Here is a 57,671-nt window from a genome sequence, read left to right as displayed (position 1 = left end):
CGCCAAAAATCCTGGATCCGCCGGGTAAAGCTTTTCGCCTCCAACGCCTCGGTTAGCGAAGCCTGGGGGTGCCAGGGTTCTTCATCCGGCGGTTCAACCAGCGACAGCGCGATACCGCCGCCCGCTAATTGCTGCAGCCGCTCCTGCAGATACACGGCGTCACCGGCTTGCCCGCCCTGCACCAGATAACCCAATGCGCTGCGGTGCAGATCGGTATCGCCCTGTTTCTTGCGCGTGCCCTGGAACAACGGTGCGATGCCGATGCTGCAGTGGTACACCGAGCGGGTCAGCGCCACATACAGCAGACGCAGGTCTTCCGCTAATCGCTCCTCCTCCGCCCAGGCCTGGCTCTCTTCATTGGCGTCGAGATCCAGCAACGCCTGGAAACTGTGGCGATCGTGATACAGCGCCTGTTGCTGCTGGCGGAAGTTGCCGACGAACGGCAGCCACACCAGATCGAACTCCAACCCCTTAGACTTGTGAATCGTGATCACCTGCACCAGATGCCGGTCGCTCTCCAGCCGCAGCTGCTGATTATCGGACTGACGATTAGGCTGGGCGATCTGCTGCGCCAGCCAGCGCACCAGCGCATGCTCGCTGTCGAGCTGCGCCGCCGCCTCTTGCAACAGCTCCCCCAGATGCAGCACGTCGGTCAAGCGACGCTCGCCGCCGGCGCTGGCCAGCAGGTTCTCCGCCAGCTGGCGCGCTTTCATCACCTCGCTCAGCATCGGCAACACGCCGCGGCGCAGCCAGAGCGTGCGGTAACTGTCGAATTCATTAACCAGCGAGTCCCAGGCGCGCTCATCGCGGCTCAGGCCGTCCAACGTCGGCGCGTCCAGCCCCATCAGCCCGGTGGCCATGGCGCTGCGCAGCGTGCGCTCTTGCTCCGGCGCCAACACCGCCTGCAACAACCACAGCAGGTCTTTGGCCTCCGGGGTGTCGAACACGCTATCGCGGTTGGACAGATACACCGACGGAATAGAAAGCGCACTCAGCGCATCGCGCACCAACGCCGCCTCATTGCGGCTGCGCACCAGCACCGTGATATCGGAGGCTTGTACCGGCCTTGGCATCTTGCCGCCCTGCAGCCACGCCTGCCCCTGCTGCCCGGCGCTGAGCCAGTCGCGAATTTGCGTGGCGCACAGGCGCGCCATCAGCTGTTGGTAATCACTTACACCGGCGCCTTCCCCCTGCTGCAGCCAGAACTGCATCGCCGGTTGCGGCTTGCCGTGCAGGTCAAACGCCAGCCCTTGGTTCTTTTCCGCCGCGCTGACCTCGATAAAGGGGATTTGGCCGAACAGGAAAGGCTTTTCTACCTGAGAAAACAGGTGATTAACGCTGGCGACCATCGACGGCGACGAGCGCCAGTTGGTCTCCAGCGTATAGTGGGCGCTCACCTCTGAGCGCGCCCGCATGTAGGTAAAGATGTCGGCACCGCGAAAGGCGTAAATCGCCTGCTTGGGATCGCCGATCAGCAGCAGGCCGCAATCGGGCCGGCCGACGTAAAGTTTTTGGAAAATGCGGTATTGCTGCGGATCGGTATCCTGGAATTCATCGATCATCGCCACCGGGTAACGCTGGCGGATCGCCTGTGCCAGCTGTTCGCCACCACCGCTTTGCAAGGCGCCGTCCAGCCGGCTGAGCAGGTCGTCAAACCCCAGCTCGGCGCGCTGGCGCTTTTCTTGCTGAATGGAAGTGCGGATCTCGCTGAGCGCGCGCGCCATGATCAGGTCGCGCAGCGTCAAGGGTTCATCAAACAGCTCGTCGATCGCCGTGAACAGCGCATGCCGCGGCGGCTCGCCTTTCTTGGTCTTCTCCAGCAGCACCGACTGGCGAAATTTATCCAGTTCCTTCGGCAGCTGGTAGTCCTGAGTCTCCTGCCCGCTCCATTCGCCGACCTTGTTCAGCCAGTTCGGCAGGTGTTTGCTGCTGTAGCTGCGCTTATCGACACCGGACTGGGCGATTAACGCCTCCAGATCGCCCGCCGCCGCCCGCCATTGCGCCTTGATGGCGTCGATGCGCGCGACGATCTGCTCGTGGCGCATCAGGACGGTTTCTTCGTCCTTCGGCGGCCGACGCAGCGCCGGCGCTTCACCGTGCAGATAACCGGAAAGGTCGGCCAGCAACGCTTCCGGGCCGCTCCACTCCTGGCTGACCGCACGCGCCACGCCCAGTGGCAACGGATAGCAGTGGCGACGCCAGAAATCGGCGCAGGCCTGCCGCCGCAGCGGCAGTTCATCCTGCACCAGCGTTTGTTCAAACAGCATGCCGGACTCAAAGGCGTTGTGCGTCAACATTCGTTGGCAAAAGCCGTGGATGGTGTAGATCGCCGCTTCGTCCATCTGCCGCTCCGCCGCCAGCAGCTGCGATGCGGCGTCGGTCAAATCGTCAATTTCAGCCATCAATTCGATAAATAGCAGATTTTTGCATTCTGCGTCTTTACCGCGTACGCAGGCGATACGCAGCCCGTGAATATTGTCGCGGATACGCCCGCGCAGCTCCTCGGTGGCGGCCTCGGTAAAGGTCACCACCAGGATTTCTTCGACCGTCAGCGGGCGGGGAAACGCTGCTTCACCGCCCAACCCCAGCAGCAAACGCAAATACAGCGCGCCGATGGTAAAGGTTTTACCGGTGCCCGCCGACGCCTCGATCAGGCGTTCGCCGAACAGCGGTAACGTCAGCGGCTCCAGCCTCTGCGGGGCAACTTCCGTCATGGCGTCGCCACTTTGCGCGGCAGGATCTGCTGCAATGCAGACGCGTTCGGATAGGTAACCCAATCCTTAGGCGCCGCGTAATCCGCCTTGTCTTGCCCGCTGCCGCTCACCTGCGACAGCACCGCCAGCCCCTGCGGTTGGATCACCGCTTGGTGGAAATAATCCGCCAGCTTGGCCGGCGTCAGCTGTTGCACCTGCGCAATCAGCTTCTGACGGGTATCGAAGGCGAAATTGCCGCGATCGAAATCGTTGGCGAACCGGCTGGCTTCTTCGCTCAGGGTTTGCGGCCGCTGCTTCAGCTCATTGATGAGCGCCTGTTTGTACTGCTCAAAATCGGCCTCGCTCATGTCGCGCAAGCGCTTCTCGGTTTTCGGGTAGAAATCCTGATAGCGCTGGTACAGGTAGGCCGGCTGCTTGCTGTTGCTCTGCAGCAGGAAGCCCACGCCCCACTGGCGCCCCACCGACATCGGGAAGGCGAAGACCGCATACCCCAATTGCTCCTGAGTGCGCAGCTGGCTGTAGAACCACGGCTGAATGATCTGCCCCAGCAGCGAGCTGTAGGCCATGCCGGTCACTTCGTCGTAGCCGGTCGGCACATAGACCGCCGCCAGCGCCGAGTCGGTGCTGCTGCCCACCTGTTGCAGGTTGGCCAGCTGATTCTTGTCCACCACCACGTCTTCGCCGTGCCACCATTCGATGCCGGTACAGCCCAGACGATGTTTCAGCGTCGACGCCAACGTGTCGACCTGCTGCTTGCTCATGTTGCCCACCACCAACAGCTCCGGCGTGGCCTCCGCCAACAGGCTGTCGCGATAAGCCAGCACGTCTTTCAGCGTCAGCGTCTTCAGCACTTCACGGCGCTCACTGCGTTCGGAATACGGCACGCGGGAAACCATCTGCACCGGCTGAATGGCCAGTTCAAACGCTTTGCCCTTCTCGGCGGCGTCCAACTGCTCCAGGTACCAGGATTTGGCCTGCGCCAGCTGATCTTCCGTCGGCGTGAAGCTGGAATAGCCCTCGATCAGCGCCGTCAACAACTGCGGCAAACGCTGGGTAAAGCCGTTGGCGTTAAACATCAGGCCGTTGTTCGGCGACGTCGAGAAACTCAACCCGCCGACCGACGCCTGATAGCTCAGTTGATCCAGCGCGAGGCCGGCCAGATAATCCGTCAGCGAGAACAGCACCTGGTTGCGCGCGGAATCCATGGTCTTGGCGTTGCGGAAAGCGACGGTGACGTCGGCCTTCGGCTCGTCGGCGAAGTAACGGCTCGGCATGTACAGCACGCGCAGGCCGGGTTTATCCACCACCATTTCCGGCTTTTTGAACTCGTGCGACGGTTTGGTCAGGGTGAAGTCATCCGGAATGTACGGATTGAGCGCCGGCAACGACAGGGCAATGCCGCTGCCCAGCTGCTGCCACTGCGTAAAGCGCTGCGGCGTGATTTTGTCGACCTGGTAAGGCGCGTTGACGAAATAGGCCGTCTTGTTGTGCGGCTCATCGGGGCTGACGAACCAGATGCGCGCATTTTGCGGCGTCATGGCGTCCAGGCGTTCGGCAATCGCCTTAGGATCATAGCGATCGGCCAGGTAAGGCGCATCCAGCGCATGCTCAACCGGCACGCGCAGCATGGTGTCCACCAGCCATTCGATGTAGTCCATATCGCGCGTGATCGACGGATAACGGAAGTCCAGGTTCAGAACATGCGAGATTTCGTCGAAGTAGCTCTGCTTAATACCTTCGCTGCGCAGCATTTTCAGATAGTTGAAAATGGCGGCGACGACCTCGTCGCGTTTGGCCAGACCTTTGTCGGTCAGTGAAACGCTGATGGCGAAGACGCCGCCGTTGCGATCGACCATCGGATCCGCGCCGGCATTGATGGCGTCCGCCAGCCCTTGTTTCTGCAACCAGTCAGACAGGGTGTTTTTGCTGCGGTTGCCGATCAGGTAGCTGATGTAGGTATCGGTTTTGCTGCGAAACGCGGCGCTGTTGTTATCGATGCGGAACTCGACCTTCAGCTGCTTGCGCGGCTGTGCCGGCACATAGTGAATGATGATGCCCTGCTGTTCCGGCGTCACGGCCGGCACGGTGATCGGCGGCACGCTGGCGTCGTGATTCGGCACGCGGCCAAAGGTTTTCGCCGCAATATCAGCCAGCTGCGGCAGCGGCTGATTACCGTACAAAACGCCCATCATCAGGTTGGCGGAGTAGTAGCGTTTATAGAAGCCGGTCAGTTCATCATGCAACTTGCTGTCCGGCTTGTCTTTCAGCGTATCGAGATTACCGCCAGAGAAGCGCGCGCTCGGGTGCGCCGGGTTAAGGGTTTCCGCGCCGACCTGCGCCATGCGCATGCCGTCGCGCGAACGCGCCATCGTCAATTCGGCGTTCACCGCGTTGCGCTCACGATCGGCATTGCCCGGATCCAGCAGCGGCTCGGCAATGGCGTCGGCCATGCGATCGACCGCCGGCTCCAGCGCGTCATTTTCCACTTCCAGATAGAAGGCAGTGCGATAAGAGGCCGTGCTGGCGTTGTGGCTGCCGCCGTGCTTTTTCAGGAATTCGGAGAGGTTCTCCGGCTCTGGGTAACGTTTGGAGCCCATGAGCACCATATGCTCCAGATAGTGCGCCAAGCCCAGTTGGCTGTTCGGATCTTCGAGCGACCCGACCGGCAATGCCAGTGCCGCCAGCGATTTCGGTGCCTGGGCATCGGACACCAGCAACACCGTCATGCCGTTAGCCAACTTGATCGCCTCATACTGACGCGGATCGTGTTCGCTCTTGTTGATCTTCTCCGCCAGCGGTTGCCATCCTTGCGCGGCCCAACTCAACGGTGCCCAACACATAGCCAATAATACCAGCCCGGCGATACGGGCCAACTGTCTGCGCATATCCAAAATAAACCCCTATTCTGACGTCGCTACGCCCACTCCCTGACGTTGGCGACGTGCATCAAAACCACATAACCAAATCGGTACTCGCCGGGTTCTTCGCCAATGTGCGGCCCGAAACACGGCGGGTATATGCCTGTACGTTATGTAAGACCGGGAATTACCCCAATGGTTGAATATAACCTTTGTTATTTTTACCACCTCCCGCCGCACAGCACCACCGGGGGATTGTTACCCCAGGTTATGCCGCGCCACCGGCAACAGATAACGCTCTGTTTCGGCCAGAATTTGCGCCAAATATTCATTATCCAATTGGCGGAACACTCGCTGCACGTAGGGATCTTCCCCTTCTCCGGGAATGCGCTGATCGCCCTGCCAGGCCTGCAGCAATTTGGCGCGTGCCTTAATTTGCGCGTCTTCCTCCCAGTCGATTTGCTGCGTTTCCGGCAGATAACACTGACTCAACCATGCCCAGCCGCTCTTGTTCAGCAACAGCAACGGCTGACTCAGACCGCGCTGATAGCCCGCCAGCAGCTCCGCCAGCTGCGCCAGTGCTTCTTCTGGCGCCAGCGCGGCAAAGCGCCAGGCGGAGTTCTTGCGGCCATACATGCGGCTCTCGCCGGTGCCACCGGCACAGCAATACACCAGGTGCTCCAGCCACAGCAATATGCCGTCCACCGCCGACAGCGTAGCGGGCCGCCAGCGCAGCAGGCCGTCATCCTGCACCTGATGCAGCCAGCCGCTGAGACGTACGCCGGCGATATCGATATCCAGCTCAAGGCTATGGCTCTCTGCACGTTCCGCGCGCACCTGCTCGGCCAAATCGCTCATTTCTTCCTGCTGCTTTTGCCAATAGATTTCGCCGAAGGCGCCATAGGGCAAGCCGCCGGCGGCGCGTACCCGCTGGAACAACCGTTCGGGATCGTCGCCGTCGATTAGGGTATTCAGCAGTTGGCTATTGAACTGGTAGCGGCTGAGGTTATCCAGCGTGAAGGGCTCTTCGTCCGGCAGCTCGGTTTCTTCCAGGATAAAACTGACGCCCAAACGCAGCTGGAAGAAGGCGCGAACCGGATGGCGATAAAACCGCAGCAGCTCATCCAACGATATTTGCTGCAGCGCTTCGACGGGCAGCGGCTGGTTGAACGCCGGATGCGCCGCACCGCGACCATCGGCGGCAGGCAGCCACTCGGCGGCATAGCTTTGCTCCTCCGAGCCCGGCAAGAAATTCTCGGCGGCGAACGGCATGCGCGCATGCCACTTCAGCAAGTGCTCACCAACCCGCCGAGCGCTGTCGTCTGCGCTGAGTTCGTCATCTCCCGGCAGACAATAGCTTTGCTCCAGGTACTCCAGCAGCTCGGTGACCAGCACCGAAGGATAGCGCGGGCTGTTGTCCTGAATGGAACGGCCGATGAAGCTGATATACAGCCGCTGCTGAGCGGACAAAATCGCTTCCAGGAACAGATAGCGGTCGTCATCGCGACGGCTACGGTCGCCACGTTTGACCTGCTGCGCCATCAGATCGAACCCCAGCGGCGGCAGCGTGCGCGGATACACGCCGTCGTTCATGCCCAGCAGGCACACCACCTTGAACGGAATGGAACGCATCGGCATCAGCGTACAGAAGTTGATTTGCCCGGCGAGGAAGCGCTGACTGATGCGTTCCTGATCAAGGCGCGCCGCCAGATCGTCACGCAGAATGGTCAACGGCACCTCGTCGGGATAGCGCGCCGCCAGGCCAAAATTGATGGCCTGCTGCCACTGCTGTTCGATCAGCGCCAGCACGACTTCAGTGTCACTATCCGCGGCGAAGAAGGCATCCAGCAGTTGCCAGCACAACGGCAGCCACGCCTCGAGCGGGCGCGCTTCGCTCAAGACTTGCCGCCAGTGGCTGAGCTGCGCCAGCAGGTCTGCCAACTGCCCCGCCAACTCGGCGGCCAACCCGCTCGATTCGTCGTAAGGTAAAATGCCCTGCCAATCGCCGGCATTGCTGTCCATCGCGTAGCCAAGCAGCATGCGCGTAATGCCGAAGCGCCAGGTATGCTGGCCAGTGGCGGGCAGATCCAGTTCGCGCACGTTATCGTCGTCCAGGCCCCAGCGAACGCCGGATTCACCAACCCAGTGACGCAGCAGGCGCAGCCCCTCTTCGCCGATGGCGAAACGGGTAGCCAGGGCAGGCACCTCCAGCAGCGCCAGCACCTGTTCCGAGGTAAAGCGGCTTTGCGGCAAATCGAGCAGTGAAATGAACGCCTGTAGCGCCGGATGCGCCTGCCGCGCTTTACGGTCAGAAATGGCGAACGGCAGGTAGCGCTCGGCGGGGGCGTTGCCGAACACCGCCTGAATATAAGGCGTGTAGCTGTCGATATCCGCTACCATCACGATGATGTCGCGCGGTGTCAACGACGGATCCTGCGCCAGCATGGTCAGCAGTTGATCGTGCAGCACCTCCACTTCCCGCTGTGGGCTGTGGCAGGCGTGCAGGCTGAGGGAGCGGTCATTCTCATCAAGCGGGCGTTTGCTGACGCTGCTTTCCAGCGTTTCCGCGGTAATACCGATCACCGCATGATCTTCCAACTCCAGCATGTCGCGCTGAACGGCGTGCAGCATGGTGTCCGCCGGGATATCGACAAAGGCGTCGACCTCTTGCGCCCCTTCCATCTGCGACAGCAGATAGAGGTGATCGCGCCCCAGCTTGCCCCAGGAGGCCAGCAGCGGGTTGCTGAGCTGCTGCTGACCTTCGGCGTCAAACAGGCGCGCCGCGTCGGCCGGCTCGCGAAACAGCCCTTGCTCACGCGCCTGATGGTAATGACGACGCTTGCGGCTCTGCAAGCGGGCCAGGAAAGCGTAATCCTGAATGTCGCCCCAGTAATAACGACAGGGATTGGTGAACATCAGGTGGATATCGATATGCCGTCCCAGCGCCTGCAGCGCCTCCAAATAGACCGGCGGCAACGCCGAGATGCCGCAGATAAACACCCGCGGCGGCAAACCGGGCGGGCACGTTTTTGCCTGCTCCAGCGCGTGGATAAAGCGGCTGTACAGATTAGCGCGGTGCCATTCCGGCTGCCCCAGTTCGCGCGTGTACTCTACCAACCGCGCCCAGAGCGGCGCCTGCCATTGCTGAGCCTCCGCCAGACCGTCGATGCGCTCACCGCGCTGCCAACTCTCCAGCCACTGCGGGCGATAAACCAAATATTGGTCGAACAGGTCGGCGACCCGGCCGGCCAACTGATGAATTTTTCGCTTGTCGCCGTCATCGGTCAGATAGTGCTGCAGCGGCGCAAACGCCGGTTGGGTCAGCATCTCCGGCAGCAACCACATCAGCTTCCAGGTCATGGCGTCCTTGCTGAAGGCGCTCTCTTTCGGGATATCCGGCAGCACCCGGGTGAACATGTCCCAAATAAAGGTCGCCGGCAGCGGAAACGCGACATTGGCGGCGATGCCGAACTGTTCCGCCAGCTGCATCTGCAGCCATTGCGCCATCCCGGGGCTCTGCACCAGCACCACTTCCTGTTGAAAAGGATCGGCCAACGGATCTCTGGCTATCAGCGCGCTGGTCAGCGTCTTCAATAAATCCAGCTGATTGGAATGATAAACCGTGAACATGAACGCTCCTTTAAAACAAAAAACATACCGGCTCAAAAACGGGTGCAATACCAACGGCTCAGCGTTGCCCACTGCCGCTGCGGCGTTTGAACCCTGACCGTCAATCGACGGCAATCACTCTCCGCATCGTCAAGCGCCGCCTCACGTCGCCAGCCTTCCGGCGGTGGTTCGGCATCGAGCCGCCCGGTGACAGCGAACGTTTCCAACTGCTGGTGCGCCAGCGCCCAGGCTTGCCGGTAGTGCCACTGGCGCTGAAACGACTGCAACAGCACCTGATGATACTGTAACAAGCCAAGCAGCGACACCGAGAACAGCAAGGCTGCCACCAATACCTCCGGTAGGCTGAAGCCGTTGCGGGATAGCCGCCCTGCGCGAGCGTTAGCCATCGCAGTCAGCCAGCCTTTTCTCGGGGCAAAAATCCAACCGCCCCCCTGGCTGCGCTTGCACCTTGCCAGCAGCCTCTGCATCGTCAAACACGCCCCATTGATACAGCCAAAGCGGCTCCCCCCCGCGCATCTCACCAAGGCCGCGTACCGTCACCACCCCCGCTCTGGCAGACAGCCGGGCGCAGGCCGTCAATTCCACGCGCTGCCTGCATAGCCAGGCCGCTGCACTCAGCTCGACGCGCGGCCAACGCTGGCTCATCCCCCAACTCAGCGCCGAAGCGGCCTGATTGTAAGCCTGAAGGTAACGCTGCTGATCGGCGGCCAGTAACAGCGCGTTATCCAATTGCCGATGCTGAGCATTGAGCAACATCAGCCCCAGCGCCAGCAGCAACATCACCGCCACCAGGGTGCTACCGCCTCGCTGGGTGCGCCGCTTCATGGCAGCGCCGCCATTTCGACGCTCCCGCTCAGACTGCGCCTGATACGCGTATCGCTGGCGGAGCGCCCCACGAGCGTCAGGCGGGCCAAGGCCCCGCCATGCTCCCCCCGTTCTATCGCTACATGAAACCGTTCGATGCGCACCTCGTCATGATCGAGCAGCCGCTCCCAGCCGCCGCCATCGCATTGGCTTACGCCGCGCTGCCCTTCCAAGCCGCCATTGCGCAGCCGATAACCGAAATAGCCTGCATCCTCACCCGAGGTGAGCCATTGCCCGCTGCGGATGATGTCGTAAGCGACGATAACGCAGCTGCCCGCCGCTTCTCCCGATGCCTGGCCGATCAGCAACGGACGGCCTGCGCACTGTCCGGCGCAAAAACCGGCGCGGCGCAGATCTTTCTCAATGCCGAACGCCAGCTGTCGCAGCGTTGACTCCAGCCGAAAGTGCTGACCGACGGCCACGTTCTGCTGGCGTAACAGCGGGTAAGTTTTTGCCGCGCCAAGCGCGATCACGCTGCCGAACACCAGCGCCAACATGACCTCCGGCAGAGTAAAACCGCGTTCGACAGTCAGCATGGCGCGATCCCTCTTATCCGGAGCCCTTCGCTGCATAAACGCAGCCGCCCTCGGGCAGACAGCACTAGCCGCAGGCCGCCTGCCTCATTGCTGAGCTGGATATGCCCCGCCTGCGCAGTATTGCGCAAACCGTAAAACCCGATTTCTTTGTCGGTATAACCGCTCAGCGCAACGTCACGATAAAACGGCAAAAAAACGGAGCCTTCGGCTGAACCGCAATCCGGCGGCGGCACGCCACCGCCCAGACACCAGGGCGTGCCGTTCTTGAACCACAGCAGCGCCGGGCGGTTACGCCAGTTGGCGTCCGCCTGCAGTCGCAGCAAAAACGCCAGCAGCTGTTGGGCCGTGTGTTCCAGCCGCAGCGCTTGCTGATGATAGCGCCATTGCCCGACGCCCCAGCCGGTGAGCATGCCGGCGATCAGGAGCGCCGCCAACAGCTCAATCAGCGTCATACCACGCTGGCGGTCATCGATGTTCGATAGCGTATTTTCGTTCATGCGGCCAGTGTAAGGGCCGTAACAAAGTGGTAAAGCCGCATGCGCAAGCCTTGCGGCAAGCTGCGCAATGTTTTCCCTATAGTGACAAATGGCGACAATAAAATGCGGCGCGGCGCGCAATGCGGATAAAAAAAGGGGCGCAATCGCTGCGCCCCTGGTGTGATGCGGTTAAGGTCAGATCGCGACCGGCGCCTTGATGGCCGGATGCGGATCGTAACCTTCGATCTCGAAGTCTTCGAAACGGTAATCGAACAGCGAAGCCGGCTTGCGTTTGATCACCAGTTTCGGCAACGGACGTGGTTCACGCGTCAGCTGCAGCCGCGTCTGTTCCATGTGGTTGCTGTACAGGTGGGTATCACCACCGGTCCAGACGAAATCACCCACTTCCAGATCGCACTGCTGCGCCATCATGTGCACCAACAGCGCATAGCTGGCGATGTTGAACGGCAGGCCCAGGAACACGTCGCAGGAACGCTGGTACAGCTGGCAAGAGAGCTTGCCGTCCGCCACGTAGAACTGGAAGAACGCGTGGCACGGCGCCAGCGCCATCTGGTCCAGCTCACCGACGTTCCAGGCGGAAACGATGATGCGGCGCGAATCCGGATCCTGCTTCAGCTGTTGGAGCACGTTGCTCAGCTGATCGATCTGACGACCATCCGCCGCCCCCCAGGCGCGCCACTGCTTGCCGTACACCGGGCCGAGATCGCCGTTTTCATCGGCCCACTCGTCCCAAATGGTGACCTTGTTGTCACGCAGGTAGGCGGTGTTGGTATCGCCGTTCAGGAACCACAACAGCTCATGAATGATCGAACGCAGGTGACATTTTTTCGTGGTCACCAACGGAAAGCCATCCTGCAAATTGAAACGCATCTGGTGGCCGAAAATCGACAACGTGCCAGTGCCGGTACGGTCGGCTTTAGGAGTGCCCTCGGCGAGCACCTTGTTCATCAAATCCAGATACTGTTTCATTTGTCCCTCACGACAGTTGTTGCTGCGGGCGACGACGGTACGCCCAAATCATCATAATAATACCGGCCACCACCATCGGGATGGACAGGATCTGCCCCATGCTGATCACGCCGTCGAACAGGCCAAGCTGGGCATCCGGCTGGCGGAACGCTTCGACGATAATGCGGAATGCGCCATAACCGATCAGGAACAGGCCCGATACGGCACCCATCGGCCGCGGCTTGCGGATGAACAGGTTCAGAATGATAAACAGCACCACGCCTTCCAGCAGCAGTTCATACAGCTGGGACGGGTGACGCGGCAGCACGCCGTACTGGTTCAGCAGCGGCAGCAGAGAAGGATCGGCGGCGGCGAGGGCCACGTCTTCGCTGCGCGAGCTTGGGAAAAGCATCGCCCAAGGGGTGTCGGTAGTCACGCGGCCCCACAGTTCACCGTTGATGAAGTTGCCGAGGCGGCCGGCGCCCAAACCGAACGGGATCAATGGCGCGATAAAATCGGAAACCTGGAAGAAGGTGCGTTTGGTACGACGAGCGAACCAGAACATCACCAGAATCACCCCCATCAAACCGCCGTGGAACGACATGCCGCCATCCCAGACCTTGAACAGATAGAGCGGGTTATCCAGGAACAACGGCAGGTTGTAGAACAGCACATAGCCCACGCGGCCGCCGACGAATACGCCCAGGAAACCGGCGTAGAGCAGGTTTTCCACTTCGTCTTTGGTCCAGCCGCTGCCCGGCTTGTTGGCGCGGCGCACCGCCAGCCACATGGCAAAAACGAAGCCGACCAGATACATCAGGCCGTACCAATGCAAAGAAACCGGGCCAATGGAGAAAATGACCGGATCAAATTTAGGAAACGCCAGATAGCTATTGCTCATCTATCACCACAACATGTCTGTTATTTTTCCCCATGCGGGGGCGGCAGGTGCCAAACGGCGACGGACATTACCTCGCGCCTTGCAAACGGCAGCATTGGCCGCTGCGGTTTGCAAGACGACGAACATGCGTCGCGCTGAGGTTGCGCATCATAACATAGGCTTAGCGTGGTCCGGGCCGGCAGCGCGGGAAAAGTTCTGTAAAAAAATCACATCGCGCGGCGATTATCTGCCGCCGCGAATCAACCCGCCCATGCCGCGTCGCTCCATAAACGCCGCCACCAAATGGCGCACTTCCGTGGTCATTTGGGTGTTCAACACCCGGAGCGCCAACACTTCCGCGTCGGCAAGGTCGATATGTCGCAGCAGGTATTTGATGCGCGCCACGCTGCGGCCGTTCATGCTCAGATTGCGATAGCCCATGCCCACCAGCAACAGCGCGCCCATCGGATCGCCGGCCAGTTCACCGCACAGGCTAAGCTGCAGCCCGGCCGCTTTCCCCTGTTCGGCGATCAGCTTCAGCACCTGCAGCATCGCGGGATGCAGACTGTCGTACAGCGAGGCTACCCGCGTGTTGTTGCGATCCACCGCCAGCAGGTACTGGGTCAAATCGTTGGTGCCTACCGAGATGAAGTCGACGCGCCCGGCCAAATGCGGGATCAGGAAAATCATCGACGGCACTTCCAGCATCACGCCGATTTTCGGTTTCGGGATCGCGTAGCCAAGCACCTCTTCCACCTCGCGCCCGGCGCGGTCAATCAGGCGCTTGGCCTCATCGACCTCTTCCAGGCTGGTGACCATCGGCAGCAAAATGCCCAGGTTGCCGGTGCCGGCATTGGCGCGCAGCATGGCGCGCACCTGTATCAAAAAGATCTCCGGCTGGTCCAGAGTGATGCGAATGCCGCGCCAGCCCAGGCAGGGATTTTCTTCGCTGATCGGCATGTAGGGCAGTTGCTTGTCGGCGCCGATGTCTAGCGTGCGCAACGTGACCGGTTTGTTGGGGTAAAGCTGCAACATACCTTGATACTGCGCGACCTGTTCTTCTTCGGAAGGGAAACCGCTTTGCAACATGAACGGAATTTCAGTGCGGTACAATCCCACGCCGTCCACCCGGCCGCCCAACAGCTGTTCATGTTCCGGGCTGAGGCCGGCGTTCAACATCACCTGAACGCGTTCGCCGCTTTTCAACTGCGCCGGCTGTTCGACGTCGTCTTCCGCCAGCTTGCTCAGTTCCTGTTCTTCGCTGATCAGCCGTTGGTATTCCTGCACCAGCACCGGCTCAGGATCGACCAGCAGTTCGCCGCGATACCCATCAACGATCAGCAGCCGCTGGCTGAGCAGAGAAGGCTGGATGTCGGCGCCCATCACCGTCGGCACGCCCATCGCCCGCACCAAAATCGCCGCATGCGAGTTGGCGGCGCCGTCGCGCACCACCACGCCGACCAGGCGATCCTGCGGCACTTCGGCCAGCAATGTCGCGGTCAGTTCATCCGCCACCAGCACAAAGCGCGCCGGCCACTGGGTGGCGCCCTGAGTGGTGTCGTCGAGGTGGAACAGCAGGCGCTGGCCCAGCGCGCGCAGGTCGCTGCCGCGCTCGCGCATATAGGTGTCCTGCAGTTTGGCGAACTGTTCGGCAAAGGCTTCTATCACCTGCTTCACCGCCCATTCCGCCACCGAGCCGTTATCAATTTCGGCGAACAATTCGCGCTTGAGGCGGGCATCGTTTAGCAGGTGAGAATAAAGATCGAAGATCGCCGCGCTCTCTTTTTGCGAGCTGGCGGCAAAACGCTTGCTGAAGCGACGAAATTCCGCGCCGGCCTCTTCCAGCGCCAACGTCAGGCGCTCGCGCTCGCTGGCGGTGTCCAGCGTCGACGCGCGGTAAACCTGATCGAGCGAAGGCTGGCTGCTGTCCTGCCACCCTTCCGCCACCGCCACGCCGGGCGAGGCCGCCAGCGCGCGCACGCGCGTTTGGCGATACTGGCCGAAAATGGCGTTAAGCTGCGACTGTGAAAGGATCCCGGCCATCTGCGTGGCCAGGGTGACCATGAAAGACTCTTCGCTTTCGTCGAACTGGCGCAGCTCACGCTGCTGCACCACCAGCACGCCCAACAGCTGGCGCCGGTGAATGATTGGCACCCCGAGGAAGGATCGGAAACGATCCTCTTTCACCTGAGGGACATATTTGAAACTGGGGTGGCTTTGAGCATCGGCCAGGTTGATCGGCTCGGCCCGGCGGCCGACCAACCCGACGACGCCCTCGTCAAACGCCAATGCGATAGTGCGCCCGCGCGGCTTTTTCAGACCGCGCGTGGCCATCAGGTAGTAGCAGCGGCGATCGTTGTCCGCCAGGTAGATGGAACACACTTCGGTGTCCATCGCCAGACAGGTTTCATTGACCAGCAGATCCAGCGCATCCGTCAGACTGGCCGCCGCGGCCACCTTCTCTACAATTTCTCGCAAGCGCGTGAGCATAGTCGGCTTAACTTAACCTCTCTTTCGGCGATAAGCGGGGGCCTGCCGCGGCGCCGCCTGCTCTTGCATCGGCATCACGGTCACGGCGAATTCTTTCATCACCCGGCGGTAGACGTCGCGTTTGAACGACACCACCTGGCGCACCGGATACCAGAAGCTCACCCAGCGCCAACCGTCGAACTCCGGCGTGCTGCTGCGCTGCATGTTGATATCAGCGTCATTGCACAGTAGCTGCAACAAAAACCATTTTTGCTTTTGGCCGATACAAACCGGCTTTGTGTCCCAACGCACCAAACGTTTCGGCAATTTATAGCGCAACCAGTTGCGGGTCGAAGCCAGGATGCGCACATCCTTTTTACTCAGCCCCACTTCTTCGAACAGCTCACGGTACATCGCCTGCTCCGCAGTTTCGCCAGGGTTAATCCCACCTTGGGGAAACTGCCAGGAGTGCTGACCGTAACGGCGGGCCCATAAGACCTGCCCCTGACGATTACAGATTACGATACCAACATTCGGGCGGTAGCCATCATCATCGATCACCGGACTACCTCGATAAGCTTAAATTCGCATAGATGTCCTGATTGTTTCACACAAGCTACAGGCGGTAAACCACTGCTTTACGGTGCTGCGGGCCGGATAACATTGGGATAACTCACAGATATAGGCAAAGTTATAAACATACCCCAGCCTTTTAAGCCGGTTTTATTCACTTTTTCTGTGGATAGGTGTGTGCAGAACTCGAGGGATAAGCCGGTAAAACTCTCACCCCCTCAAATATCCCCTCATACCGAAAAACACACATTTACTTTAAAAACATATGATTAACCAACAACACGCAATGATGAACAGGTCAAAAATGTGATCTATGCACGGTAAGGATCTTACCCTGGCGAAAGATCCACCAACGCCGTTTTTATCCACAGATTATGCGGGCAAGTTACGCACAAAACGGACAAATTCGTAAAAAACCGCCTGAGTCAAGGCTGTAAATTGAACCAGTGATCGGCAAAAATTTGGGTTATCCCATAAATCTGTGGATAAATAGGTGTAAGATCCTGTTTATTGTCGGTGGCTTCAGGTGAACAAGCCCCGTGAGTGTATTGTCGACCACGTAAGGAAAGAAAAAAAGTCATGTAAAATCATGCTACTATTATTCTTTTCCCCAGGCGACAGCGGTTATCGCTCGCCGCGTATAATTGCAGTACATTTTTCAACCAAATTCGACAGGCTTTATTTATGGCATTTTTATCCCCTTTGCCGCCCCCGCCGGAAAATGAACGGCAGCTGTTCGAGCGCGCTCAGGCGCTGGCCGGCTTCAGCTTTGGTGAACTGGCCGCCCGTGCGCAATTGCCGATCCCCAAGGATCTGAAACGCGATAAGGGTTGGGTGGGCATGCTGCTGGAGCTGTACCTCGGCGCCATGGCCGGCAGCAAACCGGAACAGGATTTTCCCGAGCTGGGCATTGAGCTGAAAACCATTCCTGTCGACGCCGCCGGCAAACCGCTGGAAACCACTTTTGTCTGCGTCGCCCCGCTCACCGGCAACAGCGGCGTCACCTGGGCCAGCAGCCACGTTCGCCACAAGCTGGCGCGCGTGTTATGGATACCGGTAGAAGGCGAACGGCAGATCCCGCTGGCCCAGCGCCGCGTCGGTTCGCCGCTGCTGTGGAGCCCGAGCGCGGCAGAAGAAGAGAGGTTGCGCCGCGATTGGGAAGAGCTGATGGATCTGATCGTGCTCGGTCACGTAGAACGCATCACCGCGCGCCACGGCGAAGTGCTGCAACTGCGCCCCAAAGCGGCCAACAACAAGGCGCTCACCGAAGCCATCGGCGAACAGGGGCAACCTATCATGACGCTGCCGCGCGGTTTCTATCTGAAAAAGGGTTTTACCGGCGCGCTGCTGGCAAGACATTTCTCAATCTAGGCGATTTCGTTTAACTCTGGTTTAGCTAACCCTGTCAGCGCCGCGATAAACGCGTATAATTCACACTTTGCATTTATTTAGTATTAAGGTGTGTCGGGCAATGTTCGAATGGATTATGGATCCCAATGCCTGGTTAGCGTTAGGTACGCTAACCATTCTTGAGATCGTACTGGGTATTGATAACATCATTTTTCTGTCGCTGGTGGTGGCCAAGCTGCCCAAAGCGCAACAGAACAAAGCTCGCCGGCTCGGGCTGGCCGCCGCCATGATTATGCGTCTGGCGCTGTTGGCCTCCATAGCCTGGGTGATCCGCTTGACGCACCCGCTGTTCACCGTGCTGGATCACTCTATTTCCGCCCGCGATTTGATCCTGCTGCTGGGGGGATTGTTCCTGATCTGGAAAGCCAGCAAAGAGATCCACGAAACCATCGAGGGGTCGGAAGAAGAGCACCACACCAAGGTGCACAGCTTCTTCGGCGCGATCGTGCAAATCATGCTGTTGGATATCATCTTCAGTCTGGACTCGGTGATTACCGCCGTGGGCCTCTCCGACCATCTGTTCATCATGATGGCGGCGGTGGTGATCGCCGTCGGCGTGATGATGTTCGCCGCCCGGCCGATCGGCGAATTCGTCAATCGCCATCCGTCGGTAAAAATGCTGGCGCTGGCGTTCCTGATCCTGGTGGGCTTCACGCTGATGCTGGAAAGCTTCCAGGTGCACGTGCCGAAAGGCTACATCTACTTCGCCATGTTCTTCTCCATGTCGGTAGAGGCGCTCAATCTGATGCGCAGCAAGAAAAACCGTTCGCCGGAATAACCCTACGCGGAGGCCGCCATAGGCGGCTTCCGCCGTTTCGTTGCCCCCTCATTTCACTTTTTCTTATCAGATAAAGACTTATCTGAGACGCCCCCGGCCAAGAGTTTGCTAATCTTGAAAGAACATTGTTTTCTGCATAATCGAGGATCCGCAGGATGAAAAAGTGGGTAATGGCAGTGTCTGCGCTGGTGATGGCCGCCGGTTTGACGGGATGTTCCAGCGACTACGTCATGGCGACCAAAGACGGCAACATGATCCTGACGCAAGGCAAACCAGAGATCGACACAGACACCGGACTCATCAGTTATAAAGATGAGAAAGGCAACCACCGCCAGATCAACGGCGATCAGGTTTCCCAGGTTATCGAACGCTAATCACCGCCCGCCGGCTATCGCCCGCTCGAGCGCGGTAGCCCTCATTCGTGTCCGCACGGAATCCGCTTCCCCCATCTTCACCGCTTGGTTATAGTCAGGAAAGGCGACATCGCCGCCCGACGGACTTTGCGCCGTCTTCTGAATTGGGCTCCTGTTTCACCGGGCCGCACGGCCCGTCAGCGCTAACAAGAAAGGAAGGCCGTTAATGCAATACCACCGTATTCCCCACAGTTCTTTAGAAGTGAGCGTGCTGGGACTGGGCACCATGACCTTTGGCGAACAGAACAGCGAAGCCGACGCCCATGCGCAACTGGACTATGCATTGGCCGCAGGCGTGAACCTGATAGACACCGCCGAACTGTATCCGGTGCCGCCCCGCCCGGAAACCCAGGGCCTGACCGAGAGCTATATCGGCAGTTGGATCAAAGCGCGCGGCAATCGCGAAAAAATCGTCCTGGCCAGCAAAGTCTCGGGCCCGGTGCGCGGCACTGACAGCAGCATCCGCCCGCAGCAGGCGCTCGATCGCAAAAACATCCGCGCCGCGCTGGACGCCAGCCTCAAGCGGCTGAACACCGATTATCTCGATCTTTACCAATTGCACTGGCCGCAGCGCGCCACCAACTGCTTTGGCAAACTCAACTATCAATATACCGATGACAAAGCCACGGTCACGCTGCTGGAAACCCTGGAGGCGCTGACCGAGCAGGTGCGCGCCGGTAAAATTCGCTATATCGGGGTCTCCAACGAAACGCCCTGGGGCGTGATGCGCTATCTGCAGCTGGCGGAGAAACACGAGCTGCCGCGCATCGTGTCGATCCAAAACCCGTACAGCCTGCTGAACCGCAGCTTTGAGATTGGCCTGGCCGAAATCAGCCAGCACGAAGGGGTAGAACTGCTGGCCTATTCCAGCCTGGCGTTCGGTACGCTGAGCGGTAAATACCTCAACGGCGCTAAACCGGCCGGTGCGCGCAATACGCTGTTCACCCGCTTCAATCGTTATTCAGGGCAGCAAACCCAGCTGGCGATCGCCGAATACGTGGCGCTGGCCAAAAAACACGGGCTGGACCCTTCGCAGATGGCGCTGGCCTTCGTGCGTCAACAGCCGTTCGTCGCCAGCACCCTGTTGGGCGCCACCTCGGTGGAGCAGTTGAAAATCAACCTCGACAGCCTCGACGTGATTCTGGATGAGGACGTGCTGCAGGCGCTCGAAGAAATCCACACCCGGTTTACCATTCCGGCACCTTAATACCCTGAGGGCGCAGCCAGGCTGCGCCCCGTTTCACCGCCGCTGCGACCACCACAACGCGCAAATCGCCAGCGCAAACACCACGCCAAACCCTACGCCGACGCCCACTACCGGCACGCCCAGCTTCACGACCAAAGAATACAGGCCCAGCATCAGCAACATGGCGGCGTTTTCACCCAGGTTTTGCACCGCGATCGCATTGCCGGCGCCGACCGAATGTTTGCCCCGCTCCTGCAGCAACGCATTGAGCGGTACGACGAAGAAGCCTCCCAGCATGCCGATGATCGCCAGCAAGACGTAGGCATTGAGCATGGTCGTTTGCAGCGCAAATACCGCGACCGCGACGCCGATCAGGATCCCGGCCGGCATACAGCGTTTCACCGTCTTCAGCGTGACGAAGCGCGCGGCGGCACCCGCGCCCACCACGATGCCGACGGCCACCATGGCGTTCAGCAGCGTCGGCGTGGCGTTATCGGCGATACCCAGCGCCACCGGCACCCATAGCACCAGCAGAAAACGCAGCGTCACGCCGGCCCCCCAAAACAGGCTGGTGCCGATCAGGGAGAAACGCGTCTGCCCATCGCGCCACAGCGTAACGCAGGCGGTAAAGAAACTGTTCGTCATGGCCCGCGGCCGCCATGAAGCCCCCGGGCGCGCCGCCGCCAGACGCGGAATATACAGGTTGGCGACCACGGCCCCCGCGTAAACCAAGGCGCAGGCCGCCAGCGCCGCGACCAAATGCCAGTCCGCCAGAATACCGCCGGCCACCGAACCGGTCAGAATGGCCGCGATGGTCGAGGCCTCGATCAGGCCGTTAGCCTTGACCAGTTTCTCGCCGCTGGTGATCTCGCCCAGAATGCCGTATTTGGCCGGTGAATATGCGGCGGCCCCCACGCCGACCAGGCTGTAACCCAGGAACGGGTTCCCCCCAAAACAGATCACCAACGCTCCCGCCAATTTTAGGGCGTTGGCGAACATCATCACCCGCCCTTTGGCAAAGCTGTCGGCGATCTGCCCGACGAATGGAGCCAGAATGATATAGGTGGCGACAAAGGCCATCTGCAGGATCGGCTGGCTCCAGTCTGGATACAGCTGCTGCTTGATCAACGCCAGCGTGGCGAACAGCAACGCATTGTCGCCGAACGCCGAGAGGAACTGTGCGCTGATCACCGCGATCATGCCGCGTGACAACAAAGGGGACTCGGTCGAAGGATTCATCAGGCACTCTCCGGCTGTTCGGCCATATGACGCAGGGTGACGAAATCGGGTTTGCCGCTGCCGAGCACCGGCAGCGTTTTCAGCAGGCGAATATCGCGCGGCACCGCCAGCTCCGGGCTGCCCAGTTCGCGCGCCACCCGCAGCAATGCCTCGCGGGTAATAGCGGGATCGGTGGTGAACAGCACCAACGCCTCCCCCTTGCTGCTGTCGCCTTTGACCGTGGCGGCATGCAGTTTTTCCGGCGACAGCCGTTGCGCCAGCAGTTCGACGCTCTCCAGCGACACCATCTCACCCGCCAGCTTGGCGAAGCGTTTCACGCGGCCGCGAATGGTGCAGTAACCCTGCTCATCCAGGCTGACGATATCACCGGTGTCATACCAGCCCGGCTGCAGTACACCATTCGCATCTTCCGCCGCCGGCGGCTCCAGTTCGCCGGGGCGCTCAACCCGCAAATAGCCTTTCATGATATTCGGCCCCCTCAGCTGCAGACGGCCGCCGTTATCAATACCCGGCATCGCGATCAGGCGCGCTTCCATCTGCGGCATGATGCGGCCGACGGTGCCCACCTTGGTCGCCAGCGGCACATTGATCGAGACCACCGGCGCGCACTCGGTCACGCCATAGCCTTCCAGAATGCGGATGCCGTATTTGTCCTGATAGATCTGTTTGGTGCTGTCCGCCAGTTTCTCCGCGCCGGCCACGACATAGCGCAGGCGGGCAAAATCATACGGATGCGCGAAGCGCGCATAGTTGTTAAGGAAGGTCGCCGTGCCGAACAGCACCGTGCAGTTACGGTCATACACCAGCTCCGGCACCACGCGATAGTGCAGCGGGCTGGGGTAGAGGAAAATGCGGCTGCCGGTGATCAGCGGCGTCAGCAGCCCCACCGTCAGGCCGAACGAGTGGAACAGCGGCAGCGACGACATGAAGCGGTCGCGCGGCGTGAAATCGGCGATGGTGCGGATTTGTTCTACGTTGGCCAGCAGACTGGCGTGCGAATGCACCACGCCCTTGGGGTGGCCTTCAGATCCAGACGTGAACAGGATCAGCGCCGCGTCCTCCGGGCGTTGCGGCAACGCCGCGCGTTGCGGCTGCAGCAAGTGACGCAGGATCCACAGCTTATCCGCCAGCGTGACGGTGTCTTTCAGATCTTCCAGATATACCCAGTTAGCCTGCGGCACCTGTTCCGGCAGGTGGGTCAGCTTGCCCTTCTCCAGAAACTGGCGCGAGGTGACGATGGTCTTGATGCCGGCGGCCGTCATCGCGCTGTTCAGGCCCTTGGCGCCGGCGGTGTAGTTGAGCATCGCCGGAATGCGATTGCGCAGCGAAGCGCCGAAGATCGCCGCCGCGGTGATAGTGGCGTTCGGCAACAGCAGCCCGACGTGTTCCCCTTCGGCGGTAAAGCGTTGCAGAATGCGGCTGACACCCAGCGATTTTTTGATCAGCGTCTGGTAGCTGTCTTCTTTGAAAGCGATGTCTTCGATACACGGTTTTCGGCGCCCATAGCGGTGCTGCGCCGCCAGCAAGGCATGGAACAGCGTCTGCGGTTCGCGCGTGTCCATCCGCGCCCGCATCATAATCTGCATCAGCCGATCGCCCGCCAACGCCCGGCGATCGCGCGCACGCGGCGCCTCCGGCATCGGCAGCGTGGTCGGCGGCAAGATGTGAATGTTGATTTGCGGGAACCAGCGGATCTTGAACACCCCAGCCATACGGCCGAACGGGCTGAATTCGGGGCCGTCGATCCGCACCGGCACCACGGTGGCGCCCGATTTAGCGGCGATAAACGCCGCGCCGTCGTAGATTTTCATCAGCGCGCCGGTCACGGTGATGCGCCCTTCAGGGAACACAACGATCGGCCGTCCCTGTTCGACCATCCGCACCAGCTGCTTGATGGCCATCGGCTTGGTAGGATCGAGCGAGACAAAATCGATGTAAGGCCGCAGCCAGCGCATAAACCAGCTCTCGCCGATGCTGGCGTAAACCGCAAACACCGGTTTTATCGGCAGGAATAGCGCCAACAGCACGCCGTCGAGGAAAGAGACGTGGTTCGGCGTAATCAGTAATTTTTGCCGTTCGAAGTGCTGGACGTCCCCTTCGACCCGAACCCGAAACAACAGGCGAAACAGCGCGCGCAGCAGTGAAAAGATCATGCCCTTCTCCCTTGGCCATGGAGGCGTAAATCGTTGTAGGGAAAAGAATACTATATGGCAGGCAAAAAAAAACCTACGCATCCGCGTAGGTTGGTGCAATTGAAAATGGCTTCAACATACAGAGTATGCTGATTTCTCACCAATCAATACCTCTGGGATCACCTACTCTAGAGAGATGTCGTGCAGGAAACTACCGCCGAATCGCAAGAGTTCTGCTCCAAATGCAACCAGCTGTAAATTTCCCGCGTTCTATTGTAATAACTCAATGAAACTTAAATAATCCTCACGACGGAAAGATCAATAATGATGCGTCATCCGCAGGAAGCGAGTGAGGGGAGCAAAAAGACCATGCGCATATGCAGGTAAGTGCAGCACATGAGGGTTCGGCCTAATCGAGACTGAAGCAGATCCTTTAATCCCTCTTGTATCATCCACGCTAAAGAAATCAATTACGAAAACTATTCTCAAACGCAAGAGCCAAGTTAGACGTGCTATCCAACGTGTCATTTTGATCAACGTATGCAATGCGTTTTCTTGCTTTTCAAGCACGGTAACAATAAAAAGACAAAGTCAAAAAGCGCCAGCTAACAACAGAGCCACCTCCAGACCTTGCTGTTATCGTGATCTCACGGCAAAAGTGCGCGCCGAGGATAATTAATTATTAATAATTAAAAAAACCGCAAGCAATAAAACCTATGCACCAACAACCAAACAGAATTAATAATTAAAATTGAATAATAAAAACCAACCAATCAGAATATAAATCTATTTTGATGTAAATTTTTAGCAGAATATTGCAAGAATTGAGATTGAAAAATAAAATAACCCTGCATTGAATCGCTAGTAAAAAATTGCGACATCCTTGCTTTATATTTTCAAGCAATACGACTTTTATTTATTTAGTGGCATATTCTCAGAAGGAAACCTGAATGAAGAAATATTTATTTTTAGCCCTACTACCTCTGTCGTGCACGAGCGTACTGGCCGCAAAAACAGCCAGTACGTCTGTAGATTTCTCCGGAGAAATTTACAATAACACCAGCTGCAGTATTGCTGCCAACACCAATAGCATTGATCTTGGCCGCCATTCCAGCGAAGCTTTTGATAAAGTAAATCCTGTCCAGTTGGAAGGCAACGGCATGGGCAGCATCCCGTTCACCGTAAACTGCACGGCACCGACCAGCATGGGCATTGAAGTTACCAGCGCCAGCGGCGATGCCGATTATCAATATATGGACAGAAGCTTCACCGCATCGCTGGCAAAAGACGCCAGCAATAAAGATATCGCCGTGCTGGGCCTTGCACTGTCAGATATCGCTATGGATGGTGAAACCGTGCGTGCGGCGCTGATTCCTGAAGGCGATGATATTTTTGATTTGACCAATGTAACTGACGGTGCAGATCACGAACAGGCTATTTTCTCTGTTGCCTCAGGTAATCGCTTTGCGGTCACATCAGATGCTAATTACGACAACATGGCGATCGGTCAGAACCTGAGCGGCACATTCAACTACCGTTCATTCCTTACCCCGCTTAGCTACATTGATGATAAAAGCATCCAAATGCAAGACAGCATTGCATTGCAAGCTTCTGTGAATCTTTCGGTTCACTACCTGTAATCACCAGGTGGGGACACTTCGCTGTCCCCACTTATTTCAGCCTCTTTGTTTGGCAAAATACCTTAACGTCCTTTGACTAGAGTTCGTTATTCTCCGCTATTCAGGAAATAAAATGAAAGGTCTCATCCATTATCTCACCGCAATATTTATATTGCTTACTCCATTTTATGGCCAAGCAACCATTAAACTGGAAAAAATAAGCCTTTTGGTCAATCAAGAGAAAGGAGAGACAACGGTAAGAGTCGATAATATCGGTAATTATCCTGTATTGCTATTCTCATCCGTTGTTAAAAATGCATTAAGCAAGCAAGGAGAAGATCCCTTATTCATTCTTTCTCCGCCTGCCGCGCGTATTGATCCGGGTAAATCTCAGCTGGTACGCGTCATGCTTGCCGATCCCTCGGGACTTGATAAAACCCGTCAGCAAATGCGCCATATCTATTTCCAGGAAATTCCCGATATGGGAGAAAAAAGCAACCAGCTTAAGGTGAATACTCGGCATAGGGTCGTCGCTATCGCCACACCCTCCGCGCTGGTGGAAAACAAATCTCCCTGGCAAACCTTACATTGGCAACAAAATGGGCATTCTATACAAGTCAAAAATCTCAGCCCTTACGTTATCAGGTTAGCCCCTTCCATCACCGTACAACCCAGTAACCAGCAGTTTGTTTTAGAACAACCTTATTTGCTGCCTGGGCAAACGATCGGTACACGTAAGAGCGATAGGCTTACCAGCCCCCCCTCCCGTTTGCACTTCACGCCAATCAGTAACACGGGGCGCGCCATACCCGATATCACGGTCAACCTTGCCCCAATCCAGTGAGGCAGCCTTTGAAATTGCATATACCGCTACGTCTGCTGGCGTTTTGTCTGCCTATAGGCTATGCCTCGACCAGCCTGGCTGACTACGATATTGAAATGATGCGCGCACTTGGATTACCCAGTGAGATTGCTGATTACTTTTCCTCTGGAGCGAAATTCCCCGCAGGAAAACAAGCGCTATTCATCAACGTCAACGGACAAAATCATGGACGACATGAAGTCAACATAGACAAACAAGGCGAATGGCAATACGACGCTGAACTCGTAGAAAGCCTAGGGTTATACCCCTGCAAGCTCAACACTCAGGCAGATATGCTGATGAGCCAATGTTATCAAGGCAGCCGCATCGACAATGAAACCGGTAATAATCAATTGATTTTGCTGTTGCCCGAGCGCTATATCCGTCGACAACCGGCGGACTATGAATTTGGCGGCCATGCCCTGATGCTGAATTATACCGCGAGCCGATTCGACAGCCAAAATCACAGCAGTGATTACGCGGCGTTGGAAACCGGCTTTAACAGCAATAATTGGCTGTTTCGCCATAATGGCACCTATAACAAGTCAGAACGACATCAGGGGTACACGCCTTATAATAGTTATCTGCAGCGGACATTGACGGATCACGACGCCATGATGCGTTTGGGACGAGCGACGTTATCAGATTCGCTTTACAGCGGCATTACCTTAGATGGCCTGCAATGGCTGCCTGACTCGTCGTTGTCATTGAGTCAACGCAGTGATGTGCCGGTAGTCGAAGGTATCGCCGAGAGCCAAGCCAAGGTTGAGATTTTTCAGAATGGCAGATTAGTTTACGCTACGCAGGTGCAGCCGGGCACTTTCCGCCTGACCGATATCCCTGCGCAGTTCGACGCAGTCGATTTGTCCGTCACCGTCACGGAAAGTAACGGTAGCCGCAAACAATTCATCGTCCCTTATCTGACGACCTCAGGACGCTCTACTCCCCGCCAGGGCAGTTACTCCCTTGCTCTCGGGCGCACTCACAGCCTGGAAAAAAGTACAGAAATGCCTTTCATCACTGGCTCATTCTCTTTGCCATGGCTCAACCACCACCAGGTGAGAGGGGGAAGTTTCCTCAGCCGCGATTATCGCGGCATCGCCGCCGGTTATAGCATTGCCAATAGCGATTATCGTTTTACAGCCTTGAGCCACGTGGCGCAGTCGCCAAGTGGAAAGGGCACCAAGCTGCAGCTGAATAGTGCATTGCCCCTGATAAAAAACCTTAAGCTGAACGCCGGTTACAGCATCCAGTCAGAGCGATACCGTTCGCCCACACAGCTTCGTTCTCCACGTAAAGATGACGGCGAAGGAACTTATTGGCCTGTATCGTACGGTGCATCATCTTCACACCAACGTCAAAGCTACAGCCTGGGCCTAGGCTGGCACCATAAATACATTGGAAATCTATCTTTAGGCGTTACACGCGCTGAAGGGGGAGATAAGCAACAAAATCAACGAGTCTACGCCTTCTGGAACCGTCAATTTGGCGCAGCCACCGTTGGCGTTAGCCTGGAAAAAGAGCGCAGCCGCGAGGTTCGCGATAACGATACCAGGGTGTTCGCCACCCTTTCATTGCCTCTGGGAAAAAACCGACGTTATAGCGCCAATATGATAAGCAACGGAAGACATCGTAGCATCAGCAATTCGCTTTCCGGCCAAGCGTTGAATGGCGATCTGGCTTATGGACTCAATGCAACACAGGGCACCCAATCCAACAACGGCACCTACTCAGGCAATGTGAACTATTTGAGTCCGTTCACAACGCTTTCCGGCAGCTATAGCCATCTGTCAGAAAATCAGCAGGCATTTTACTACAGTGCCTCTGGCTCCCTGGTGGCAGACAGCAGCGGGCTAACGCTCTCACCACAGAAAATCGGCGATACCTTCGGCGTCTTGACGATACCGGGCCTCGCCGGAATCAGCGTGTCTACGCCAGGCGGAAAGGTGAAAACCTATGGCAAGCAAGGTAAGGCGGTCATCCCAAGGCTGCGTGAGTATCAACCAAGTCTGATTAACGTAGACACCAGCACCTTACCCCCCGGCGCCGATATCGATAACGGCGTGCGCAAGATCAATCTGGCTCGTGGCAGCGTTAAACGTATCAATATCGGTGCCATTAATACATTGCGGGCCATTGTCCAGATTAGCTATGCAGACGGCACAAAACCCGCTATCGGCAGCATGATTTTGGATGAACAACAACGAGTGGTCGCTTTTACCAATGATCAGGGCGCAGCCTTCATTGAACATCAGAAAGCGCACCACGCGAAGAACGAGGCGTCTTCACAACGCTTCAGCATGAAAAACTCGTCGGGACAGGCATGTTATTTCGCAATTGCTGCAGACACCTCTTCCCGCAATCGTGCCGGCATCAGCCACTCCGAAGCCGTGTGTCGCTAAACGGTCATCGATATCAGGAGAACACATGAAAGTGATTTATTATGGGTTGGCAGCCATAGCCATCAGTTTTGGGGCTAACGCTAACTGCACGCTAACGACCACACAAAACAGCATTTATCTGGGGGAGCACAATATTGGGACACTGTCTCAGCAATCCACTCTGCTGCACAGCGCCCCATTGCAGTATCGGTTGACTTGCGATGAGCCAGTGCAGTTGCAGGGGTTCACTCTGCGGGAGAATAGAAACCTGGCAGAAGGAGGCGGCGCAACCGATGCTTCTAGCTATCTCAGCCTCACGGTTGATGAATTACGCAACGATGATGGTGAGGCCCTTTCCTTTTCACTCGCCCCCGGGCAACCACGCCAAAGACATCTACCCAACTATCGTTTATCCGTCGATCGGGAAGCATTACACATCCTTGTACCGGATAACGAGGTTGGGCAACACTTCACACTGTCATTAACAGTCTCCAGTTTCGCCGCGGCCGCGACACAACTGCGTCAACAGCAACGCGATAACATCCCGCTGTCGACCCAATTGCTGGTCAGCGCTAACTATCTTGATCCCGACGTTCGGTGAATGCGCTGACCTCCACCAGACAGCTCATGGCGTTCGGCCCCTGCGTCAGCGGCGAGGTGCCGATATCGAGCGTCAGCACGTTCGGGTTGCCCGCCTGCTCGACCGGCCGGCGCTGCGCGTCGTAACTCGGCTCGAACCAGGCACCGGTCGCCATCAGCACCACGCCGCGCGTCACGCCATCGGTGAGCGATACCCCCGCCAGACAGCTGCCGCGTGCGTTGCTAACCAGCACTTCGGCGCCGTCCGCCACGCCGCGCGGCGCCGCATCGTCCGGATGCATGTACAAGGTTTCGCGCCCGGCAGTCTTGTTGCCCTGCGCCAGCGGCGCCGGATCCATCTGGCTATGCAGGCGATCGCTCGGTTGAATGGAGATCAGGTGCAGCGGCCAGTTTTTGGCCTGCGGCGCGCCCAGCCACTCCACCGGCGGCCGCCACTGCGGATGCGGCGCGAAATCTTCGTAGCGATAGCCGGCGATCCGCTCGCTGAACAGCTCTATCTTGCCGCTGGACGTTTGCAGCGGGTTAGCCTGCGGATCGGCGCGGAACGCCTCAAAAAAGACGAACTCTTTGGCCGGCGCGGGCAGTTCGACATAGCCCCGGCGCCAGAAATCCTCAAACTCGGGCCAGGCGACGCCGGCGCGCTGCTGCGCTGCGCCGCATTGCCGGTAGATAGCTTCGATCCAGGCCCGCTCGTCGCGATTCTCGGTAAAGCGCTCACGATAGCCGAGGCGCTCCGCCAGATCGGCGAAAATATCGAAATCGTTGCGCGCCTGATGCTGCGGCGCAATGGCCTGATGCATCGCCAACACGTAGCGATCGCGCGACGAGCCGCCGATGTCGTTACGCTCCAGCGAACTGGTGACCGGCAGCACGATGTCCGCCATTTTGGCCGCCGCCGTCCACCAGATATCTTGAACGATCACCGTGTCCGGCTTCTGCCACCCCTCCACCAGCCGATTCAACTGCTGATGATGATGGAACGGGTTGCCGCCGGCCCAGTGCACCAAATGGATATCCGGATAATGCCGCGTCTCGCCGCAAAATTGATAGGCTTCGCCGGGGTGCAACAGCATGTCGCAGATGCGCGCCACCGGGATCGCCAGCCCGGCCGGGTTTTCTCCTACCGGCATGGTCGGCGCGGGGGTATCCACGCGCGGGTTGCCGACGCCGTTCATCGAGCCGTGGCCGAACGAGAAGCCGCCGCCCGGCAGCCCCACCTGGCCCAGCATCGCCGACAGCGCGATCATCATCCAGTACGGTTGTTCCCCCCGATGTGCGCGTTGCACGGAGTAGGAGCAGGTGATGAAACTGCGCACGCCGATCAGTTGCCGCGCCAGCAGCGCAATACGCGCCGCCGGAATGCCGGTAATGGCGCTGGCCCAGTCGGGGGTTTTCGCCACGCCGTCACCGGCGCCGTTCAGGTAATCCGCCAGCTGTTGATAGCCCACGCAGTGGCTGTGCAGGAAGGCTTCATCCTGCGCGCCCAGCCGCTGGATTTCATAAGCCAGCGCCAGCATCAGCGCCACGTCGGTATTCGGCCGGATCGGGATCCATTCCGCGTTAACGAACGCGGGGCAGTCGTCGCGCATCGGGCTAATGTTGATCACCGGCGTGCCCTTATGCGCCAGCTTTTGCAGCCAGGGTTTGAGCGCATGTTCCGCCGCGCCGCCGGAAGAAACCTGAGCGTTTTTCAGCGCCAGCCCGCCAAACGCCACAAACAACTCGCAATGCTCCACCACGCTCGGCCAACTGGTGACGCGCCCGGTCAAGGGCGAGAAAGTGCCGATCACATACGGCAGAAAGAACTGCGCCGCGCCCCAGCTGTAGTTGCCCTGCTGATCGACCCCGCCGCCGCCGCCGAAGTAGAACCGCCGCACCAGCGAGCGTGCATGGTGCAGCCGCCCGGCCGACGACCAGCCATAAGAACCGGTGAACAGCCCGGAGGCGCCGTAGCGATCGCGCACCCGGCGATTCTCTTCCGCCACCAAATCGAGCGCTAACTCCCAGCCCACCTCGACGAAATCTTCCCTGCCGCGCAGCGTACGGTCGCTGCCCTCGCGCTTTTGCAGCCACGAGCGGCGCACCGCCGGTTTGCGAATGCGTTTGTCGGAGTAGACCATCGGGACGATGGAATCGAGCAGCGGCGAAGGGTCGGGATCGTCGACGAAGGGTTCACAACGGATAAGCCGACCGTCTTCAACCACGGCGGTATAAGCGCCCCAATGGGCGAGCTGCGGATAGCGTTTAATGGACATGGCATTCTCGGCGCAAATCGGAATGCACAGACGTTACCTCAGCCCGGCGCCAGTGCCAACGTACAAATTGCGCTATCGTTCGGTCGTCGATGGTTATGCGTACAGACTCGAAGAGATTCTGCAACGGCCGCCACAAGTTGCGCACGAGACCGCTTGCAGCCCCGGTTTTTTTCCGCAAAACTGGGGGATGTAAGCGATTACCCAGGATGTGTTGACTGATATGGCTACGATAAAGGATGTTGCCAGGCTGGCGGGTGTTTCCGTGGCCACGGTATCCCGCGTGATAAACAATTCCCCCAAGGCCAGCGAAGGGTCGCGCACCGCGGTGCTGGCCGCCATGGAACAACTGCAGTATCACCCTAACGCCAACGCACGGGCGCTGGCGCAGCAATCCACCGAGACGCTGGGCCTGATCGTCTCCGACGTTTCCGATCCCTTCTTCGGCGCAATGGTCAAAGCGGTCGAGCAGGTGGCCTATGCCACCCACAATTTTCTGCTGATTGGCAACGGTTACCACGACGCCGAAAAAGAGCGCCAGGCGATTGAACAGCTGGTGCGGCACCGCTGCGAAGCGCTGGTGGTGCACGCCAAAAGGCTGAGCGATCAGGAACTTTGCGGCTGGATGCAACAGATCCCGGGCATGGTGCTGATCAACCGCACGCTGCCGGGCTTCGAAACACGCTGCGTGGCGCTCGACGATCGCTACGGCGCCTGGTTGGCGACCCGTCATCTGATCCAGCAAGGGCACCAGCGCATCGCCATCATCTGCTCCACTCACCAGATTTCCGACGCCACCGACCGGCTGCAGGGCTATCTCGACGCGCTGCGGGAACACGGTATCGCGGTGGATGAAAAGCTGATCGCCTATGGCGAACCGGACGAGATCGGCGGCGAACAGGCGATGACCGAGTTGCTCGGCCGCGGCCGTTCGTTCTCCGCCATTACCTGCTATAACGATCCGATGGCCGCCGGCGCGCTGTCGGTGTTGAGCGATAACAGCGTCGACGTACCGGGGGAAATTTCGCTGATCGGTTTCGACGACGTGTTGATTTCGCGCTACCTGCGCCCACGCCTGACCACCATTCGCTACCCTATCGTCGCGATGGCCACCCAGGCGGCAGAGCTGGCCCTGGCGCTGGCCAACCGGCAACCGCTGCCGGAAATCACCAACATGTTCAGCCCGACGCTGGTGCGCCGCCACTCGGTCGCCACCCTCAACAACGCGCACGAACAGCCGTAATGACATCGCTGCATGGGTGAGCAGTCACCCATGCGTTCATATTGCGTAGCCCGCCGCATTTCCCGCTTTTGGATTTTTTCCGCTCCCTGCGTTCGTGCATATTGTTCGAACAATAATCTTTACACTATATAGCATAAAAGCTATATTCTGAGCGTATCATGTGGCAAGTGGTGACCGTCGAACGGTTCGACGACTGGTTTTTAGCGCTGAACAACGCCCAGCAAACCAGCATCCTGGCGGCGATCTTCAAATTACAGACGTTCGGCCCGCAGTTGGCGCGGCCGCACGCCGATACGCTGCATTTTTCCGACGCGGCCCGGCAGTTGAAGGAGCTGCGCGTTCAACATCGCGGGCGCCCTTTCAGAGTGTTTTTCGCCTTTGACCCACAGCGGCAAGCGGTATTGCTGTGCGGCGGCGATAAAACTGGCGACCAACGCTTTTACCAGCGCATGTTGCCCATCGCCGCCATGGAGTTTTCACATTATCTGGCAACCCGGAGGTAGTGCAGATGGCCAAACCTTTATCCCAACTGATCGATAAACTCGATCCCGCCGTCGTTGCCGCAGCCAGGCAAAAAGCGGACAAGGAAATTTTCGAGCTGCGGCTGGCAATGCTGAGGGAAGAGCTGGCGGTCTCTCAGGTTGAATTGGCGAAGCGGCTCGGTATCAGCCAACCCTCCGTCGCCAATTTGGAAAAGCGCGGCAGCGAAATAAAGCTGTCGTCGCTCAAACGCTATATCGAGGCGATGGGCGGCACGCTGTCGCTGGATGTGCAATTGCCCAATGGCCAGCACCGCCGCATGACGCTGTGAAGCGGGCGCCAGGCGCCCGCCCGCTGATCAGATAAGTTCCAGCGCGATCAGTTCTTCGATGGTTTGGCGGCGGCGGATCAAACGCGGCTCGCCGTTTTCGAACAGCACTTCAGGCAACAGCGGGCGGCTGTTGTAGTTGGAGGACATCGACGCGCCGTAGGCACCGGTGTCGTGAAACACCAGATAATCGCCGATCTGGACCGGCGGCAGTTCGCGGGTTTCCACGCCGCCGCCCGCCTGCTGGGTGAAGACGTCGCCGGATTCGCACAGCGGCCCGGCGATCACCGTTTCGCGCAGCGGTTGCCCCGAGGTAGCGCGCCCATCGGCCGGCAACAGTGAAATATGGTGATAGCTGCCGTACATTGCCGGGCGCATCAGATCGTTAAAACCGGCGTCCACCAGCACGAAGTGGCGGCTGCCCATGTCTTTCACCGCCCGCACCTCGGCCACCAAGACGCCCGCTTCCGCCATCAGGAAACGCCCGGGTTCAATCTCCAGCTGCACCGGATGCCCCAGATGCGCGGCGATGCGTTCACGCGCCCGGTTCCACAAACCGAAATAGTGTTCGGTATCGATCGCCTCTTCGCCATACTGATACGGGATAGACAGGCCGCCGCCGGCGGAAATGGCGCTGATGTCATGACCGAGATCGATCACCTGCTGCACCATCGCATCGCAGACCCGCTCCAGGTGCTGGTAATCGACGCCAGAACCGATGTGCATGTGCACGCCGATCAGCTTCAGGCCGTAGCGGCGGATCTTCTCCACCGCCTGCGGCAGGTCGGCATACCAGATACCGTGCTTGCTGTTCTCGCCGCCGGTGTTGGTTTTCTGGCTATGGCCGTGGCCAAACCCCGGGTTAATGCGCAGCCACACCGGGTGCCCTGCGGAAACCTGGCCGAGCTGATCCAGCATGTCGATGGAACCGGCGTTGACCGGAATCTTCAATTCGCTGACGCGCGCCAGCGTGGCGTGATCCAACACGTCCGCAGTAAACACGATCTCGCTCGGTTCGCCGCCCGGCTGAAAACCGGCCCGCAGTGCCCGCTCAATCTCGCCCAGCGACACCGAATCCACCTTCACGCCCTGCTCACGCATCAAGCGCAAAATATGAATGTTCGAACAGGCCTTCTGTGCGAAACGAATGGTGTCGAAGTGGCGCAGCTGAGCGATGCGCTGGCTGATGATGTCCGCATCATAGGCCCAGACCGGGCAACCGAAACGCGGCGGCAAGGCCAGCAGGTTAGCGGCATTCAACGCGGTGGAGGTGTCGTGCAACGGGCGAGGCATGGCGATATTCCCAATTCGAAAATGACGGCAGATAGAGCCATAGTGCCGCACGCTGAATCGGGTGAAAAATATCTATTTAGCCGTAGTCTATTCATTTATGATATGACTTTCTCTATAGTCGAGCAGCCTCGCCATGCACAGCATCTCTTTGCGGCAGATCGAAATCTTTCGGGCGGTGATGACCACCGGCAACCTGACCGAGGCGGCAGCCCTGTTGCAAACCTCGCAACCGACCGTCAGCCGTGAGCTGGCGCGCTTTGAGAAGCTGATCCGGCTGCAGCTGTTCGACCGGGTGCGCGGTCGCTTGTCCCCCACGGTGCAGGGCCTACGGTTGTTCGAAGAAGTGCAGCGCTCCTATTACGGCCTCGATCGCATCGTCAACGCCGCCGCCGGCATTCGCCAGTTTCAGCAGGCGCAGCTGTCGATCGTGTGCCTGCCGGTATTTTCTCAATCGCTGCTGCCGGCGGTGTGTCGGCCCTTTATCGAACGTTACCCGGAAGTCAGCTTCAGCGTGATCCCGCAAGAGTCGCCGCTGCTGGAAGAGTGGCTGTCTGCCCAGCGTCACGATCTCGGGCTGACGGAAACCACCCTGACGCCGGCGGGCACCGAGCGGGTGACGTTGATGACGTTGAACGAAGTCTGCGTGCTGCCGACGGGCCACCCGCTGCTGGTGAAAGATCGGCTGACGCCGCAGGACTTCGCCGGGCAGAACTTTATCAGCCTGTCGAGCACCGACAGCTATCGCCACCTGCTGGATGCGCTGTTCGGCGAACAGGGCGTCGAGCGCCGCATGGTGATGGAAACGCACAGCGCGGCGTCGGTGTGCGCCATGGTGAGGGCCGGCGTGGGGGTGTCGATCGTCAACCCGCTGACGGCGCTCGACTATGCCGGCAACGGTGTGCACGTGCGGCCGTTCAGCATCGACGTGCCGTTCACCGTCAGCCTGATCCGGCCGCTGCACCGCCCTTCATCGGCGCTGGTCACCGCCTTTATCGACCACCTTCATCAGCAGGCCGCCGCCTTTGCCGCCCGGCTGGCCGCCGCCGTCAGGCGCTGAAAGCGGCGTGGGAATATTGCCGAAGTATCAGCGCAGCGTCGCCTGCCACTGCGGATCGGTGGCGAACCACTCCACCAGAAAGTCCAGCATGGTGCGCAAGGTGGCGGGCATCTGGCGGCGCGAGGTGTAGATGCCGTAGATGCCCATCGACTGCGGCCGATAACCCGGCAGCAACTCAACCAGTTCGCCGCTGGCCAGCAGCGGCGCCGCCGAATAATAGGGTTGCATGGAAATGCCCGCCCCCTGCACCGTGCCGGCCATCAGCACCACCGATTCGTTGGCGCTCAGGTTGCCGCTGACCGCCACCGCCGATTTCACGCCCTGAGCATCGAAGTGCCACAGGCTTTTGCCGAAATAGGAGTAGGTCAGGCAGTTGTGCAACGCCAGATCCTGCGGCTGGCGCGGGGTGCCGTGCGCCGCCAGATATGCCGGCGCGGCGCACACCACCGATGCGCAGGTGGACAGCGGCCGGGCGATCAGGTTGGGATCCAGTTCGTTGGTGATGCGCAGCGCCAGATCGATGCGCTCCTCCACCAGGTTCACCGCCCGGTTGTTCATCTGCAGATCGACCGCCACCTGCGGGTGACGCTTCAGATACTGAGCGACGGCCCCCACCAGCGCCGTTTGCCCGAGCGACTGCGAACAGGTAATGCGCAGCAGGCCGCGCAGCTCGTCGCTCTGCCCTTCCTCCACCAGATCGATCTCCCCCGCCAGCGCCAGCATTTGCCGGCAACGTTCCAGAGTACGCTCCCCGGCGTCGGTCAGACTAAGCTTACGGGTAGTGCGGTGCAGTAAACGCGCCCCGGCCCATTGCTCCATCTGCGCCAGGTAGCGCGTCACCATCGCGCGCGACATCTCCAGCGTTTCCGCGGCGGCGATCATGCTGCCGCGATCGACGATGGTGACAAAAACCTCAGCGGCGGTAATGCGATCCATGATTAGTCCGATTTATGCAACGAATAATTGCTTATTATCCGGTTTTTCTATCGCTTTATGCAACCTAACATCATTACAACATTAACTGATACCTAAGGACCTCTGCCCATGTTTAAGAAATCACTGTTAACTCTGGCCTTCACCGGCGTCGCCACCCTGAGCACTTACGCCACCGCTGCCGATACCCTGACCATGGAAGTGTATAACCCGGGCGAGAAAAGCGTGTTCCCGGTGTCTTCCGAAATCGTCAGCGGCAAACACGAAGTGGCGCTGATCGACGCTCAGTTCCAGCGTAACGATGCCGAAGAGCTGGTGAAAAAGATCAAGGCGACCGGCAAGAAACTGACCACCGTTTATATCAGCCACTCAGACCCGGATTTCTATTTCGGTCTGGACGTGATCAAGGCAGCCTTCCCGGAGGCGAAAATCATCGCTTCGCCAGGCACCATCAAGGACATCAACGCCACCAAAGACGGTAAAGTCGCCTATTGGGGCCCGATCCTGAAAGACAACGCGCCGAAAACCGTGATCGTGCCGCAGCCGCTGCAGGGCGACAGCTTCACCATCGACGGCCAGAAAGTGGAAGTGAAAGGCCTGAACGGCCCGACCCCCGATCGCACCTTCGTGTGGATCCCGGCGCTGAAAGCGGTCGTGGGCGGTGTCGCGGTCGCCGGTGACAATATCCATCCGTGGATCGCCGACAACCAGAGCGTAGAATCGCGCCAGCACTGGCAGCAGACGCTGAAAAACATCGAAGCACTGAAGCCACAGGTCGTCGTGCCGGGCCACTTCCTGCCGGGCGCAGCGCAAACGCTGGCATCGGTGCACTTTACCCAAAAATACCTGACCACGCTGGAAGCCGAGCTGCCGAAAGCCAAGGATTCCGCCGCGCTGATTGAAGCGATGAAAAAACACTACCCGACGCTGAAAGACGAGTCGAGCCTGGAACTGAGCGCGAAAGTGCTGAAAGGCGAGATGAAGTGGCCGCAATAAGCGCCCGTGCGTGATTGAACCAGCCCTGGCGCCGCGGTGAACTGCCGCGCGCCAAGCGAGGAGTAAAAATGACCGAAACCACTCTGCATTATATTTTCGATCCGCTGTGCGGCTGGTGCTACGGCGCCGCGCCGCTGGTGAAAGCGGCTCAGAGCCTCCCCGGGCTGAAGGTGGTGCCGCACGCCGGCGGCATGATGACCGGTAACAACCGCCGCCAAATCACCGACGAATGGCGCAACTACGTCATTCCGCACGACAAACGCATCGCGGAGATGACGGGCCAGCCTTTCGGCGAAGCCTATTTCAACGGCCTGCTGCGCGACACCACGGCAGTGATGGATTCCGAGCCGCCGATCACCGCTATCCTGGCGGCGGAGAAACTGGCGGGACGCGGGCTGGACATGCTGCACCGCATTCAGCGGGCGCACTACCAGGAAGGCCGGCGCATCGCCGACACGCCGGTGCTGGAAGCGTTGGCGAAAGAGCTGGGGTTGCCTTCGGCGGCGTTTATCGCCGAAATGCGCTTTAGCAGCGGCGCGCCAACCGCGCAACACATCGCGGAAAGCCGGGCGCTGCTGGCCAAAGTGCAAGGCCAGGGCTTCCCGACCTTTGCGCTGCAGGACAGCGAAGGCCGCCTGCATCTGCTGCCGGCCGGCAACTATCTGGGCAATGTGGAAGCTTGGAAAAACCTGCTGGGCGCCGCCGCGCTGGCGTAACCCTTCTCGCCCCGATCGCCGGGGCGGGTCATTCGACCCGCACGAACCGCCCTTCCGCCCGCACGTTGTGACCGAACCCGCAATCCCCCCGCGTATGCATCTCCAGCGCTTGCTCGCCAAACTCTAGCATGACGTCGCAGACCTGCGCGCTTTCCGAGTCATGCTGATGGTAGACGGCCTTGCCGTGCTCAATGGGCAGCTCGGCGGTGAAATCGCCCATGTTCGGCCCGTAATACAACCCCATCTGCGGCATGGCGTAGCCGGAAAAATCAATCAGCCACCGCTCGCCCTGCGGCTTCACCGTCACTTCGCTCCACACGCCGCGCCCGGCGTATTGCCAATACACGCCGGCCGGCCCCTGCGGCTGTGGCCGCTGCGCCAGGCGTTGGCGCAACAGGCTCATGTTGTGCTGCGATTTGTCATCGTGCGGCGCCAGCGCCAGATAGGCCTGCGCCTTGAGCAATTCGCCGGCGTGCATCAGCGACAACGCCACGTTGTTGTAAGCCGTGGCGACAGCCTGCTCGCTCAGGCCGCAAAACTCGCTCCAAGCCGCCTGATCGCGAAAGATGTCGGCGGCTTTAGCGTAATCCTGCCGCTGATAGGCCTTTTTTCCCAGTTCGGCGTAGCTCGCCACCTTTTGGCAGTCGGCGGCGATGTCCGGCTCGTCAATGTGCGCCCAGGCCCGGACGCTGGCGAAGACGCCGCAGGTCAGCAACAGAGGAAACCAAGCCTTCATCGTTTATCCTTTCTGCAAAAATTCGGCGCCAGTATAACCGCCCGGCGCCGGAGTGTATGCCGCAATTGCGCCCAGCTGCACGCTGCCGGCGATTCAGCCGCTTTATTTCAAACGGTTAGCGGAGTTAAAACTGCTTACAGTCACGGTTTGTTTGTTACCGGCCCGCAGCCCATGCTGAACGAAATACCGCAATTATCGAGCCGTTATGAACGCAACCCCCTTGCAGAAACACGCCGTGTGGCAGCTGATCAAACCCTTTTGGGTGTCGGAGGAACGATGGCGCGCCTGGATGATGCTGATCGCCATCGTCATCCTGTCACTCGGCCTGGTCTATATCAGCGTGCTGATCAACCAGTGGAACCAGGTGTTCTACGATGCGTTGCAGAACAAAAACTACCCGGTGTTCAAGGCGCAGCTGTGGCGCTTTACCTATCTGGCGCTGATTTTTATCGTGTTGGCGGTCTACAAGATCTACCTCACCCAGGGGCTCCAGATGCGCTGGCGGCGCTGGATGACGGAAAAGTTCATGGGGAAGTGGTTGGCGCACCAGGCGTATTATCACACCGAGCAGCAACAGATCGTCGATAACCCCGATCAGCGTATCGCGGAAGATCTCAACGTATTGACCCAATATACCCTGTCGCTGTCACTCGGGCTGCTCTCCAGCCTGGTGACGCTGTTTTCCTTTATCGACATTTTATGGCACGTCAGCGGGCCGATGACCTTCGCGCTCGGTCAGCACGCCATCACGCTGTCCGGCTATATGGTGTGGTTCGCGCTGCTGTATGCGGTGCTGGGATCGCTGCTGATCTGGTGGGTCGGCAAACCGCTGGTCATGCTGGGCTTCAACCAGGAACGGTACGAGGCGAACTTCCGTTTCGGCCTGATCCGCATCCGCGAAAACAACGACGCCATCGCGCTGTACCACGGCGAACCGCGCGAGGCACAGCAGCTAGGCGATCGTTTTGACACCATTCGCAGCAACTGGTGGGCAATTATGCGCATCACCCGGCGGCTGAACATTGCCACCAACTTCTACAGCCAGTTCGCCATCGTGTTTCCCCTGCTGGTGGCCGCGCCGCGCTACTTCTCCGGCGCCATTCAGATGGGCGGCCTGATGCAGATCGCCTCGGCCTTCGGCCAGGTGCAGGGTGCGCTGTCGTGGTTTATCGACGCGTTTAACGATTTGGCGACTTGGAAAGCCTGCGTTAACCGTTTGGCCGGCTTCAACGCCGCCGTCGATCAGGTTCACCATCAGCCGCGCGGCATTCAGCTGCGGAAAGAGGCCGCCCATCCGTTAACGCTGGATAACCTCAGCCTGAACTTACCCGACGGCCAGCCGCTGCTGGCCGGCGCCGAGATGACGCTGCAACGCGGCGATCGCCTGCTGATCGTCGGCCCTTCCGGCTGCGGCAAGTCGACGCTGCTGCGGGCCATCGCCGGTATCTGGCCTTACGGCGCGGGCGCCATCGGGGTGGCGGCCAACGCCAACACGCTGTTCCTGCCCCAGCGCAGCTACATTCCGATCGGCACGCTGCGCGAGGCGCTGAGCTACCCGAGCCTGGCGTCAGAATACAGCGACGAACAGCTGATGCGGGTGCTGGAAAACTGCCGCCTGAAGCACCTGCAGCGCTGGCTGGATACCGCCGCCAACTGGAGCCATCGCCTGTCGCCGGGTGAGCAACAGCGGCTGGCGTTCGCCCGCGCCCTGTTGATCCGCCCGAACATCCTGTTCCTCGACGAGGCTACCAGCGCGCTGGACGACGAAACCGAGCAGCTGATGTACTGCCTGCTGGTGGATGAACTGCCGGACGTGACGCTGATCAGCGTGGCGCACCGCAACAGCGTGGCGAAGTACCACCAGACCTGCTGGCGCTTCAGCCGCAGCGAAGATCAACCGGCGCGCCTGGCGCTGAGCCCGCTGCCGGTATAACCCGCAGAGCCGGGCGCTACCGCGCCCGGCGTTCGTTCAGATGCCGTCGGTCTGCACGTCTTCGCACTTCACTCGGCGGCGCTCATGCCACAGGCTGGTCAGGCCCCGTTTGCCGCACGCCAGCGCCACCTCGCGAAACTCATCCAGGCTCAACCCGTCGCGCTCCAGCATCATTTCCGCCGCCAGCTGCATATTGACGCCGGTGAGCACTTCGCAATCGCCCTGCTCATCCGCCAGTTCGCAGGCGCTGCGAAACGGCGAACCGCCGAGCATATCGGTCAGGAACACCACGCCGTCCGGCTGCATCACCGCAGCCAGCGCCGAGCGTAGGGCGTCCCTGAGCTGCGCGGTACTCATCTGTTCGGGGAAATCAACCGCCGCGCAGTGCCGCTGCGGCCCCACCACCTGTTCCACCGCCTGCAACAGCCCGGTGGCAAAACCGCCGTGGCCGGTAATCACAATGCCTGGCATCGCTCGCTCCTCACAAAATGCCGATAAATTTGCCTACTACGCCGATCGCGACCGTGACGCCTATCAGCTTCACCGGTGAGAATCCGCGCTTCATCAGGAAGAAAATAAGCAGCGTGAAACACAGCGGCAATAAATTGGGCATCAACTTGTCCAGCACGTCGGTCTGCAAGGCCACGCTGGCCTTGCCGGCATGCATTACCAGCGGCGTGGACAGGTGCACATACGACGCCACCAGCGCGCCGATCACCGTCATGCCAACGATCGACGCGGCGTGAGAAATGCGCCGGGTGTGGGTCTTCAGCAGCGCCAGCGCGCTGGTGCCGGCCTGATAGCCGTAGTGCGCCAGCCCAAAACGCAGGCCGAAATGAAACAGGTTGAACAGCAGCAGGAAGACGATAGGCCCGAACAAGCTCCCTTCCAACGCTAGCGAAGCGCCTATCCCGGCACAGATCGGCAGCAGCGTCAGCCAAAATAACGCGTCGCCGATGCCGCCGAGCGGCCCCATCAGCGCCACTTTCACCGCGCGAATGGTGGAGATTTTCTCCTTGTTCTGCTCCATCGCCAGCACCAGGCCGGACAGGAAGGTGACGTCGAACGGGTGCACGTTGATAAATTCCATGTGCATCCTCATCGAGTTGGCCAGATCCTGCGGGTTGCGGTGGATCTTGCGCAGCCCGGGGATCAGCTGATACAGCCAGCCGCCCGCCTGCATGCGTTCATAGTTGAACGACGCCTGCAGCAGCAGCGAACGCCAGGCCATGCGGTTGATGTCGCCGCGCGTCAGCGCCTCGGCGGGCTGGCTGTCCAGATAATCATCCTGCTCCACCTGGCTGGTGGCCAGCGCCTGCGCCATGCGCTGCTCGGCCTTTTGCGCCAGCAGATCGTCGGAATCGTTAAATGCCATCTTCGGCGTCCTCCTGCGGAGCGGGCCGGGCGGTCGCCTCTGCCGCGCCGCGTTGCGTGTTGAAGAAATCAATCAAAGCGATCGCCAGGGCGCCCAGCGCCACTGCCAGGATCGGCAGCTTGAGGAACGTGACCGAGATGAAACCGAGGATAAAATAGGCCACGTAGGTTTTTTTCATCATCACCTTCATCAGCAGCGAGAAACCGATCGCCGGCATCATGCCGCCCGCCACCGCCAGCCCGTCCAGCAGCCAGCCCGGCGCTTTCTGCACCATGGCGCTGGCCGCGTCGGCGCCGAAGTAAATCGGTAGGAACGCCACCACGAAATAGAAGATGAACAGAATGCTGATGCCGAGATAGTTCACCCGTTCGATGCCGCGCCAGTTCAGCTCTTTCACCATACGATCGCAGCGGTGCATCATCGGTGAGAACAGCGTAAACAGCAGCGTGATGCAGCCCTGCACCGCAATCGAGAACGGCACTGCCACACCGATCGCCACTTTAGGATCGGCCTTGGTCAGAATGGCGAACGCGGTGCCGATCACCCCGCCGATCACCACGTTCGGCGGTTGGGCGCCCGCCAGCGGCACCATCCCCATCCACACCAGCTCCAGCGTCCCGCCCACCAACAAGCCGGTGTAGACGTCACCCAAAATCAGCCCCACCAGCGGCCCCATCACCACCGGCCGGTGGAAGTGGGTTAGACCGTCGAACAGGTCAACCCCCGCCAATCCGGCCAACAGCGCAATCAATAACGCATCCGTCAACATGCTTCCCCCCAGGCTCAAAAGAGCAATTTGCCGATCGCCTCGCCCGCTTCATCCGGCACCCGGCGCACTTCGCACTCCACGCCCAGCGCCGCCAGCGCGCGGAACGCGGCCACGTCGCCGTCGTCCAGCGACACCGTTTTGTGCACCTGCCGCTTCCCCTCGGCGAAGTGCATATTGCCGACGTTGACGAAACGGATCGGCACCCCGCCGCGCACCAGCGTCAACACGTCCTGCGGTGTTTTGCACACCAGAAAAATCTTCTGCCTGTCCGCCGCCTTGTGGATCACGTCGATGGTTTTCTGCAGCGTGAAGTAGCGGGTCTGCACCCCTTCCGCCACCACCATGTCCATCAGGTTCTGCTGCACCGGATCGGCGGCGGCCTCGTCGTTGGCCACCACCACCAGGTTGGCGCCGAGGGTATTGGTCCAGGTCACACCCACCTGGCCGTGCACCAGGCGATTGTCGATGCGGGTCATTAAAATGTTCGGCATGTCAGCGGCCCTCCGGGTAACAGGCGGCGTGGTAATCGTCGAGCACCTGCGTCACTTTATGCAGCACCCACTCCTGCGGATCGGCGCTTAATTCGCCGGCGTTCAGCGCCCGCGCCTGATCCGGCAGGTACTGGCTGAGCAGCGCCAGCGGTGCCGGGCTGCGGCGCAGGTTGTCCAGCAACCCGTCGACGGCCTGCTGCACCTGCGGCTGCGGCCAGTAGTAACGCACCCGATCGCTCAGGCTGTAGTGGCGATCGAGATACTGCTGGTGCGGCGTGCCGTGGTAATAGCGGCTCCACTGCTGCGGCTGCTCGCGCATCACCTGCTCCAGCGTGGCGCACAGCTGCGCCGACTGGCGTTCCCCCAGCCATTCACGCTCGATGCGATCGAGGGCGAACAGCGCTTCGCGCAGCGCGAAGGTCAGCGCCGGCCCCACCTTCAGGATGGCGAAGTGATCGCGCACCAGTTGGCGGTAGGCCTGCGGTGGTTGGTAGTCCGTAGAGTGCGCTTCATAGATCATGCCCGGCTGCCTTTCGATGAAGTGGCTCAATGCGTCGGCGCGCTGCGGTTGGTAATGCTCAACGCTGTGGTGATCGAACTCGACGCCCGGCTGTACCACCAGCGCGATAGTTCGCTGCCAGGCATCGTTCAGCTCGGCTTTTTGCCAGGCGATGCGGTGCGTTTCCAGCGTTTGCGCCACCGCCTGCGGCGTGGTGACCTGCAGACCCGCCAGCGCCTCCTGCGCGCCGCCCGGGACCGGCACTTCGGTGCCGATTACATAGACCGGCGCTTCGCCGCCGCTCTGCGCCCAGGCCCGCTCCGCCACCGCGCACAGGCGCGCCGCACGCTCGGCGACCGTGGCATCCCCCAGGGGCGAGGGATCGCCGGCGCACGACATGGAACAATCGAGGTGAATTTTGCGAAATCCGGCGCGAACGTAATCGTCGATCAAGGTTTCCGCCAGCGCCATCGCCTCCTGAGCCGGGCGATCTTGCCAGGCGTTGGGCCCCAGGTGATCGCCACCCAGCCACACGCGCTCGCGCGCCAGGCCCACTTCATCCGCCAGGCGCCACAGCGCATCGCGGAACTGGGCCGCCGTTTGGCCGGTATAGCCGCCGAATTGATTAACCTGGTTGGACGTCGCCTCCACCAATACCGGCGTGCCGCGCGCTTTGGCCTGCCGCAGCGCGGCCTTCAGAACCCAGGGATGGGCGGAACAGACGGAAAAGATCCCGACCGGCATACCGGCCTTGTGCTGCTCGACAAGCTGTAACAACTGCTGCATGAAGCCCCCATGCAGGCGCCCTGCTACCGATCGGCGATGATGACCTCCACGCCCAGCTCGGTTAACGCCCGCTCGTAATCGTCCGGAAGACGGCTGTCGGTGATCAGCCGATGGATTTGTCCGGCTTCGCGAATCATGCAAAAGCTCTTGCGACCGAATTTGCTGGCATCCGCCACCGCGATAATCTCGCGCGCCACCTCGCACATCACGCGATTGAGGTGCGCCTCACCGGGGTGAGGCGTGGTGATGCCGGCGCTCAGATCGAACCCGTCGACGCCCAAAAACAGTTTGTCGAAGCGGTACTGACGCAATTGCTGCTCGGCAGCCGGACCGTAGAGCGAGTAAGAGTTGCGGCGCACGCTGCCCCCCAGCACCATGACTTCCACCCCGTCGTTTCCCGAAAGCTCGTAGGCAATGTTCAGCGCATTGGTCATCACCACCAGATCGCGCCGCCCCTTCAGGAACGGCACGATCTGCGCGGTGGTGGAACCGGAATCGAGGATCAACGCATCGCCATCGCGCACATAGCCGGCCGCCGCGTTGGCGATCAGCGTTTTGACGTCGCGATTCAACCGCCCTTTGTCCCGTAACGGCCGATCGAAAGCGAATTGCTGATTGAGCATTGCGCCGCCGTAAGCGCGCAGCGCACACCCTTTTCGTTCCAGAAAGCGCAGATCGTTGCGGATCGTCACCGTGGATACCGCAAACTGCTTACTGAGCTGCTCCACGCGCACGCTGCCGTGCTCGCATAACAGATCGATGATGTGTTCACGTCGCTTTGCGGTATTCACTGGCATGAGCTGCGGTCCTCAGGTTTCCGGCATCGCCGGGGAGAAGATGGCTTTCGCTCTACTGCGCTGGCATTACAGCAAAGCGAAAGCAATGAAATTGTGATCGGGCTTACAGCCCCGTTTTAGCAAAAAAACCGCCAAAAAACCTTTCGAATCGAAACGAATCGAAAAGCAAAAAGTGGAATGGGAGAAAAATGAAATGCCATGACGAGCGCTAACCCCCGGAGCGCTGAGACGTGGGCTGCACGGAAAGCGAAAGCGGCGCATGGTGCGCCCAACGCCATGACTTTTAGTTCACTCAGTGACCAGGATCACATAATGATAATTATCCTGCGGCCGGCGGGGATTAACCGCCACCATCCCGCCGGGCCATCCCCTTGTCAGTACGAGCCATCTTCCCTACACTTGCGATCAGATATCGGCCCCTTGTCGGTACGTAAGCGTTAACGTCAATCAACGCATCACGCCATGCAGCGCTGATTGACTGCATGCCCTGGTGCGAGGAACCCATGCCGCAACCCGCTTCATCCCCAGCGTCCACCGCGACCCCGCGTCGCCGGTTACACCGCCCTATTTTGCTGATCGTCGGCATTATGCTGATCGCGGCCAACCTGCGCGCCGCCCTGACCAGCGTCGGCCCGCTGCTGGAGCAGATCCAGCAACAGCTGGCGTTGTCCGCCACCGCCGCCGGCCTGATCAACTCACTGCCGCTGATCCTGTTCGCCATTCTCTCGCCGCTGACCCCAGCGCTGGCGAAACGCATCGGCATCGAGCGCACCCTGGGCCTGGCCCTCGCGCTGCTGGTCTGCGGTATCGTGCTACGTTCCCTGCCACAAGACGCCATGCTCTGGCCGGGCAGCGTCCTGATCGGCGCCGCCATCGCCTTCGCCAACGTGGTGCTGCCAACGCTGGTGAAAAGAGATTTCCCACATCGCGCCGCCGCGATGATCGCTGCCTATGCGGCGGTGATGTCACTGGTTGCCGCCATCGCTTCCGGCCTGGCCGTGCCACTGGCCTCCCTGGCCAACCTCGGCTGGCGGTTCTCTTTGCTGTGTTGGGGTTTGCCCGCGCTGCTGGCGCTGTTGGTGTGGCTGCCGCAGCTGCGGCGCTCCGCCACCCCCGTCGCCAAAGAGCCGCAGCCAACAGAGCTGCAACGCTATCGCTCTCCCTGGGGCAGTGCACTGGGTTGGCAAGTAGCGATGTTCATGGGGCTGCAATCGATCGCCTTCTACACCATCATCGGCTGGTTCAGCGCCTTTGCCGCCAGCCACGGCACCTCCGCTCAGCAGGCGGGTTTCGAACTGTTCGTTTACCAGGTGGTGGCAATCGTCGCCAACTTTGTCATGGTGGTGATTTTGCCGCGTGCGCGCGATCAGCGGGCAATAGCGTTGGGCAGCTCGCTGCTGATCTTCATCGGCGTCGGGGGATTATTGGTGCAACCCGCCAGTTCACTGGTGTGGCTGACGTTTGCCGGGTTGGGGGCGGGGAGTTCGCTGGTGCTGGCGCTGTCGTTCTTTGGATTGCGCAGTCAGCATCATCATCAGGCGACGCTGCTGTCGGGTATGGCGCAATCCGTCGGTTATCTGTTAGCGGCGCTGGGGCCCACCCTATTTGGCTTACTGCACGATCTGACGGAAGGCTGGCGCTGGCCGTTGATCGCCCTGCTGTGCCTGACCGTCTTGCAAATGCTGTTCGGCGCGTTGGCCGGCCGCAGCCGCGTGATCAGCTAACGCTGCGGCGCGATGGGGGCCGCGCCGCCTCAGAGTCGGTGTCCTGCCATAAATCTTCAATAAAGGCGCGCTGCTCATCGCTCAGCACCCATGACGGCGGAATTTTGGACGGTGCGCGACGCTCAGCGCCCTCACGGTTTTTAGCCTGCTTTTTGTTCACGAATCGCCTTCCTGCTTAACCTGCTAACTCAGTAACCAGTAAATCACGGCGGCGGTTAACAGCCAGAATAGCCCGCTACCGATAAACACACACAGCCATGCTCTACGTTTGATATCAGATCCATCCTTGCTCACCACAGCGCCCCCAACCAATAGATTAAACCATTCAAACATTAATTATCGATCTGTTTTAACGATCAATAAAGTCGTTTTTTCCTATGGAAATTTAAAAAACAGCTGCTAGCCATAGATCTGCATTACCGCCCTGGTAAGAACGGCACCGTGGATATCACTGTTATCGGCAGGCGATAACTTGAATTGATAGGCGAACGAACGTGCAGTGTGTCATACCTTGAAAGGTCAAAATTAAACCACTGGTAAATAATTCAACTATCAATTATTTGACTGGCCGTAAGCCAAATCGACAACAGACAGCGCTAAAGGCGGGGGATAAAATGAAACGACATACTGGGATCATACGAAGAGAAGCACCGGCCCGCTTTGGTCTCGCCCGGGCCGGCGTGAGTTAACCGATTCTGCTGACGGAATCCCGGCTGGCATGTTCACGCTCGCTGCCGGTCAGCTCACGTAAATGACCCGAGCGCATCTCAAGCAACCGATCGGCGTATTCGAAATAGTGATCGTCATGGCTGATGGCAAACACCGTTTTGCCCAGCGCACGCAGTTCTGGCAATAGTTCACGATAGAAAATGCGCCGGAATTGCGGATCCTGATCCGCGGCCCATTCATCCAACAGCAAGATATCGCGCTGTTCCGCCACCGCCAGCAGCAAAGCCAGACGCTTGCGCTGCCCCTGCGACAGTTGCGGATTGGTCACCCTGGTGCCGTCGAACTGCAGTTTGCTTTTCATATTCAACCGCTCGAGCCAGGCGGCGACCAGCTTCGCATCGGGTTCACCGCCTTCCGGCCCTTGTAAACGATCGAACTGATGAAAATCGGTGAAAATCGCCGAAAATAGCCGGCGGTAGTCCGGCATATCCGCCGCGGTCTGGGCGACGCCATCCAGCACGATGTGGCCGCTCACCGGTCGGTACAATCCGGTCAACAGCATCGCCAGCGTTGACTTGCCGCTGCCGTTGCCGCCGATCAAAAAGACCAGCTCGCCACGCCGCAGCGTCAGATTAAGCGGCCCGACGGCAAAACCGGGCTGCTGTTCCTTATCTGCATAGTGAAAAACCACGTCACGCAGCTCCAGCGTCTGCCAGGAACGGCAGGCGGCGACAGGGAACGCCGGTTGGTACTCGGCCAAGTGCAGCGTCTTCAGCTTGTTGAAGGCGACTTCGGCGCTGACCAGCGTCGGAAACGCCCCCACCGCCTGCAGTAATGGCGTGCGCAAGAACAGCAGCGTCAGGGAATAGGTGGCAGCCACCGCCGAGTCCGCCCATCCCAGGCTGTTAGCCATAAAGAACACCAGCCCAATCGCGCCTAACATCATGATATTTGACCAGTTGAGCGCACTCAAATGGAAGGTATCGGCGCGAATGATATGGTGGCGGTAAGTTTGCGCATCGGGTTGATAGGTCTGTTCGTACAGCGCCTGCGCTCGCTTGCGGTTTAACGTCAGTTCCTTGCGACCGTCAATCACCGATTCGTAATGATGATAGAGACGCTCTTCCGACTCGCGCAAACTGGCCATATGGCGATAAACCCGCGAGACCAGGCAGCCGCTGCCCACCACGGTGACGGCGACCCACACCGCCGTCACCGCCAACATTTTCGGCGATAACCACCCCAGATAGGCCGCCGACCCCAAGGTTAAAATCACCCCTTGCACCAGTTCGGGCAAGCGCACGAAGGCGACGGTGATATTGCGGACATCGCTGGACAGGCTCGCCAACAATGAGGCGCTGCCTAACTGTTCAAGGCGTTCAATATCGGTATCCAGGATGCGCTTCACTAACTGCCCGCGCAGGCGGTAGACGAAGTAATGGCCCAATGTCGTCAGCGCCAATTGCGATCCCAGCGTGACCGCCATCAACAATGCCAGCAGGGCGAGAAACATTGGCAGTACGGCCAACGCATCGCCGCCGGCGTCCATCAGGTATTGATTGATAAACGCAATAATACCGATGCCTAAGCCGGCGCTGGTCATGGTCAATGCCATAACCGCCAGAAATGGCCAACGATACTGGTGATAAACCACCCGTAGCAGTTCCATGAAAAAACCTCTGAAGTCGCGATCTGGCAGGCATTGTAAGCGGCACGAGAATGAGATCAAGACGAATTCTCATTGCTCGCGCAGCCTCTGATTTCGACGCCAAGGGCATTTTGATGATTGCTTATTGAAACGAGAGACTTACACTGACGCCTCTATCCGCTGAAGGGAACAGCCGATTATGCTCGCCACTCACGAATACGCCAACGACCTGATTCTGTTCGCCCTGATTGTCGACTACGGCTCGTTCAGCAAGGCCGCGGAGAGCGCCGGCATCACCAGTTCGGTGGTCAGTAAACGCATCGGGCGGCTGGAGAAATCCCTGGGCGCCCGGCTGCTGTACCGCACCACGCGCAGCCTGACGCTGACCGAAAGCGGCCAGGCGCTCTACCAACAGGCCAAAGAGATCGGCGCCAAAGTGCAGGAGGCACTGTACGCCGTCAGCGAAAAAAGCGAAGAATTAACCGGTACCATCCGCATGTCGGTGCCGACCATTTCGGGCGAGCTGCTGCTGAGTGAGAGCGTGGCGGAGTTTTGCGCACTGCATCCCAGTCTAAAGGTCGAAATGCGGCTGGAAAACCGCTTCGTCGATCTGGTGGAAGAAGGCATCGATCTGGCGATCCGTACCGGCACTATGCCAGATTCGAGCCTGATTGCCCGGCCGATCTTCGATTCCCGCTGGGTGATCGTCTGCTCGCCGGGCTATTTGAAAAGCCACCCGGAACCGCGCAGCGCCGAAGACCTGCTCGGCCACAATTGCCTGACCTACACCTACCAGGAGAGCGGCACCGCCAACTGGCTGATGAAACGGCCGGGGCGCAACGAAATCTACGAGCTGCAGGTTAACGGCAACCTGTCGGCCAACAATGCGCGGGCGATCCGCAAAGCGGTGATCGGCGGCCACGGCATCGCCATGGTGCCGCGCTGCATGGTGTATGAGGATTTGCAGGACGGCAAACTGACGGAGATCCTGGCCGGCCACTGCGGCAAGGTATTGGGCATTTACGCCGTCTATCCTTACACCCGCAATCTGCCGTTAAAAACTCGCCTGCTGATCGAACATATCATCGGTTCCTACCAAAATATCAGCCACTACTTCTGAATGGTCCTCTCTGATTATTTCCCCGCTGCCGCAAAAGACCGCGGGGATTACGGCATTTTTGGACATAATCTATTGAACATTAGCGCCTAATTAATGTGAGCTCGCGCACTCATCACACAGCAAAGATCCCTATCACACTGATTTTAAATCAATTAATTTAACCCCTTCTACCGGCGATTTTCTCACCGCCGACGCCGTTCGCCGATGTTAAAAAATTACCGCATGGCATCGTCACCAACGTTGTGATTAGAATGAAAATGTTGCGGTAATTAACCTTTCAGCTACATATCTCTGCCCATAAAAATAATAACCCTGAGGATCTTATGCCCCTGCTTTTTAGTATTGCGCCCATCGTCCTGCTGATTTGGATGATGACCAAAAGGAATGGCGTGCCCTCTTATCTCGCCCTGCCGCTGACGGCCGCCGCGGTGTATGCCGTACAGCTCCTGTGGTTCGATGCCTCGCTGCGGCTGCTGCATGCGAATATCATCACCGCGCTGGTGTCGACGCTGACGCCGATCACCATCATCGCCGGCGCCATCCTGCTCAACAAACTGATGCAGGTAAGCGGCGCGGAAAACGTGGTGCGGCGCTGGCTGGAAACCATCAGCCCCAATCCCGTGGCTCAGCTGATGATTATCGGCTGGGCATTCGCCTTTATGATCGAGGGTGCCAGCGGCTTCGGCACCCCGGCCGCCATCGCCGCGCCGATTCTGGTCGGGCTGGGCTTCAACCCGCTGCGCGTCGCCCTGCTGACGCTGGTAATGAACTCGGTACCGGTCTCCTTCGGCGCCGTGGGCACCCCCACCTGGTTCGGCTTTGCCAATCTCGGCCTGTCGGACGCCAGCCTGCTGGAGATCGGCCGGCAAACCGCGCTGATCCACTTCATCGCCGGCTTCGTTATTCCTCTGCTGGCGCTGCGCTTTATCGTTTCCTGGCAGGATATCCGCCGTAACCTGCCGTTTATCCTGCTCAGCGTGCTGAGCTGCACCCTGCCCTATCTGCTGCTGGCCCAGGTGAACTATGAGTTCCCGGCGCTGGTCGGCGGCGCCATCGGCCTGGCGCTCTCGGTGCTGCTGGCACGCGGCGGCATCGGTCTCGCCCGCAGCGACAAACTGCAGAACGCCGGGCAGGCGGTGCCGTTCTTGCAGGTGGTCAAGGCCATGACCCCGACCCTGCTACTGATTGCTATTCTGATAGTGACGCGCGTGCATCAGTTGGGCCTGAAGGCGCTGCTCAACAACACCACGCTGCTGTGGCAGGAAAACCTCGGCTGGCTCGGGGAGCTGCGCATTAGTCAGGCGCTGATCGTCGAACTGCAGCAGGTACTGGGCACCTCCGCCGCCGCCGGCTACAAAACGCTGTATGTCCCGGCGCTGATCCCGTTCCTGTTGGTGGTGGTGCTGTGTATTCCGCTGTTCCGTCTGAATGGCGGCCAGGTGCGGCAAATGTTCAGCGAAACCGGCGGGCGCATCGCGCGGCCCTTTATCGCGCTTTTCGGCGCGCTGGTGATGGTCAACCTGATGATGCAGGGCGGCGACAACGCGCCGGTGATCCTGATCGGGAAAGCGTTGGCGGCGCTGACCGGCGAGAGCTGGCTGCTGTTCTCTTCGTTCCTCGGTGCGCTGGGCTCGTTCTTCTCCGGTTCCAATACCGTTTCGAACCTGACGTTCGGCGGCATTCAGCAATCGATCGCCCAGAGCAGCGGCCTTGACGTCAATCTGACGCTGGCCCTGCAGTCCGTCGGCGGCGCCATGGGCAACATGGTGTGCCTGAACAACATTATCGCGGTCTGTTCGATCCTCGGGATCGGTAACGCCGAAGGCAAAATCATCAGAAAGACCGTGCTGCCGATGCTGGCGTACGGCGGGATTGCGGCCGGTATGGCAGCGATCCTCACGCTCTGACTGAACACTCGTTATCGCAAGCAAGACAAGAAGGTAAACACTATGATCATCTCCGCGTCAACCGACTACCGGGCCGCCGCCCAGGCCAAACTGCCGCCGTTTCTGTTTCACTACATCGACGGCGGGGCCTACGCGGAGCATACGCTGAAGCGCAATACCGCAGATCTGGCCGATATTGCCCTGCGCCAGCGCGTGCTGCGCAATATGTCCGAACTCAGCCTGGAGACCACGCTGTTCGGCGAGCAGCTGGCGATGCCGGTAGCGCTGGGGCCGGTGGGGCTGACCGGCATGTACGCCCGCCGCGGCGAAGTGCAGGCCGCGCGTGCCGCGGCCAAAAAAGGCATTCCGTTCACGCTGTCCACCGTGTCGGTCTGCCCGATCGAAGAGGTAGCGCCGGCGATCGATCGGCCGATGTGGTTCCAGCTCTACGTGCTGAAAGATCGCGGCTTTATGCGCAACGCACTGGAGCGCGCCAAGGCCGCCGGCGTGAAAACGCTGGTGTTTACCGTCGACATGCCGGTGCCCGGCGCCCGTTACCGCGACGCCCACTCGGGAATGAGCGGCCCTAACGCCGCCCTGCGCCGCGTTCTGCAGGCGTTTACCCATCCGCAGTGGGCCTGGGATGTCGGCCTGTTCGGCAAGCCGCACGATCTGGGCAACGTCTCGGCCTACCGCGGCAAACCGACCAGCCTGGAAGACTACATCGGCTGGCTGGGCGCCAACTTCGATCCGTCGATTTCCTGGAAAGATCTGGAGTGGATCCGCGAATTCTGGGACGGCCCGATGATCATCAAAGGCATTCTGGATCCGGAAGACGCCAAAGACGCGGTGCGCTTCGGCGCCGACGGCATCATCGTCTCCAACCACGGCGGCCGCCAGCTGGACGGCGTGCTGTCGACCGCGCGCGCCATGCCGGCGATCGCCGACGCAGTGAAAGGCGACATTACCCTGTTGGCCGACTCCGGCATCCGCAGCGGCCTGGACGTGGTGCGCATGATCGCGCTGGGCGCCGACAGCGTGCTGCTGGGGCGCGCCTTCGTCTATGCGCTGGCGGCGGCGGGCGAAGCCGGGGTGGCCAACTTGCTGGATCTGATCGACAAGGAAATGCGCGTCGCTATGACGCTCACCGGCGCGAAATCCATCACGGAGATCAACGCCGGATCGCTGGTCAGAAACGCCTGATTCACAGCGGCTGCACGCCCTCCGGGTACGCGTTGTAGCTCATCTTGCTGATGAATGCCCCGGCCGGTGACACCAGCACCCGGCCGGCGGCGTCCAGCCCGAGGAAGGTGCCGGTGCAGCGCCCGGAGATAAAGTCGAAGAAGAACACCGAGCACACCGGGATAATCTTTTCCCGGAAGGTGAACAGGAACATCTCATCCTCAAACTTGTAGTAAGTGGCGTAGTCCATGTCGCCGTGGCCGAACTGTTCGCCGCGCAGGTTTTGCCAGGCGTAGCGCTCGGTGTTGACGTAGAAGTGCTCGTAGTAATGGTTGGGGCTGTAGACGTTCAGCGTGCGATAGCCGATCAGCTCGCGGGTCAAATGCGGTGCGATGCCGCCCGGCGTGACGCCTGCAATCAGCCCAACGTGGAAGCTTTGCTTGAGGCGAGACCCCTTTTCTACCGCATGTTCAGGCAGTAGCGTGCTGCGCACCAGCAGCGCCCGGCCGCTGTCGCGGTTGAGCACCAGCGTCAGGCATTCGTTGCCCGGCGACTGCAGCGGAATATTGAAGAAATAGCGTGCGGCGGAGGTTTGCACCTCTTCGTAAGCGTCCTCGCCGCTCTCCCCGCCCCAGGCCCAGAGCACCCGTTGCCGATCGGCGCTGAAACGCAGCGTGAAGTCCCCGCCGTCTTCAAAGGCGATCTGCAACGTTTTGCCGCGCCAGTCCTGGGTGCCCGGCAGCCGGTTGGTGTCGATGCCGCGTGCGAAATCGTCGTAATTCTTCCAGTCCGGTTCGGCATTTTGATTCAGTACGGATTGTTCTGCTGACATCTTCGCTCTCCTTGATTGAATGGGATAAAACCGTCTTACACGTCGGCGACGCTCGCCGGTTTCACCGTTCTGCGGCTCACCACCGCGGGTGCAGTTTCATCGAGAAAACAGCTCAGTACGCCGGCGCAGACCGCGCCGGCAGCCGCCAGCCACATCACGCTGACCAGGCCATAGCGATCGGCGATCAGCCCGGCGATAAACGGCGCCAGGCAGCCGCCAATCACCTCGCCGATCCCCATCACCAGCCCTAATGCGGTGGCAATACGGGCTGGCGATACCGTTTCAGACGGGATGGTGGCCATAAACAGCGTGAAGCAGCCGAGGCCGGTATAAGACAGGAACACCAGCACGCCCAGCAGCCACGGGTTGTCGACGTAGCTCAGGAACAGCGGGCAGCACACCGCCAGCAGCGAAAAGAAAATCAGCGTCGGTTTGCGCCCGAGGCGATCGGAGATCGCCGGTACCGCCACGCCCCAGAAGACCCAGGCGGCGCCGATGGCGCTCATGATGCCGCCCATCGTGCCTTCACCGAAGCCACGGTCGGTCACCAAAAAGTTAGGGGTGAAGGTAATGATGATCATGAACCAGGTGACGAACACGCAGGAGATCAGAATACACAGCGCCACGTTCTTGATTTTGAACAGCTCGCCGTAAGCGGCCTTGCCCGCCGACTTACCGGCCGCCGGCGCGGCGCTGAAAGCGGGATCCTTTTTGCCGTTCACATAGCGATAGATCAGCCACGCCAGAATGATACCCGGCACGGCGGTCAGGTGAAACGCCATGCTCCATCCCCACTTCTGCGCCAGATAGATGATCAGCGGCGGCGCGATGATGCCGCCCAACAGCCCCGGCGCCGCGCCCTGGATCAATCCCATGTTGAAACCGCGGCGCTGCGGCTGCGATTTTTCCACCATCAACGATTGCGCGATCGGCAAAACCGGCCCTTCGGCGATCCCCATCAGCGCCCGGAAGATCAATAGCATGGCAAACCCGCTGACCAATCCCGACAACGCGGAGAACAGCGAAAACACCAGGATCGACAGGATCAGCATCGGTTTGCGGATATTAAAGCGATCGGCTATCGCCCCCAGCCCCGCGCCAGACAGCGCCCAAGTCAATGCCAGCACCGCCGACAGCGTGCCGAGATGCACGTTGCTGAGCTTGAGGTCGGCGGCAATCATCGGAAACAGAAACGAGATGGTCAGACGATCGACGAACACGCAGCCGAAGACGAAAAACAAAATAATCAGCAACCGGTTCTCTTCACTTAATGCGCGGCGAGGCCCTGGCGATGTATTCATAGCGTCATTTGTCCATAAGTTAACTTATGAATGGCGACCCGCCATGGCATAAGTGTATTAAGCGCTCGGCCAAGAGAGACATTGGCCCCCTTCACGACAACAACTCATTAACATATTAATGACATAAAATTATCGCAAGCCGGCGGTCTGTCAACCGGCGCTTTCTTAGAGACGAATGAAGTTTTTATCCGGTACTATTTTAAAATCGAATTATCACAATCAGATATTTTATCACTTTGTTTTTACAGACAATAAAATAATAACGGGTATTTTACCGCGGTTAAAAACGCCTATTTTCACGCCATCTGCGAATAATCCCATCATTCACTCTTCAGGTTTATTAATTTTTTATCCACTTTCAGTTAACGATAGGCAGCATTCGGATTCGTTTTTATCTATTGAATCATTTCGTTTTATTTTATTACCACACAGCAAAGTAACTCTTACGAGGGAAAGGCTATTGGCAGGGTTACATCATTTAATCTGGACAATAACAAAAGCGCAGAGCGTGACGTAAATCACGGCAATCATGCCGTATCCTGCAAAGTAATTATGCTCGCAACAGCAATTATCTATTGCGATTAGGGCTGTTTATCTCAATTAAGCGCCATGCAACACTTCGAGCCATCGTTCGACACCGCGCCGCAAGGCCAGAGACGGAGTGACACATGAGCATCGAAAAACTAACCCGGGAGCCGCTTTCCATCGGCATCGAGTTGCCGCTGGACAACGATTGGTCCACCAGCGGGCAGCTGAAACGCCAGCAGGATGGGCGACCGTTCGGCGTGCCGGACATGAGCGAACACGCTGCGCGCATCAAGCTGGCCGATGAGCTCGGCTTTCGCGCCGCCTGGGTTCGCGACGTGCCGCTGTACGATCCGGACTTCGGCGACGCCGCGCAGGTGTTTGAGACCTTTACCTACCTCGGCTACCTGTCCAGCCTGACGCGCAATATTCTGCTGGGCACCGCGGCCGTGGTGCTGCCGCTGCGCCAGCCGTGGCTGGTACGCAAAGCGGCTTCCACGCTGCAAACGCTGAGCGGCGATCGTCTGCTACTCGGCGTCGCCAGCGGCGATCGCCCTGTGGAATACCCGCTGTTCGGCGCCGATTACGCCGCGCGCGGTGAACGCTTTCGCACCAGCGTCGGCATTCTCAAAGGGGAAGCCGACAGCGCGCTCCAGCCTGGATTGCGCCTGCTGCCGGCCACGCCGCCGCCGCCGCTGCTGGTCGCCGGGCTGGCGCAACAAACGCCTGAGTGGGTGGGAAAAAATATGGATGGCTGGCTGTCGTATCCCGGCACGCCTGCGGACCACGTTTCGCGGGTCAAACTCTGGCGTAACGTGGCCGGTGACAAACCCTACGTCAGCTTTATTCATCTCGACCTCACAGATAACGCCGACGCGCCGATTCAGCGCCATCGCTTCGGCATCAAGAGCGGCCGCAATGGGTTGATTGAGGAACTGAGCGCCATGCGTGACGCCGGGGTCAACCACATCGGCCTGCATTTCCGCCGCAACCAGCGGCCGCTGGAAGAGACGATGCAGGAGATCGGCCAACTGGTGTTACCGGAATTCCATCGCGCCTGACGCCCGCTTTAGCTCGCTATTCCGACCTGAGCTGGTCTTTGCCCCGTTACCGGGGCTTTTTTATTTCCGCCGCTGCTAGTTCATAACAACTCAGTCTAATCCCTGCGGCCAAACGGCGGCATGATGACGGGGAAACGAGCCACCATGAGGAATGAGCAATGACGGCAAAACTGACAGAAGCGGGCTTTTGGCGCAAAACCGCAGACTCTTCATCGCTGCGCGAGCCGCGCGTGCTGATCCGGGTCTACGTCGACGAAGGCGAGATTGACCGCGCCATCGCGTTTTACGAGCAGCTGCACGGCGTGGAAGCGGATATGCGTTTCGACTTTCCCGAGCATCGGTTGGTGCTGGCAGCGGTAGGACCGTTTCTGATCCTGGAAGGCGCGGAAGAAAACCTGCGCCCTTTTCGCAGCACCGTCGGCACGCTGCTGGTCAATGACATTTATCCTT

49 protein-coding genes (2 of these 49 cut by a window edge) are annotated in these 57,671 nt (G+C 59.4%); 21 read left to right on the top strand and 28 right to left on the bottom strand.

Features of this window, described 5'->3' with window-relative positions; genetic code table 11:
- From recB to rppH, 11 genes are all read right to left on the bottom strand, one after another.
- Window positions 1–2,714, bottom strand: the 5' portion of a protein-coding gene (gene recB, locus QMZ29_RS04500) for an exodeoxyribonuclease V subunit beta (protein ID WP_261426983.1). 847 nt of this gene lie to the left of the window's left edge; only the first 2,714 of its 3,561 coding nucleotides appear in the window; the start codon lies at window positions 2,712–2,714; its stop codon lies beyond the left edge, outside the window.
- Window positions 2,711–5,599 (bottom strand): pitrilysin, encoded by a 2,889-nt coding sequence (ptrA, locus tag QMZ29_RS04495; protein WP_197781452.1) that lies wholly within the window; start codon window positions 5,597–5,599, stop codon window positions 2,711–2,713. Before ptrA ends, recB begins: the two co-directional genes overlap by 4 nt.
- Window positions 5,600–5,830: 231 nt before the next feature.
- Window positions 5,831–9,202 carry an exodeoxyribonuclease V subunit gamma gene (gene recC, locus QMZ29_RS04490; protein WP_261426981.1) on the bottom strand — a complete coding sequence of 1,124 codons (3,372 nt, stop codon included), beginning with the start codon at window positions 9,200–9,202 and terminating at the stop codon, window positions 5,831–5,833.
- 32 nt (window positions 9,203–9,234) lie between these two features.
- A complete protein-coding gene (locus QMZ29_RS04485; protein ID WP_060435075.1) occupies window positions 9,235–9,588 on the bottom strand; it encodes a prepilin-type N-terminal cleavage/methylation domain-containing protein in 354 nt (117 codons plus the stop codon).
- Window positions 9,581–10,027 (bottom strand): YgdB family protein, encoded by a 447-nt coding sequence (locus QMZ29_RS04480; RefSeq protein ID WP_261426979.1) that lies wholly within the window; start codon window positions 10,025–10,027, stop codon window positions 9,581–9,583. Before QMZ29_RS04480 ends, QMZ29_RS04485 begins: the two co-directional genes overlap by 8 nt.
- A complete protein-coding gene (locus QMZ29_RS04475) occupies window positions 10,024–10,602 on the bottom strand; it encodes a prepilin peptidase-dependent protein (RefSeq protein ID WP_261426977.1) in 579 nt (192 codons plus the stop codon). Before QMZ29_RS04475 ends, QMZ29_RS04480 begins: the two co-directional genes overlap by 4 nt.
- Entirely contained in the window at window positions 10,596–11,099 is a 504-nt protein-coding gene (locus tag QMZ29_RS04470; RefSeq protein ID WP_147823282.1) for a prepilin peptidase-dependent protein, read from the bottom strand. Before QMZ29_RS04470 ends, QMZ29_RS04475 begins: the two co-directional genes overlap by 7 nt.
- Before the next feature lie 174 nt (window positions 11,100–11,273).
- Window positions 11,274–12,068 carry a thymidylate synthase gene (gene thyA, locus QMZ29_RS04465; RefSeq protein ID WP_025304065.1) on the bottom strand — a complete coding sequence of 265 codons (795 nt, stop codon included), beginning with the start codon at window positions 12,066–12,068 and terminating at the stop codon, window positions 11,274–11,276.
- A 7-nt stretch (window positions 12,069–12,075) separates the two neighbouring features.
- Window positions 12,076–12,948, bottom strand: a complete 873-nt coding sequence (gene lgt, locus QMZ29_RS04460; protein WP_016929919.1) for a prolipoprotein diacylglyceryl transferase — start codon at window positions 12,946–12,948, stop codon at window positions 12,076–12,078.
- A 222-nt stretch (window positions 12,949–13,170) separates the two neighbouring features.
- Window positions 13,171–15,417, bottom strand: coding sequence for a phosphoenolpyruvate--protein phosphotransferase (gene ptsP / locus QMZ29_RS04455; protein ID WP_043139841.1), 2,247 nt, complete (start codon window positions 15,415–15,417; stop codon window positions 13,171–13,173).
- Window positions 15,418–15,429: 12 nt separating this feature from the next.
- A complete protein-coding gene (gene rppH / locus QMZ29_RS04450; protein ID WP_004931849.1) occupies window positions 15,430–15,957 on the bottom strand; it encodes an RNA pyrophosphohydrolase in 528 nt (175 codons plus the stop codon).
- A gap of 696 nt (window positions 15,958–16,653) precedes the next feature.
- Between rppH and mutH the strand changes: the two genes are divergently transcribed.
- The 4 genes from mutH (at window position 16,654) to QMZ29_RS04430 (ending at window position 19,777) form a co-directional block, all read left to right on the top strand.
- On the top strand, window positions 16,654–17,340 hold the full coding sequence (gene mutH, locus QMZ29_RS04445; protein ID WP_025304067.1) for a DNA mismatch repair endonuclease MutH: 687 nt from the start codon (window positions 16,654–16,656) through the stop codon (window positions 17,338–17,340).
- A 100-nt stretch (window positions 17,341–17,440) separates the two neighbouring features.
- Window positions 17,441–18,157: a TerC family protein gene (locus QMZ29_RS04440; RefSeq protein WP_025304068.1), complete on the top strand. Its 717-nt coding sequence runs from the start codon at window positions 17,441–17,443 to the stop codon at window positions 18,155–18,157.
- A gap of 155 nt (window positions 18,158–18,312) precedes the next feature.
- Window positions 18,313–18,531 carry a YgdI/YgdR family lipoprotein gene (locus QMZ29_RS04435; RefSeq protein WP_049208158.1) on the top strand — a complete coding sequence of 73 codons (219 nt, stop codon included), beginning with the start codon at window positions 18,313–18,315 and terminating at the stop codon, window positions 18,529–18,531.
- A gap of 205 nt (window positions 18,532–18,736) precedes the next feature.
- Entirely contained in the window at window positions 18,737–19,777 is a 1,041-nt protein-coding gene (locus QMZ29_RS04430; protein ID WP_060435062.1) for an NADP(H)-dependent aldo-keto reductase, read from the top strand.
- A gap of 33 nt (window positions 19,778–19,810) precedes the next feature.
- Here the strand turns inward: QMZ29_RS04430 and lplT are convergent, their stop codons facing one another.
- Entirely contained in the window at window positions 19,811–20,995 is a 1,185-nt protein-coding gene (gene lplT, locus QMZ29_RS04425) for a lysophospholipid transporter LplT (RefSeq protein ID WP_282981191.1), read from the bottom strand.
- Window positions 20,995–23,148: a bifunctional acyl-ACP--phospholipid O-acyltransferase/long-chain-fatty-acid--ACP ligase gene (aas, locus tag QMZ29_RS04420; RefSeq protein WP_261426963.1), complete on the bottom strand. Its 2,154-nt coding sequence runs from the start codon at window positions 23,146–23,148 to the stop codon at window positions 20,995–20,997. The genes lplT and aas overlap by 1 nt, the downstream gene beginning before the upstream one ends.
- A 929-nt stretch (window positions 23,149–24,077) precedes the next feature.
- On the opposite strand from aas, the gene QMZ29_RS04415 reads away from it, so the two are divergent.
- From QMZ29_RS04415 to QMZ29_RS04400, 4 genes are all read left to right on the top strand, one after another.
- Window positions 24,078–24,767, top strand: coding sequence for a fimbrial protein (locus tag QMZ29_RS04415; RefSeq protein WP_141998876.1), 690 nt, complete (start codon window positions 24,078–24,080; stop codon window positions 24,765–24,767).
- Window positions 24,768–24,879: 112 nt separating this feature from the next.
- Window positions 24,880–25,590: a fimbria/pilus periplasmic chaperone gene (locus tag QMZ29_RS04410; protein WP_025304073.1), complete on the top strand. Its 711-nt coding sequence runs from the start codon at window positions 24,880–24,882 to the stop codon at window positions 25,588–25,590.
- A gap of 8 nt (window positions 25,591–25,598) precedes the next feature.
- On the top strand, window positions 25,599–28,010 hold the full coding sequence (locus QMZ29_RS04405) for a fimbria/pilus outer membrane usher protein (protein WP_261426960.1): 2,412 nt from the start codon (window positions 25,599–25,601) through the stop codon (window positions 28,008–28,010).
- Window positions 28,011–28,035: 25 nt separating this feature from the next.
- Complete coding sequence (locus tag QMZ29_RS04400; RefSeq protein ID WP_197836328.1) at window positions 28,036–28,590, top strand: hypothetical protein; 555 nt, start codon at window positions 28,036–28,038, stop codon at window positions 28,588–28,590.
- Here QMZ29_RS04400 and QMZ29_RS04395 read toward each other — a convergent pair.
- Entirely contained in the window at window positions 28,562–30,844 is a 2,283-nt protein-coding gene (locus tag QMZ29_RS04395) for a molybdopterin guanine dinucleotide-containing S/N-oxide reductase (protein ID WP_197769884.1), read from the bottom strand. The genes QMZ29_RS04400 and QMZ29_RS04395 overlap by 29 nt on opposite strands.
- Window positions 30,845–31,064: 220 nt before the next feature.
- Between QMZ29_RS04395 and galR the strand changes: the two genes are divergently transcribed.
- The 3 genes from galR to QMZ29_RS04380 all read left to right on the top strand — a co-directional run bounded on the left by galR (window position 31,065) and on the right by QMZ29_RS04380 (window position 32,895).
- Entirely contained in the window at window positions 31,065–32,084 is a 1,020-nt protein-coding gene (gene galR, locus QMZ29_RS04390; protein ID WP_028127674.1) for an HTH-type transcriptional regulator GalR, read from the top strand.
- Window positions 32,085–32,242: 158 nt separating this feature from the next.
- Window positions 32,243–32,587: a type II toxin-antitoxin system RelE/ParE family toxin gene (locus tag QMZ29_RS04385; protein ID WP_173888469.1), complete on the top strand. Its 345-nt coding sequence runs from the start codon at window positions 32,243–32,245 to the stop codon at window positions 32,585–32,587.
- A gap of 5 nt (window positions 32,588–32,592) precedes the next feature.
- On the top strand, window positions 32,593–32,895 hold the full coding sequence (locus tag QMZ29_RS04380) for a helix-turn-helix domain-containing protein (RefSeq protein ID WP_025304078.1): 303 nt from the start codon (window positions 32,593–32,595) through the stop codon (window positions 32,893–32,895).
- A gap of 27 nt (window positions 32,896–32,922) precedes the next feature.
- Here the strand turns inward: QMZ29_RS04380 and lysA are convergent, their stop codons facing one another.
- Window positions 32,923–34,185 carry a diaminopimelate decarboxylase gene (lysA, locus tag QMZ29_RS04375; RefSeq protein ID WP_261426940.1) on the bottom strand — a complete coding sequence of 421 codons (1,263 nt, stop codon included), beginning with the start codon at window positions 34,183–34,185 and terminating at the stop codon, window positions 32,923–32,925.
- A gap of 133 nt (window positions 34,186–34,318) precedes the next feature.
- On the opposite strand from lysA, the gene QMZ29_RS04370 reads away from it, so the two are divergent.
- The gene (locus QMZ29_RS04370; RefSeq protein ID WP_060422988.1) at window positions 34,319–35,242 is read left to right on the top strand and encodes a LysR family transcriptional regulator; all 924 of its coding nucleotides are present in this window, start codon (window positions 34,319–34,321) and stop codon (window positions 35,240–35,242) included.
- A gap of 27 nt (window positions 35,243–35,269) precedes the next feature.
- On the opposite strand, the gene QMZ29_RS04365 is transcribed toward QMZ29_RS04370, so the two are convergent.
- Window positions 35,270–36,178, bottom strand: a complete 909-nt coding sequence (locus tag QMZ29_RS04365; protein WP_049206124.1) for a LysR family transcriptional regulator — start codon at window positions 36,176–36,178, stop codon at window positions 35,270–35,272.
- A 108-nt stretch (window positions 36,179–36,286) separates the two neighbouring features.
- On the opposite strand from QMZ29_RS04365, the gene QMZ29_RS04360 reads away from it, so the two are divergent.
- Window positions 36,287–37,171: an MBL fold metallo-hydrolase gene (locus QMZ29_RS04360; RefSeq protein ID WP_025304082.1), complete on the top strand. Its 885-nt coding sequence runs from the start codon at window positions 36,287–36,289 to the stop codon at window positions 37,169–37,171.
- 68 nt (window positions 37,172–37,239) lie between these two features.
- Window positions 37,240–37,887, top strand: a complete 648-nt coding sequence (locus tag QMZ29_RS04355; protein WP_025304083.1) for a DsbA family protein — start codon at window positions 37,240–37,242, stop codon at window positions 37,885–37,887.
- Between the two features lie 28 nt (window positions 37,888–37,915).
- Here the strand turns inward: QMZ29_RS04355 and QMZ29_RS04350 are convergent, their stop codons facing one another.
- Entirely contained in the window at window positions 37,916–38,623 is a 708-nt protein-coding gene (locus QMZ29_RS04350) for a tetratricopeptide repeat protein (RefSeq protein WP_151428125.1), read from the bottom strand.
- Window positions 38,624–38,828: 205 nt separating this feature from the next.
- On the opposite strand from QMZ29_RS04350, the gene QMZ29_RS04345 reads away from it, so the two are divergent.
- Entirely contained in the window at window positions 38,829–40,556 is a 1,728-nt protein-coding gene (locus QMZ29_RS04345) for an ABC transporter ATP-binding protein/permease (protein WP_261426926.1), read from the top strand.
- 36 nt (window positions 40,557–40,592) lie between these two features.
- Here QMZ29_RS04345 and agaF read toward each other — a convergent pair whose 3' ends face one another.
- The 6 genes from agaF to agaR are packed head-to-tail and all read right to left on the bottom strand — an operon-like array spanning window position 40,593 to window position 45,273.
- Entirely contained in the window at window positions 40,593–41,027 is a 435-nt protein-coding gene (gene agaF / locus QMZ29_RS04340; protein WP_025304086.1) for a PTS galactosamine/N-acetylgalactosamine transporter subunit IIA, read from the bottom strand.
- A gap of 10 nt (window positions 41,028–41,037) precedes the next feature.
- The gene (locus QMZ29_RS04335; protein WP_147823273.1) at window positions 41,038–41,931 is read right to left on the bottom strand and encodes a PTS system mannose/fructose/sorbose family transporter subunit IID; all 894 of its coding nucleotides are present in this window, start codon (window positions 41,929–41,931) and stop codon (window positions 41,038–41,040) included.
- The gene (gene agaW / locus QMZ29_RS04330; RefSeq protein WP_019455697.1) at window positions 41,921–42,700 is read right to left on the bottom strand and encodes a PTS N-acetylgalactosamine transporter subunit IIC; all 780 of its coding nucleotides are present in this window, start codon (window positions 42,698–42,700) and stop codon (window positions 41,921–41,923) included. Before agaW ends, QMZ29_RS04335 begins: the two co-directional genes overlap by 11 nt.
- A gap of 14 nt (window positions 42,701–42,714) precedes the next feature.
- Complete coding sequence (agaV, locus tag QMZ29_RS04325) at window positions 42,715–43,191, bottom strand: PTS N-acetylgalactosamine transporter subunit IIB (protein ID WP_019455696.1); 477 nt, start codon at window positions 43,189–43,191, stop codon at window positions 42,715–42,717.
- 1 nt (window position 43,192) lies between these two features.
- Window positions 43,193–44,476: a D-tagatose-bisphosphate aldolase, class II, non-catalytic subunit gene (locus QMZ29_RS04320; RefSeq protein WP_043139785.1), complete on the bottom strand. Its 1,284-nt coding sequence runs from the start codon at window positions 44,474–44,476 to the stop codon at window positions 43,193–43,195.
- A 23-nt stretch (window positions 44,477–44,499) separates the two neighbouring features.
- Window positions 44,500–45,273 carry a transcriptional repressor AgaR gene (gene agaR, locus QMZ29_RS04315; protein WP_004931804.1) on the bottom strand — a complete coding sequence of 258 codons (774 nt, stop codon included), beginning with the start codon at window positions 45,271–45,273 and terminating at the stop codon, window positions 44,500–44,502.
- Between the two features lie 503 nt (window positions 45,274–45,776).
- Between agaR and QMZ29_RS04310 the strand changes: the two genes are divergently transcribed.
- Window positions 45,777–46,997 carry a CynX/NimT family MFS transporter gene (locus QMZ29_RS04310; RefSeq protein ID WP_025304089.1) on the top strand — a complete coding sequence of 407 codons (1,221 nt, stop codon included), beginning with the start codon at window positions 45,777–45,779 and terminating at the stop codon, window positions 46,995–46,997.
- On the opposite strand, the gene QMZ29_RS04305 is transcribed toward QMZ29_RS04310, so the two are convergent.
- From QMZ29_RS04305 to QMZ29_RS04295, 3 genes are all read right to left on the bottom strand, one after another.
- On the bottom strand, window positions 46,990–47,157 hold the full coding sequence (locus QMZ29_RS04305) for a YciX family protein (protein ID WP_167324577.1): 168 nt from the start codon (window positions 47,155–47,157) through the stop codon (window positions 46,990–46,992). The two genes, QMZ29_RS04310 and QMZ29_RS04305, sit on opposite strands and share 8 nt — an antisense overlap.
- A gap of 23 nt (window positions 47,158–47,180) precedes the next feature.
- Window positions 47,181–47,294 (bottom strand): YmiA family putative membrane protein, encoded by a 114-nt coding sequence (locus QMZ29_RS04300; protein ID WP_049232362.1) that lies wholly within the window; start codon window positions 47,292–47,294, stop codon window positions 47,181–47,183.
- Window positions 47,295–47,682: 388 nt separating this feature from the next.
- Window positions 47,683–49,335 (bottom strand): multidrug ABC transporter permease/ATP-binding protein, encoded by a 1,653-nt coding sequence (locus tag QMZ29_RS04295; RefSeq protein WP_043139777.1) that lies wholly within the window; start codon window positions 49,333–49,335, stop codon window positions 47,683–47,685.
- A 178-nt stretch (window positions 49,336–49,513) separates the two neighbouring features.
- Here QMZ29_RS04295 and QMZ29_RS04290 point away from each other — a divergent pair, with 178 nt between their 5' ends.
- The 3 genes from QMZ29_RS04290 (at window position 49,514) to lldD (ending at window position 53,523) form a co-directional block, all read left to right on the top strand.
- The gene (locus QMZ29_RS04290; protein WP_025304091.1) at window positions 49,514–50,434 is read left to right on the top strand and encodes a LysR family transcriptional regulator; all 921 of its coding nucleotides are present in this window, start codon (window positions 49,514–49,516) and stop codon (window positions 50,432–50,434) included.
- 323 nt (window positions 50,435–50,757) lie between these two features.
- Window positions 50,758–52,341: an L-lactate permease gene (locus QMZ29_RS04285; RefSeq protein ID WP_043139775.1), complete on the top strand. Its 1,584-nt coding sequence runs from the start codon at window positions 50,758–50,760 to the stop codon at window positions 52,339–52,341.
- A gap of 42 nt (window positions 52,342–52,383) precedes the next feature.
- Complete coding sequence (gene lldD, locus QMZ29_RS04280) at window positions 52,384–53,523, top strand: FMN-dependent L-lactate dehydrogenase LldD (protein ID WP_025304093.1); 1,140 nt, start codon at window positions 52,384–52,386, stop codon at window positions 53,521–53,523.
- 1 nt (window position 53,524) lies between these two features.
- On the opposite strand, the gene QMZ29_RS04275 is transcribed toward lldD, so the two are convergent.
- Window positions 53,525–54,334, bottom strand: a complete 810-nt coding sequence (locus QMZ29_RS04275) for a MoaF C-terminal domain-containing protein (RefSeq protein WP_038629879.1) — start codon at window positions 54,332–54,334, stop codon at window positions 53,525–53,527.
- 35 nt (window positions 54,335–54,369) lie between these two features.
- Window positions 54,370–55,587 (bottom strand): MFS transporter, encoded by a 1,218-nt coding sequence (locus QMZ29_RS04270; protein ID WP_261426912.1) that lies wholly within the window; start codon window positions 55,585–55,587, stop codon window positions 54,370–54,372.
- 716 nt (window positions 55,588–56,303) lie between these two features.
- Between QMZ29_RS04270 and QMZ29_RS04265 the strand changes: the two genes are divergently transcribed.
- A complete protein-coding gene (locus tag QMZ29_RS04265) occupies window positions 56,304–57,221 on the top strand; it encodes a TIGR03571 family LLM class oxidoreductase (protein WP_049296181.1) in 918 nt (305 codons plus the stop codon).
- A gap of 158 nt (window positions 57,222–57,379) precedes the next feature.
- Window positions 57,380–57,671, top strand: the 5' portion of a protein-coding gene (locus tag QMZ29_RS04260; protein WP_197811414.1) for a VOC family protein. The gene runs 140 nt beyond the window's last position; only the first 292 of its 432 coding nucleotides appear in the window; it begins with the start codon at window positions 57,380–57,382; the stop codon falls past the right edge of the window.

The sequence above is a fragment of the Serratia sp. PF-27 genome (assembly GCF_030053255.1).
GTDB classification, from domain to species: domain Bacteria; phylum Pseudomonadota; class Gammaproteobacteria; order Enterobacterales; family Enterobacteriaceae; genus Serratia; species Serratia bockelmannii.
The sequence above is the reverse complement of the archived record's forward strand: the minus strand, read 5'-3'. Positions and strand labels throughout refer to the sequence as shown.

What these genes read in the sequence shown, in the direction of transcription:
- galR (WP_028127674.1), top strand. Translation starts at nt 31,065, where the DNA reads ATGGCTACGATAAAGGATGTTGCCAGGCTGGCGGGTGTTTCCGTGGCC.
- QMZ29_RS04285 (WP_043139775.1), top strand. Translation starts at nt 50,758, where the DNA reads ATGCCCCTGCTTTTTAGTATTGCGCCCATCGTCCTGCTGATTTGGATG.
- agaV (WP_019455696.1), bottom strand. Translation starts at nt 43,191, where the DNA reads ATGCCGAACATTTTAATGACCCGCATCGACAATCGCCTGGTGCACGGC.
- lplT (WP_282981191.1), bottom strand. Translation starts at nt 20,995, where the DNA reads ATGAATCCTTCGACCGAGTCCCCTTTGTTGTCACGCGGCATGATCGCG.
- QMZ29_RS04430 (WP_060435062.1), top strand. Translation starts at nt 18,737, where the DNA reads ATGCAATACCACCGTATTCCCCACAGTTCTTTAGAAGTGAGCGTGCTG.
- lldD (WP_025304093.1), top strand. Translation starts at nt 52,384, where the DNA reads ATGATCATCTCCGCGTCAACCGACTACCGGGCCGCCGCCCAGGCCAAA.
- QMZ29_RS04360 (WP_025304082.1), top strand. Translation starts at nt 36,287, where the DNA reads ATGTTTAAGAAATCACTGTTAACTCTGGCCTTCACCGGCGTCGCCACC.
- agaF (WP_025304086.1), bottom strand. Translation starts at nt 41,027, where the DNA reads ATGCCAGGCATTGTGATTACCGGCCACGGCGGTTTTGCCACCGGGCTG.
- ptsP (WP_043139841.1), bottom strand. Translation starts at nt 15,417, where the DNA reads ATGCTCACGCGCTTGCGAGAAATTGTAGAGAAGGTGGCCGCGGCGGCC.
- QMZ29_RS04395 (WP_197769884.1), bottom strand. Translation starts at nt 30,844, where the DNA reads ATGTCCATTAAACGCTATCCGCAGCTCGCCCATTGGGGCGCTTATACC.
- ptrA (WP_197781452.1), bottom strand. Translation starts at nt 5,599, where the DNA reads ATGCGCAGACAGTTGGCCCGTATCGCCGGGCTGGTATTATTGGCTATG.
- QMZ29_RS04355 (WP_025304083.1), top strand. Translation starts at nt 37,240, where the DNA reads ATGACCGAAACCACTCTGCATTATATTTTCGATCCGCTGTGCGGCTGG.
- QMZ29_RS04480 (WP_261426979.1), bottom strand. Translation starts at nt 10,027, where the DNA reads ATGAAGCGGCGCACCCAGCGAGGCGGTAGCACCCTGGTGGCGGTGATG.
- QMZ29_RS04440 (WP_025304068.1), top strand. Translation starts at nt 17,441, where the DNA reads ATGTTCGAATGGATTATGGATCCCAATGCCTGGTTAGCGTTAGGTACG.
- recC (WP_261426981.1), bottom strand. Translation starts at nt 9,202, where the DNA reads ATGTTCACGGTTTATCATTCCAATCAGCTGGATTTATTGAAGACGCTG.
- QMZ29_RS04475 (WP_261426977.1), bottom strand. Translation starts at nt 10,602, where the DNA reads ATGCTGACTGTCGAACGCGGTTTTACTCTGCCGGAGGTCATGTTGGCG.
- QMZ29_RS04410 (WP_025304073.1), top strand. Translation starts at nt 24,880, where the DNA reads ATGAAAGGTCTCATCCATTATCTCACCGCAATATTTATATTGCTTACT.
- QMZ29_RS04415 (WP_141998876.1), top strand. Translation starts at nt 24,078, where the DNA reads ATGAAGAAATATTTATTTTTAGCCCTACTACCTCTGTCGTGCACGAGC.
- agaW (WP_019455697.1), bottom strand. Translation starts at nt 42,700, where the DNA reads ATGTTGACGGATGCGTTATTGATTGCGCTGTTGGCCGGATTGGCGGGG.
- QMZ29_RS04400 (WP_197836328.1), top strand. Translation starts at nt 28,036, where the DNA reads ATGAAAGTGATTTATTATGGGTTGGCAGCCATAGCCATCAGTTTTGGG.
- aas (WP_261426963.1), bottom strand. Translation starts at nt 23,148, where the DNA reads ATGATCTTTTCACTGCTGCGCGCGCTGTTTCGCCTGTTGTTTCGGGTT.
- QMZ29_RS04380 (WP_025304078.1), top strand. Translation starts at nt 32,593, where the DNA reads ATGGCCAAACCTTTATCCCAACTGATCGATAAACTCGATCCCGCCGTC.
- QMZ29_RS04350 (WP_151428125.1), bottom strand. Translation starts at nt 38,623, where the DNA reads ATGAAGGCTTGGTTTCCTCTGTTGCTGACCTGCGGCGTCTTCGCCAGC.
- mutH (WP_025304067.1), top strand. Translation starts at nt 16,654, where the DNA reads ATGGCATTTTTATCCCCTTTGCCGCCCCCGCCGGAAAATGAACGGCAG.
- QMZ29_RS04370 (WP_060422988.1), top strand. Translation starts at nt 34,319, where the DNA reads ATGCACAGCATCTCTTTGCGGCAGATCGAAATCTTTCGGGCGGTGATG.
- QMZ29_RS04310 (WP_025304089.1), top strand. Translation starts at nt 45,777, where the DNA reads ATGCCGCAACCCGCTTCATCCCCAGCGTCCACCGCGACCCCGCGTCGC.
- QMZ29_RS04385 (WP_173888469.1), top strand. Translation starts at nt 32,243, where the DNA reads ATGTGGCAAGTGGTGACCGTCGAACGGTTCGACGACTGGTTTTTAGCG.
- lgt (WP_016929919.1), bottom strand. Translation starts at nt 12,948, where the DNA reads ATGAGCAATAGCTATCTGGCGTTTCCTAAATTTGATCCGGTCATTTTC.
- QMZ29_RS04435 (WP_049208158.1), top strand. Translation starts at nt 18,313, where the DNA reads ATGAAAAAGTGGGTAATGGCAGTGTCTGCGCTGGTGATGGCCGCCGGT.
- QMZ29_RS04345 (WP_261426926.1), top strand. Translation starts at nt 38,829, where the DNA reads ATGAACGCAACCCCCTTGCAGAAACACGCCGTGTGGCAGCTGATCAAA.
- QMZ29_RS04470 (WP_147823282.1), bottom strand. Translation starts at nt 11,099, where the DNA reads ATGAACGAAAATACGCTATCGAACATCGATGACCGCCAGCGTGGTATG.
- lysA (WP_261426940.1), bottom strand. Translation starts at nt 34,185, where the DNA reads ATGCCTCGCCCGTTGCACGACACCTCCACCGCGTTGAATGCCGCTAAC.
- QMZ29_RS04365 (WP_049206124.1), bottom strand. Translation starts at nt 36,178, where the DNA reads ATGGATCGCATTACCGCCGCTGAGGTTTTTGTCACCATCGTCGATCGC.
- agaR (WP_004931804.1), bottom strand. Translation starts at nt 45,273, where the DNA reads ATGCCAGTGAATACCGCAAAGCGACGTGAACACATCATCGATCTGTTA.
- thyA (WP_025304065.1), bottom strand. Translation starts at nt 12,068, where the DNA reads ATGAAACAGTATCTGGATTTGATGAACAAGGTGCTCGCCGAGGGCACT.
- QMZ29_RS04290 (WP_025304091.1), top strand. Translation starts at nt 49,514, where the DNA reads ATGCTCGCCACTCACGAATACGCCAACGACCTGATTCTGTTCGCCCTG.
- QMZ29_RS04265 (WP_049296181.1), top strand. Translation starts at nt 56,304, where the DNA reads ATGAGCATCGAAAAACTAACCCGGGAGCCGCTTTCCATCGGCATCGAG.
- QMZ29_RS04275 (WP_038629879.1), bottom strand. Translation starts at nt 54,334, where the DNA reads ATGTCAGCAGAACAATCCGTACTGAATCAAAATGCCGAACCGGACTGG.
- QMZ29_RS04295 (WP_043139777.1), bottom strand. Translation starts at nt 49,335, where the DNA reads ATGGAACTGCTACGGGTGGTTTATCACCAGTATCGTTGGCCATTTCTG.
- QMZ29_RS04335 (WP_147823273.1), bottom strand. Translation starts at nt 41,931, where the DNA reads ATGGCATTTAACGATTCCGACGATCTGCTGGCGCAAAAGGCCGAGCAG.
- QMZ29_RS04320 (WP_043139785.1), bottom strand. Translation starts at nt 44,476, where the DNA reads ATGCAGCAGTTGTTACAGCTTGTCGAGCAGCACAAGGCCGGTATGCCG.
- QMZ29_RS04485 (WP_060435075.1), bottom strand. Translation starts at nt 9,588, where the DNA reads ATGGCTAACGCTCGCGCAGGGCGGCTATCCCGCAACGGCTTCAGCCTA.